41 protein-coding genes are annotated in these 43,403 nt (G+C 67.7%); 38 read left to right on the top strand and 3 right to left on the bottom strand.

What is annotated here, in order from left to right; translation table 11 throughout:
* From GORHZ_RS02150 to rho, 9 genes are all read left to right on the top strand, one after another.
* Nucleotides 1-1,606 (top strand): glycoside hydrolase family 3 C-terminal domain-containing protein (locus GORHZ_RS02150; RefSeq protein ID WP_006329923.1); only part of this gene is annotated, 1,606 nt, incomplete at its 5' end.
* Nucleotides 1,607-1,686: 80 nt separating this feature from the next.
* A complete protein-coding gene (locus GORHZ_RS02145; protein WP_006329922.1) occupies nt 1,687-2,379 on the top strand; it encodes a hypothetical protein in 693 nt (230 codons plus the stop codon).
* Nucleotides 2,380-2,499: 120 nt separating this feature from the next.
* The gene (locus tag GORHZ_RS02140; protein WP_006329921.1) at nt 2,500-2,889 is read left to right on the top strand and encodes a DUF2784 domain-containing protein; all 390 of its coding nucleotides are present in this window, start codon (nt 2,500-2,502) and stop codon (nt 2,887-2,889) included.
* A 108-nt stretch (nt 2,890-2,997) separates the two neighbouring features.
* On the top strand, nt 2,998-4,650 hold the full coding sequence (gene argS / locus GORHZ_RS02135; RefSeq protein WP_006329920.1) for an arginine--tRNA ligase: 1,653 nt from the start codon (nt 2,998-3,000) through the stop codon (nt 4,648-4,650).
* Nucleotides 4,647-6,068, top strand: coding sequence for a diaminopimelate decarboxylase (gene lysA, locus GORHZ_RS02130; RefSeq protein WP_006329919.1), 1,422 nt, complete (start codon nt 4,647-4,649; stop codon nt 6,066-6,068). The genes argS and lysA overlap by 4 nt, the downstream gene beginning before the upstream one ends.
* Nucleotides 6,065-7,384, top strand: a complete 1,320-nt coding sequence (locus GORHZ_RS02125; RefSeq protein ID WP_006329918.1) for a homoserine dehydrogenase — start codon at nt 6,065-6,067, stop codon at nt 7,382-7,384. The genes lysA and GORHZ_RS02125 overlap by 4 nt, the downstream gene beginning before the upstream one ends.
* Complete coding sequence (gene thrC, locus GORHZ_RS02120; protein WP_006329917.1) at nt 7,377-8,456, top strand: threonine synthase; 1,080 nt, start codon at nt 7,377-7,379, stop codon at nt 8,454-8,456. Before GORHZ_RS02125 ends, thrC begins: the two co-directional genes overlap by 8 nt.
* A gap of 22 nt (nt 8,457-8,478) precedes the next feature.
* Nucleotides 8,479-9,465 (top strand): homoserine kinase, encoded by a 987-nt coding sequence (gene thrB / locus GORHZ_RS02115; protein ID WP_245551321.1) that lies wholly within the window; start codon nt 8,479-8,481, stop codon nt 9,463-9,465.
* A 353-nt stretch (nt 9,466-9,818) separates the two neighbouring features.
* Nucleotides 9,819-11,747, top strand: coding sequence for a transcription termination factor Rho (gene rho, locus GORHZ_RS02110; RefSeq protein WP_006329913.1), 1,929 nt, complete (start codon nt 9,819-9,821; stop codon nt 11,745-11,747).
* A 121-nt stretch (nt 11,748-11,868) separates the two neighbouring features.
* Here the strand turns inward: rho and GORHZ_RS02105 are convergent, their stop codons facing one another.
* Both GORHZ_RS02105 and GORHZ_RS02100 read right to left on the bottom strand, forming a co-directional pair.
* A complete protein-coding gene (locus GORHZ_RS02105) occupies nt 11,869-13,431 on the bottom strand; it encodes an aspartate:alanine exchanger family transporter (protein ID WP_006329912.1) in 1,563 nt (520 codons plus the stop codon).
* Between the two features lie 72 nt (nt 13,432-13,503).
* Nucleotides 13,504-14,724: a sulfite reductase subunit alpha gene (locus GORHZ_RS02100; protein WP_006329911.1), complete on the bottom strand. Its 1,221-nt coding sequence runs from the start codon at nt 14,722-14,724 to the stop codon at nt 13,504-13,506.
* Nucleotides 14,725-15,087: 363 nt separating this feature from the next.
* On the opposite strand from GORHZ_RS02100, the gene rpmE reads away from it, so the two are divergent.
* The 29 genes from rpmE to GORHZ_RS01955 all read left to right on the top strand — a co-directional run bounded on the left by rpmE (nt 15,088) and on the right by GORHZ_RS01955 (nt 42,224).
* A complete protein-coding gene (gene rpmE / locus GORHZ_RS02095) occupies nt 15,088-15,300 on the top strand; it encodes a 50S ribosomal protein L31 (RefSeq protein ID WP_006329910.1) in 213 nt (70 codons plus the stop codon).
* A gap of 104 nt (nt 15,301-15,404) precedes the next feature.
* On the top strand, nt 15,405-16,478 hold the full coding sequence (gene prfA / locus GORHZ_RS02090) for a peptide chain release factor 1 (protein WP_006329909.1): 1,074 nt from the start codon (nt 15,405-15,407) through the stop codon (nt 16,476-16,478).
* A complete protein-coding gene (gene prmC / locus GORHZ_RS02085; protein ID WP_006329908.1) occupies nt 16,475-17,428 on the top strand; it encodes a peptide chain release factor N(5)-glutamine methyltransferase in 954 nt (317 codons plus the stop codon). Before prfA ends, prmC begins: the two co-directional genes overlap by 4 nt.
* Nucleotides 17,425-18,081, top strand: a complete 657-nt coding sequence (locus GORHZ_RS02080; protein WP_006329907.1) for an L-threonylcarbamoyladenylate synthase — start codon at nt 17,425-17,427, stop codon at nt 18,079-18,081. Before prmC ends, GORHZ_RS02080 begins: the two co-directional genes overlap by 4 nt.
* Before the next feature lie 2 nt (nt 18,082-18,083).
* Nucleotides 18,084-19,301, top strand: coding sequence for a serine hydroxymethyltransferase (gene glyA, locus GORHZ_RS02075; protein ID WP_006329905.1), 1,218 nt, complete (start codon nt 18,084-18,086; stop codon nt 19,299-19,301).
* 67 nt (nt 19,302-19,368) lie between these two features.
* Complete coding sequence (locus GORHZ_RS02070; RefSeq protein ID WP_129912464.1) at nt 19,369-20,610, top strand: glycosyltransferase family 4 protein; 1,242 nt, start codon at nt 19,369-19,371, stop codon at nt 20,608-20,610.
* Nucleotides 20,611-20,872: 262 nt separating this feature from the next.
* A complete protein-coding gene (locus GORHZ_RS02065; RefSeq protein WP_006329901.1) occupies nt 20,873-21,286 on the top strand; it encodes a hypothetical protein in 414 nt (137 codons plus the stop codon).
* Entirely contained in the window at nt 21,283-22,038 is a 756-nt protein-coding gene (gene atpB, locus GORHZ_RS02060; protein ID WP_006329899.1) for a F0F1 ATP synthase subunit A, read from the top strand. The genes GORHZ_RS02065 and atpB overlap by 4 nt, the downstream gene beginning before the upstream one ends.
* Before the next feature lie 81 nt (nt 22,039-22,119).
* Nucleotides 22,120-22,380, top strand: coding sequence for a F0F1 ATP synthase subunit C (locus tag GORHZ_RS02055; RefSeq protein WP_006329897.1), 261 nt, complete (start codon nt 22,120-22,122; stop codon nt 22,378-22,380).
* Nucleotides 22,381-22,430: 50 nt separating this feature from the next.
* On the top strand, nt 22,431-22,913 hold the full coding sequence (locus tag GORHZ_RS02050; RefSeq protein WP_006329896.1) for a F0F1 ATP synthase subunit B: 483 nt from the start codon (nt 22,431-22,433) through the stop codon (nt 22,911-22,913).
* 5 nt (nt 22,914-22,918) lie between these two features.
* On the top strand, nt 22,919-24,265 hold the full coding sequence (locus tag GORHZ_RS02045; protein WP_006329895.1) for a F0F1 ATP synthase subunit B/delta: 1,347 nt from the start codon (nt 22,919-22,921) through the stop codon (nt 24,263-24,265).
* Between the two features lie 78 nt (nt 24,266-24,343).
* Nucleotides 24,344-25,972 (top strand): F0F1 ATP synthase subunit alpha, encoded by a 1,629-nt coding sequence (gene atpA, locus GORHZ_RS02040; protein WP_006329894.1) that lies wholly within the window; start codon nt 24,344-24,346, stop codon nt 25,970-25,972.
* Nucleotides 25,973-26,015: 43 nt separating this feature from the next.
* The gene (locus GORHZ_RS02035; RefSeq protein WP_006329893.1) at nt 26,016-26,948 is read left to right on the top strand and encodes a F0F1 ATP synthase subunit gamma; all 933 of its coding nucleotides are present in this window, start codon (nt 26,016-26,018) and stop codon (nt 26,946-26,948) included.
* Nucleotides 26,949-26,983: 35 nt separating this feature from the next.
* A complete protein-coding gene (atpD, locus tag GORHZ_RS02030) occupies nt 26,984-28,432 on the top strand; it encodes a F0F1 ATP synthase subunit beta (RefSeq protein WP_006329892.1) in 1,449 nt (482 codons plus the stop codon).
* Nucleotides 28,433-28,441: 9 nt separating this feature from the next.
* Nucleotides 28,442-28,822 carry a F0F1 ATP synthase subunit epsilon gene (locus tag GORHZ_RS02025; protein WP_006329891.1) on the top strand — a complete coding sequence of 127 codons (381 nt, stop codon included), beginning with the start codon at nt 28,442-28,444 and terminating at the stop codon, nt 28,820-28,822.
* A 139-nt stretch (nt 28,823-28,961) separates the two neighbouring features.
* On the top strand, nt 28,962-29,414 hold the full coding sequence (locus tag GORHZ_RS02020; protein WP_006329890.1) for a DUF2550 domain-containing protein: 453 nt from the start codon (nt 28,962-28,964) through the stop codon (nt 29,412-29,414).
* 48 nt (nt 29,415-29,462) lie between these two features.
* Entirely contained in the window at nt 29,463-30,110 is a 648-nt protein-coding gene (locus GORHZ_RS02015) for a cob(I)yrinic acid a,c-diamide adenosyltransferase (protein ID WP_006329889.1), read from the top strand.
* 9 nt (nt 30,111-30,119) lie between these two features.
* Nucleotides 30,120-31,373, top strand: a complete 1,254-nt coding sequence (murA, locus tag GORHZ_RS02010) for a UDP-N-acetylglucosamine 1-carboxyvinyltransferase (RefSeq protein ID WP_006329888.1) — start codon at nt 30,120-30,122, stop codon at nt 31,371-31,373.
* Between the two features lie 5 nt (nt 31,374-31,378).
* Entirely contained in the window at nt 31,379-31,717 is a 339-nt protein-coding gene (locus tag GORHZ_RS02005; protein ID WP_006329887.1) for an ArsR/SmtB family transcription factor, read from the top strand.
* A 91-nt stretch (nt 31,718-31,808) separates the two neighbouring features.
* Nucleotides 31,809-32,540 (top strand): energy-coupling factor ABC transporter permease, encoded by a 732-nt coding sequence (locus GORHZ_RS02000; RefSeq protein WP_006329886.1) that lies wholly within the window; start codon nt 31,809-31,811, stop codon nt 32,538-32,540.
* Nucleotides 32,537-32,926, top strand: a complete 390-nt coding sequence (locus GORHZ_RS01995; RefSeq protein WP_006329885.1) for a PDGLE domain-containing protein — start codon at nt 32,537-32,539, stop codon at nt 32,924-32,926. Before GORHZ_RS02000 ends, GORHZ_RS01995 begins: the two co-directional genes overlap by 4 nt.
* Nucleotides 32,927-32,930: 4 nt before the next feature.
* Nucleotides 32,931-33,707, top strand: coding sequence for a cobalt ECF transporter T component CbiQ (cbiQ, locus tag GORHZ_RS01990; RefSeq protein ID WP_006329884.1), 777 nt, complete (start codon nt 32,931-32,933; stop codon nt 33,705-33,707).
* A gap of 44 nt (nt 33,708-33,751) precedes the next feature.
* Nucleotides 33,752-34,540, top strand: a complete 789-nt coding sequence (locus tag GORHZ_RS01985; RefSeq protein WP_040529776.1) for an energy-coupling factor ABC transporter ATP-binding protein — start codon at nt 33,752-33,754, stop codon at nt 34,538-34,540.
* Nucleotides 34,541-34,667: 127 nt separating this feature from the next.
* Entirely contained in the window at nt 34,668-35,960 is a 1,293-nt protein-coding gene (gene mdo, locus GORHZ_RS01980; protein ID WP_006329882.1) for an NDMA-dependent methanol dehydrogenase, read from the top strand.
* Between the two features lie 130 nt (nt 35,961-36,090).
* A complete protein-coding gene (locus tag GORHZ_RS01975; protein WP_006329881.1) occupies nt 36,091-37,347 on the top strand; it encodes an AAA family ATPase in 1,257 nt (418 codons plus the stop codon).
* Nucleotides 37,348-37,361: 14 nt separating this feature from the next.
* Nucleotides 37,362-38,888 carry a VWA domain-containing protein gene (locus tag GORHZ_RS01970; RefSeq protein ID WP_006329880.1) on the top strand — a complete coding sequence of 509 codons (1,527 nt, stop codon included), beginning with the start codon at nt 37,362-37,364 and terminating at the stop codon, nt 38,886-38,888.
* Between the two features lie 83 nt (nt 38,889-38,971).
* Nucleotides 38,972-40,132: an iron-containing alcohol dehydrogenase gene (locus GORHZ_RS01965; RefSeq protein ID WP_040529774.1), complete on the top strand. Its 1,161-nt coding sequence runs from the start codon at nt 38,972-38,974 to the stop codon at nt 40,130-40,132.
* Nucleotides 40,133-40,135: 3 nt separating this feature from the next.
* Nucleotides 40,136-41,569: a MadS family sensor histidine kinase gene (locus GORHZ_RS01960; RefSeq protein WP_006329878.1), complete on the top strand. Its 1,434-nt coding sequence runs from the start codon at nt 40,136-40,138 to the stop codon at nt 41,567-41,569.
* Between the two features lies 1 nt (nt 41,570).
* Complete coding sequence (locus tag GORHZ_RS01955) at nt 41,571-42,224, top strand: MadR family response regulator transcription factor (protein WP_006329877.1); 654 nt, start codon at nt 41,571-41,573, stop codon at nt 42,222-42,224.
* A gap of 149 nt (nt 42,225-42,373) precedes the next feature.
* Here GORHZ_RS01955 and mftM read toward each other — a convergent pair whose 3' ends face one another.
* Nucleotides 42,374-43,216, bottom strand: a complete 843-nt coding sequence (mftM, locus tag GORHZ_RS01950) for a mycofactocin oligosaccharide methyltransferase MftM (protein WP_040529766.1) — start codon at nt 43,214-43,216, stop codon at nt 42,374-42,376.
* Nucleotides 43,217-43,403: the final 187 nt, after the last annotated feature.

Below are 43,403 nucleotides of genomic sequence, written 5' to 3'. Positions count from 1 at the left end.
TGCGCGCGTCGCCGCGGCAATCGAGTCCGGCACCCTGGCCGAATCCGACCTCGACCGCGCCTGCAGCCGGGTGATCGAGCTGGCGCGGCGGGTGCACGCCGAACGCGATGCGCGCGGCGACGACACCCCGGTCGACGTCGCCGCCCACCACGAGCTTGCCTACCACGAGCTCGCTCGCCGCACGGCGGCGGCCGGCACCGTGCTGCTCACCAACGACGGGCTGCTGCCGTTGCCGGTCACCGGCAGGATCGCGCTGATCGGTGCCTTCGCCGACCATCCCCGCTACCAGGGATCGGGTAGCTCCCTCGTCAACCCCACACGCTGTGACACCACCCTCGACGCCCTGCGTGCGCGGGTCGGCGACGCCGCGGAGGTGGTTTACGCCCCCGGCTACGATCCGGTCACCGGCACGACCACCCCGGCCCTGATCGCGCAGGCGCGACAGGCCGCCGCGGACGCGGATGCGGTGATCGCGATGGTCGGGTTGCCCGGCGCGCACGAATCCGAAGGGTTCGATCGCACGACGCTGCGGCTACCCGCCGATCTCGACGGCCTCGTCGAGGTGGTCGTCGCGGCCAACCCGCGCAGCGCGGTCGTGCTCAACAACGGCGGGTCGGTCGAGATCGGCTGGGCCGACAAGCCGGCCGCCCTCGTCGAGGCATACCTGGGCGGCCAGGCGGGGGGATCGGCTCTCGTCGACGTCCTCGTCGGCGACGCCGAGCCCGGCGGACGCCTTGCCGAGAGCTTTCCCGTGACGATGGCCGAACTCCCAGCTCACGAGAACTTCCCCGGCACTCCCACCCAGGTGCAATACCGCGAAACGTTCAACGTCGGCTACCGCTTCTACGACACCCACGACGTCGCCCCGCGCTTCTGCTTCGGACACGGCCTGAGTTACACGACCTTCGAGCACACCGACCTGACCGTCACCGGCGAGAACACCGACCGCACCGTGTCGGTCACCGTGACCAACACCGGCGACCGACCCGGCTCCGACGTTGTGCAGGTCTATGTGCACGATGTCATCTCGATGCTGCCGCGCCCTGATCAAGAGCTCAAGGGCTTCGCAAAGGTTCATCTGGAGCCCGGTGAGTCCCGACGAGCCGAGATCGGTCTTGGACGCCGGGCATTTGCGGTGTTCGACGTCGGCAGTGCAGCGTGGCGGGTCGAGGCCGGGCAGTTCGAGATCAGGGTGGGCACGTCGTCGCGTGACGTCCGCCTGACGGCGACGATCGACATCGAATGCGACGACGCCCTCGCGCCGGTTCCGTCGGCCCGCGGACCGGTGGCGACCGACGCGGAATTCGAGGTGTTGCTGGGCCACCCGATACCCACGGCGCGACCGTTGATGCCGTTTCACGAGGACTCCGCCATCGACGACCTCCGCGAGGTCGTCGTCGGCCGGCTGCTGCGTGCCGTCCTGGTCAAGTCCACGCAGCGCTCTCTCGACCTCGGCGATGATCCGGGGACCCGCGCGATGCTGGACGCGGTGCTGGGTCACATGCCGCTGCGTGCCGTGGTGGCCAACTCGGGCGGAAAGCTGAGCTTCGACGCGCTGGACAAGCTGCTGCGGGTACTCAATCTGATGGGTGGGCGCTCCCGGTGACGAACCGTCCGGGGGACCGTGATCATCGGCCGGACTGCGCCGCTCGCGGTGGGATCGGCGATCGGCCTCAGGATTGAGGCGTGAACGCAGACACAGCTGCCCCGAGAGGCACATCCTGGCTCCTGACACCGACGCTGGAGAAACAATGCTGGGGATTCATGATCGGTTCGACACTGTTCGCGGTCGGGTCCGCCCCTGGCTTCGTCGACTGGGCGGGTGCGTCGGTGGCCAACCTGTGCTTTTTCGTGGGCGCATGGTTCTTCACCGCGGCCGCACTCGTGCAGCTCAGGCTCAGCGGGGAATCCGCCATCACGACGCCTTCGGGTGGTCGGCAATTCCGGCCTGAGTGGCTCTCGGCGGCGAGCCAGTTCATCGGAACCCTGCTGTTCAACGTGAGCACCGCGGCTGCCCTGCACGCCGACACGATCACCGAGGAACGCCGCCGTGTGTGGACTCCGGACGCGGCCGGCTCGGTGGCATTCCTGGTGAGCGGGATCCTTGCGGTGATCGTGTGCGCCCACGCGCTCCGGATCTGGGCACCGCGGAGTCGGGAGTGGTGGGCGACACAGCTCAACCTTCTCGGATGTGTCGCATTCGGCGCCTCCGCAGTCGGTGCCTACGTGACCACCTCCGGTGCGACGGTCAACACCACGGTGGCGGTCGACGGGACCTTCATCGGCGCGATCTGTTTCCTGGTGTCTGCGGCGTTGTCTTTGCCGCACCAACAGCGGCCGACAGTGGCGGCGGGTGCAACCCCGGCCCCTCAGGTGTGACACCCCGACCAACGACATCCCGACCAGCGACACCCCGGCCAGCGACACCCCGACCGGCGACGCCCCGACCCGGAAGGGCGCGTCGTGGCAGCGCCGACATCCGAGGTCGACAATGAATAGATGATCGACCGGCTGGTCGTGGTCGTGGCCGTCGCGGCGCACCTGGCGTTTCTGGGCTATCTCGTCGTGGGCGGGCTGATCGCCCTGCGGTATCCGCGCACGATCTGGCTGCACGTGGTCACCGTCATCTGGGCCGTGGTGATGCTCGCGGGGAAGGTTGAATGCCCGCTGACCTGGTTGGAGCGCTGGGCGCGCGCCGCCGGGGGCATGGCACCACTGCCCGACAGCGGTTTCATCGACAACTACCTCACGGGTGTGATCTACCCGGCCGATGCTCTCGTCGTCGTGCAGATTCTGGTCTTCGCGGTCGTGATCGGGTCGTGGATCGCGCTGGCCGTACGGTGGCAGCGCCACCGTACGGCCGGCGCCGCGCACCGTCGACAGGTCTGAAAAGGTGTCGCCGGGTCGGACCCGACCATGTCATGCTGTGGGCGCCCGGCTCATGCACCCCGGAGGCGATTGTTCTCGACCGGCCCTGGGCCAATAGGATGGTGTCCCGTGACTCCCGCCGACCTCGCCGCGCTGCTTCATGCCGTGACGCTGAACGTTGTCCGTGACCACGGACTCGACAGTTCCCTGGTCCCCGAGACCGTCGTCGTCGAGCGTCCGCGCCATGCCGATCACGGAGATTACGCGACGAACGTCGCCCTGCAGCTCGGGAAGAAGTTGGGCGTCGCTCCGCGCGACCTGGCCGGCTGGCTGGCCGATGCGTTCGCAGCGACCGGCGGCATCGCCAAGGCCGACGTCGCGGGGCCCGGGTTCGTCAACGTGTGGCTCGCCGCGGCTGCGCAGAACTCCGTCGTCGCCACCGTGCTCGGTGCGGCCGCAGAGTACGGCCGCGGCTCGGAGTTCGGCGGACACAAGATCAACCTGGAGTTCGTGTCGGCCAACCCGACCGGGCCCATCCACCTCGGCGGCACCCGCTGGGCGGCCGTCGGCGATGCCCTCGGCCGCGTCCTCGCCGCCCGCGGCGGTGACGTCACCCGCGAGTACTACTTCAACGACCACGGCACCCAGATCGACAGATTCGCCCGCTCGCTGGAGGCGTCGGCGCGGGGTGAGGCCACGCCGGAGGACGGTTACGCCGGCGATTACATCACCGACATCGCCGCGCATGTCGTCGAGCAGGCCCCCGACGTGCTCTCGCAGCCCGACGCGCAGCGTCTGGAGACTATCCGCTCGATCGGCGTCGCCCTGATGTTCGAGCACATCAAGGTCAGCCTGCACGAGTTCGGCACCGATTTCGACGTGTACACCCACGAGGACAGCATGTTCAGCTCGGGTCTCGTCGACGAATGCATCGCGAAGCTCAAGGCGAACGGCAACCTCTACGAGAAGGATGGCGCGTGGTGGCTGCGCTCCACCTCCTTCGGCGACGACAAGGACCGCGTCGTCATCAAGAGCGACGGTGACGCGGCATACATCGCCGGGGACATCGCGTATTACCAGGACAAGCGCAAGCGTGGTTTCGATCTGTGCATCTACATGCTCGGCGCCGACCACCACGGCTACATCAGCCGGCTCAAGGCGGCCGCGGCCGCGCTGGGCGACGATCCGGGCACCGTCGAGGTGCTCATCGGGCAGATGGTGAACCTGGTGCGCGAGGGTAAGCCGGTCCGGATGAGCAAGCGCGCCGGGACGGTGATCACCCTCGACGACCTCGTCGACGCGGTGGGCGTCGACGCCGCACGCTACGCACTGATCCGGTCGTCGGTGGATGTGAACATCGACATCGACCTCGACCTGCTGCGCAGGCAGTCCAACGACAACCCGGTCTATTACGTGCAGTACGCCCACGCTCGCCTGTCGGCGCTGGGGCGCAACGCCGCCGAACTGGGGCTCGAATATGCGACCGACCACCTCGACCTGCTCGACGATCCGGCCGAGGGTGAGCTGATCCGCACCATCGGCGATTTCGACGAGGTGGTGACCACCGCCGCCGAACTGCGTGAGCCACACCGCGTCTGCCGTTACCTCGAGTCGCTGGCGGGTGCCTATCACCGGTTCTATGCGCGCTGTCGGGTGCTCCCGCAGGGCGACGAGCCGGCATCCGACATCCACGCCGCCCGGCTTGCGCTCTGCGAGGCGACCCGGCAGGTGCTGGCCAACGGTCTCGATCTGGTCGGCGTGAGCGCACCGGAGCGGATGTGAACGCGCACCCGGCCGGACCCCGGCACGCCGAACTGCTCGCCGCCCCGCACCTCGCCGAGCGGCCGAACGATCCCGCGCTGCTCGCACAGATCCCCGCCGAGGTGTGGCCGCGCAACGCGCGCCGGGACGCCTCCGGCGAGGTGAGTATCGCGGGCGTACCGGTCTCCGAGCTGGCCGAGCGCTACGGCACCCCGTTCTTCGTCGTCGACGAGGCGGACTTCCGCTCACGGTGCGCGGACATGATGGCGGCGTTCGGCCCCTACGGCCGAGTGCACTACGCGGGCAAGGCATTCCTGTCCACCGAAATCGCGCGCTGGGTGGCCGGGGAAGGACTCTTCCTCGACGTCTGTACCGGCGGCGAGTTGGCGATCGCCCTGCACGCGGGCTTTCCACCGGAGCGGATCGCGTTTCACGGCAACAACAAGAGTGTCGACGAACTCGCCATGGCCCTCGACGCCGGCGTCGGCCACACCGTCCTCGACTCGATGGTCGAGATCGAGCGACTCGACGCCCTCGCTGGTGAGCGCGGCATCGTCGCCGACGTGCTCGTGCGGGTGACCGTAGGCGTGGAGGCCCACACCCACGAGTTCATCGCGACCGCGCACGAAGATCAGAAGTTCGGGTTCGCCCTCGCCGGGGGCGTGGCGATGGATGCCGTGCGCCGTGTGTTCGAGACCGACAACCTGCGTCTCGTCGGCCTGCACAGCCACATCGGCTCGCAGATCTTCGACATGGATGGATTCGAACTGGCCGCCCACCGCGTACTTGGTCTGCTCAAGGAGATTGTCGCCGAGTTCGGGGTGGATAAGACATCCCAGCTTCACATCGTGGATCTCGGTGGGGGACTGGGTATTTCGTACCTCCCCGACGACGACCCGCTGCCTGTCGACAAGGTCGCCGAGGCACTCGCCGCCATCGTCGCGCGCGAGTCCGCGGCGGTCGGGCTGCCGATGCCCGAGATCGCCGTCGAACCGGGCCGTGCGATCGCCGGCCCGGGTACCGTCACCGTCTACCGGGTCGGCACCGTCAAGGACGTCACGGTCGGTAAGAACCTGACCCGGCGATATGTCTCCGTCGACGGCGGGATGAGCGACAACATCCGTACCGTCCTGTATCAGGCCGAGTACGACATACGTCTGGTCTCGCGCGTGTCCGACGCACCCGCCGCGGTCTGCCGGGTCGTCGGAAAGCACTGCGAGAGCGGCGATATCGTGATCAAGGACTGCTGGCTGCCCTCGGACCTGGCACCTGGCGACCTGGTTGCGGTGGCTGCCACCGGCGCCTACTGCTATTCGATGTCGAGCCGCTACAACATGGTGTTGCGGCCCCCGGTCGTCGCCGTCAAGGACTCGACGTCGAGACTGCTACTACGTCGCGAGACGATCGACGACTTCCTGAGCCTGGAGGTGACCCAATGACAGCGAGCGGGGCGAACGGATCCCGGACAATCGGCGTGGCAGTCCTCGGCATGGGCAACGTCGGCGCCGAGGTCGTGCGCATCATCGGCGAGAACGCCGATGACCTGAAATCCCGCGTCGGCGCGCCCGTCGCGCTGCGCGGTGTGGCCGTGCGCGACCTGTCGCGGCCGCGCAAGGTGTCGCAGGACCTGCTCACCGACGACCCGGCCGCCCTCGTCGCGCGCGACGACGTCGACATCGTCGTCGAGCTCATGGGTGGCATCGATCCCGCGCGTGAGCTGATCCGTACCGCCCTGCAGAACGGGAAGTCGGTGGTCACCGCGAACAAGGCGTTGCTGGCCGAGTACACCGGCGAACTCGCCACCGCGGCCGCGGACGCCAAGGTCGACCTCTACTTCGAGGCCGCGGTGGCCGGCGCCATCCCGGTGGTCCGTCCACTGATGCAGTCGCTGGCCGGCGACACCGTCGACCGGGTCGCGGGGATCGTCAACGGCACGACCAACTTCATCCTGTCGGAGATGGCCCAGACCGGCGCCGACTACGCCGCCACGCTCGCCGAGGCGGGGCGCCTGGGCTATGCCGAGGCCGATCCGACCGCCGACGTCGAAGGCTATGACGCCGCCGCGAAGGCGGCGATCCTCGCGTCGATCGCCTTCCACACCCGGGTGACGGCCGCCGACGTCTACCGGCAGGGGATCTCCTCGGTGACCGCCGACGACCTCGTCGCGGCCAAGAAATTCGACTGCACGGTGAAGCTGCTGTCGATCTGCGAACGGGTGCGCGGCGCGGACGGTTCCGAGCGCGTGTCCGCCCGGGTCTACCCGGCACTCATCCCGCTGAGTCATCCGCTCGCCGCGGTCAACGGCGCGTTCAACGCGGTGGTGGTCGAGGCCGAGAACGCCGGCCGGCTGATGTTCTACGGGCAGGGCGCCGGTGGTGCCCCCACGGCGTCGGCGGTGTTGGGTGACATGGTGATGGCGGCGCGCAACAAGGTGCACGGCGGCCGCGGACCTCTCGAGTCGACGTACGCGTCGCTGCCGATCGCGTCGATCGACGACGTCCCGACGCGGTACTACATCTCGATGAAGGTCGCCGACAAGGCCGGTGTGCTGGCCCAGGTGGCCGGCGAGTTCTCCAAGCGGTCGGTGAGCATCGCCGCCGTTCGCCAGGAAGGTGCGGGCGAAGACGCGCGCCTGATCGTGGTGACCCACCGCGCCCCGGACCGGGCGCAATCGGAATGTGTTGCGGCACTTGAAGACCTGGAGTCGGTTATCAAGGTGTCCAGTGTTCTGCGATTGGAAGGAACCGATGACTGACGTCACCCCGGTGCACCGACGTTGGCCCGGCCTCATCGAGGCCTACCGGGATCGCCTCCCGGTCGCCGACGACTGGCAAGTGGTCACCCTGCTCGAAGGGGGCACCCCGCTGATCTCGGCCCCGCATCTGTCCGAGATCACCGGCTGCGAGGTCTACCTCAAGGTCGAGGGCCTCAATCCCACCGGCTCGTTCAAGGACCGGGGCATGACGATGGCGGTCAGCACCGCGGTCAACAACGGCAAGACCGCCGTGTTGTGCGCGTCGACCGGCAACACGTCCGCCTCGGCGGCGGCATACGCCACCCGTGCCGGGATAACCTGCGCGGTCCTTATCCCCGAGGGCAAGATCGCGATGGGCAAACTGGCACAGGCGGTCATGCACGGAGCCAAGATCATCCAGGTCCAAGGCAACTTCGACGACTGCCTCGAGCTCGCTCGCAAGGCGACCGCGGAGTTCACCGAGATCGAGTTGGTGAACTCGGTGAATCCCTCGCGCATCGAGGGGCAGAAGACCGCGGCCTTCGAGATCGTCGACGTGCTCGGCCGGGCTCCCGACGTCCACGCGCTCCCGGTCGGCAACGCGGGCAACATCACCGCCTACTGGAAGGGCTATACCGAGTATCACCGCGACGGCATCAGCAGGTCCCTGCCGCGGATGCTGGGTGTGCAGGCCGCCGGTGCCGCACCCCTGGTCACCGGGGCGCCGGTGAAGAACCCGGAGACGATCGCGACGGCCATCCGCATCGGTTCGCCGGCCAGCTGGAATCAGGCCGTCGCCGCGAAGGAAGAGTCGGGCGGACAGTTCCGCGCCGCCACCGACGAGAAGCTGCTCGAGGCCTACCACCTCGTCGCCGGCCGCGAGGGTGTGTTCGTGGAACCGGCGTCGGCGGCCAGCGTCGCCGGTCTGCTCGCCGCCCGCGCCGACAATTGGATCGAGGCCGGCTCCACCGTCGTATGCACGGTGACCGGCAACGGCCTCAAGGACCCCGACACGGCGCTGGCCGGTATGCCGGAGGTTGAGGCGATCCCGGTTGATCCGATCGCGGTCGCAGATGCTCTCGGCGTCCGCTGAGACGGCCGGTGTGAGCACGGTGATGACAGAGCAGACGTTCCGCGACATCGAACCTGGACTCGTTCTGCCCGTCGGGCTCTCGGCACGTGTACGGGTTCCGGCGTCGAGCGCGAATCTGGGTCCGGGGTTCGACTGTCTCGGCATCGCACTCGGCATCTACGACGAGCTGATCGTCGAGACCACGGCCGGCGGGGTCGAGGTCGAGGTCACCGGGGAGGGTGCCGAGGACGTGCCGCGCGACGAGACCCACCTGGTGGCCCGCGCGATCGTCCGCGGACTGGCGACCGCCGGCGCTGCCGCCCCCGGACTGAAACTGCGGTGCATCAACGCGATTCCGCATTCACGCGGTCTCGGGTCGTCGGCGGCGGCGGCCGTCTCGGGGCTGGCCGCGGCGTCCGGATTGCTCGTCGAGGCGGGTGTGCGTGGTCCGTTCGACGATGCCGAACTGGTTCAGCTGTCCTCGGAGTTCGAAGGTCACCCGGACAACGCCGCCGCCAGCGTGCTCGGCTCGGCGGTCGTCACGTGGACCGAGTCGGGTGCGGTCAACGGCGGCGACCGTGACACTGCGGATCGGTACTCGGCCCGCCGGTTGGTGGTGCATCCCGACATCACCGCCACGGTGTTCGTGCCGGACACGGAGTCGTCGACCTCGTTCACCCGCGGCCTGTTGCCCGACGAGGTGCCCCGCAGCGACGCCGTCTTCAACGTCAGTCGTGCCGCGCTCGCGGTCGTCGCACTGACCGCTGACCCGGCCGCCCTGTGCGCGGCCACCGAGGACCGTCTGCACCAGGATTACCGCGCGGAGGCGATGGTGCCGACTCTCGAACTCGTCCGCGCCCTTCGAGCGCGCGGCTACGCGGCGACGGTCTCGGGTGCGGGACCGACCGTGCTGGTACTGGGGGCGGGTCAGGTCTCCGCCGAGGCGCGGGAGCTGGCCGTCGGTCTCGGTTTCGTGCCGGCCACTGCAGCCATCGCCGGCGGGGTCGAGGTCACCCACGGTCGCGTCTGACGCGTGGGTCCGGGGTGCCCCGGAACAAATTACGACACGCCGGGGTTGACTTTGGTGTGTTTGCCCGTCCTGTACAAGCGGGTTAGCATATACTGGTCTAGCCGCACAGGCATGTCTTGTCGTGCTCCTCGCCGATCATCGATCATTCCTCCGGTTCGAACCGGGCGAGCGATCAGCTCACCGATGTCGAGCGCGCGTCAGTGGACACACCGCAGCGGACCACATTTCTCCTGACCGTCCCCAGAGGAGATTCCCCAGCGGACACTCCGACGAGGACGAAGCCCGCCTGAAGTGAGGCGGGGTGAAAAAGACCCCAACGCAGTTCTGGTCTGCGGGGGAACGAAAGGATATCCGTGACGGATACGGACCTGATCAGCGCACCAGCACCAACGTCGAGCAACGAGACCGCGGACGCCGACGCGTCGTCGGCGGTCAGTTCGCGGTCGGGTGGGGGCACCCGAGCCCGTTCCGGACTCTCCGGGATGGTGCTCACGGAACTGCGTGCACTCGCGGGTGAACTCGGTATCAAAGGCATCTCCGGTATGCGCAAGGGCGATCTCATTGCCGCCATCCAGGAACGCCAGGGCGGGGGCGCGTCGTCGGGCAAAGAGGCTGGAGATCAGCAGATGACCTTGGCCGACGCAGGTGAAGCGGCCGGCACCCGAACCGCCAACGGTGCGCGGGCCCAGCGTGGCGCCGGCAAGGCCGAGACCGCGCCGGACACCGGCGCCGGCCGCCCCGCCGCAGAGGGCGACGTGGCACCTACCCGGGGGCGGCGCCGCGCGCGTGCCGAGTCGGCAGAGGCTCCGACGGCACCGGCCGCCGCAGGCGACGGTTCGGCGGCCACTGCACCCGAGAAGGCGGCCCCGCAGGCCGAGCCCGCCGAGGGCGGTGACCAGCGCGGCCGCAACCGCAACCGAAACCAGACCCGCGAGGGACAGACTCGCGAGGGCGGCACCCGCGAGGGTGGCCAGGCCGATCAGGGTCAGGGCGGTCAGAACCAGGGCGGTCAGAACAACCGCGATGACGACGGTGAAGGCGGCAGGGGACGACGTGGGCGCCGGTTCCGGGAACGCCGCCGCGGACGTGACCGTGAGTCGTCGGGTACGGGTGAGCCGCAGGTGTCCGACGATGACGTGCTGCAGCCGGTCGCCGGAATCCTCGACGTCCTCGACAACTACGCCTTCGTGCGCACCTCCGGCTATCTCGCCGGCCCGAACGACGTCTACGTGTCGATGAACATGGTCCGCAAGAACGGGCTCCGCCGCGGCGATGCGATCACCGGTGCGGTCAAAGTGCCGCGCGAGGGGGAGCAGCCCAATCAGCGGCAGAAGTTCAACCCGCTGGTGCGGCTCGACTCGGTCAACGGCACCGACATCGACACCGCGCGCAAGCGTCCGGAGTTCGGCAAGCTGACTCCGCTCTACCCCAATCAGCGGCTGCGTCTGGAGACGACGCCGGAACGCCTCGATACCCGCGTGATCGATCTGATCATGCCGATCGGCAAGGGTCAGCGTGCCCTGATCGTCTCGCCGCCGAAGGCCGGTAAGACGACCATCCTGCAGGACATCGCCAACGCCATCACCATCAACAACCCGGAATGCCACCTCATGGTCGTGCTCGTCGACGAGCGCCCCGAGGAGGTGACCGATATGCAGCGTTCGGTCAAGGGGGAGGTCATCGCGTCGACCTTCGATCGTCCGCCGTCAGACCACACCTCGGTGGCCGAACTCGCCATCGAGCGGGCCAAGCGCCTTGTGGAGAACGGCAAGGACGTCGTCGTGCTCCTCGACTCGATCACCCGACTGGGTCGCGCGTACAACAACGCGTCGCCCGCATCAGGCCGGATCCTTTCCGGTGGTGTCGATTCCACGGCCCTCTACCCACCGAAGCGGTTCCTCGGCGCGGCCCGCAACATCGAGCACGGCGGTTCGCTGACGATCATCGCGACCGCGATGGTGGAGACCGGTTCGACCGGTGACACGGTCATCTTCGAGGAGTTCAAGGGCACCGGCAACGCCGAGCTCAAGCTCGACCGCAAGATCGCCGAGCGGCGCGTGTTCCCGGCGGTGGACGTCAATCCGTCGGGCACCCGCAAGGACGAGCTGTTGCTCTCCCCGGAGGAGTTCTCGATCGTCCACAAGCTGCGGCGGGTCCTGTCCGGCCTCGATTCTCAGCAGGCGATCGACCTGTTGATCAGCCAGCTCAAGAAGACCAAGACGAACATCGAGTTCCTGATGCAGGTTCAGAAGACCGCGCCGGGCGCCATGAACGACGACTGACCTCCATTCGGCCGGGTAGAGCCCTGGCCCGAGTCCAACGGAAACGGGCCCCGCGACAAGCACTGTCGCGGGGCCCGTTTTCAGGTTTGTGCCCCCTTATTTTGTGTCCAGAGGATCCTGTTCACAGGATCACCAGGACCTGGGCTGCGAGGATCTTCGCGACCATCGCGGCCGGGTAGACCAGTGCGTACCCCAGTGCAATGCGTGGATCCTGCCCACTACGGGCATTGGCGAACGCGAGATGTGCCGGATTCGTCTGGGTACCGGCGAGGACCCCGGCGAGCCGTATCCGGCCCACCCGCAACACCCATCGCGACAGCGCGTACATACCGAGCGCGAGGACCGCGGCCGTCACCATCGCGGTCACGATCATGTCGACGATCGTGCCCCCGGTGAGTGCGTCGAGGATCACCGATCCGGCCCGGTTACCGGCGTAGGCGAGAAACAGCAGCAGACCGATCTCGGAGACCACCTGGGCGGCGGTCAGCGGCATGGTGGTCACCACCCGCCCCACCCGACCGACACGGCCCAGGATCAAACCGGCGATGAGAGTGCCGGCGGCCGCTCCGATCGACAGCGTTCCCAGACCGGGTACCGGGATCTGCACGATCCCGAGCGCGAGTCCGGCCGCCGCGCCGAATCCCAGTGCGGCGCCGTTGAGGTCGGTCAACCCGCGCGACGAGTCGCCCAGAGCCCTGGCGATCGACGCGAGTTGCCCTGGCGGGGCCACCACGCGCACGCGATCGCCGAGCGTGACCACGGTGTCCGATGTCGCCACCATGTCGACGTCACCGCGGCGTACCCGGGTGACGTGTCCGTCGAACCGGTCGAGTTCGAGGTCGCGCACGCGCAGTCCGGCCAGCCGCGGGTGCGAGATCGTGATGCGGCGGAAATCCAGCGTGCTGCGATCGGCGGTCAGGTCGCGGTCTGCGTGGGTGCCGATCTCGGCGACCAGTTCCTCGACATCGTCGGCGGGACCGACCACGGTGACCAGATCGCCGGTGTGCAGGGTGTCGTCGTCGTGCACGTGGTCGGGCGGGGCCGCGGGTTGGCGGGCGACACGCGAGAACGTCACTCGGTCGCCGTGGCGCGAGCGGAGCTCGCTGGCGGTGACGTCGGGACACTCGACACGCACGGTCACGTCGATGACGTCGGCCGGAGTGTCCGGGTCGGCATTGCCGTGGCGAAAGGCGACCGCGATCACCGCCAGCATGATCAGGACTCCGAAGACGTAGGCGGTGGCGTAGCCCACGGTGGCTTCCGCCGACCCACCGGCGGCGGCGAGCGCCGGGGTGTTGGTGACCGCACCGGCGAAGGTGCCGGCGATCGCGTCGGCCGACAACCCGAATCCACCACCGACGAGCTGGGTGACCAGCGCGGCCAGGCAGATCAGTGCCGTCACGCCCAGGACGAGTTGCCACGCATAACGCAGGGCCGCGAAGAAACCCGGGCCGGCCATCAGACCCGTCGTGAAGGCGAAGAGCACGAGACCGAGGTCACCGACGATCTGCGGGATCTCGATTTCCACGTCGAGTGCGCTCGCCCACGCGGTCACGATCATCGTCGCGAACAGGACCGCGGCCGGACCCAGGCGGATTCCGCGGATACCGACCCGGCCGGCGGCGACGCCGACACCGATCATCAGCGTGAGGAAGAGCAGGGGCTGCTCGGCCAGGAGGGACATGCCTCGAATTATCCGACCGCCGCGCAGGTCTCGCAGGTCAGCCCGCCGCCCGCGGGCTATGCCCTCTGCGAATCAGTAGACGTCGCGGACGTAGCGCTTGTCGCGCTTGAGCCCGTCGACGTACTCCCGCGCCGCGTCGATGGTCATCGCGCCGTGCTCGGCGATGATCTCGACGAGGGCGGCGTCCACGTCGGGCGCCATCCGATTCGCGTCGCCGCACACGTAGACGTGGGCGCCGTCGCGTAGCCAGGCGAACAGGTCTGCGCCGCGTTCGCGCATCCGATCCTGCACGTAGACCTTGTGATCTTGGTCACGGGAGAACGCCAGGTCCACGCGATGCAGGACGCCCTCGATGCCGAAGCGTTCGATCTCGTCGGCGTAGAGGAAGTCGTGGTCGGAGTGTCGGTCCCCGAAGAACAGCCAGTTCTCGCCGCCGGCATTCGTGGCCGCGCGTTCGTGCAGGAAGGCGCGGAAGGGGGCGACGCCGGTGCCTGGACCGATCATGACGACGTTCGTGTCGTCGGCGGGCAGGCGGAAGGAGTTCTTCGGGGTGACGAACACGTCGACCAGGCTGCCTTCCGGACACCGATCGGCGAGGTAGGTGGAGCAGACGCCGCCGCGATCCCGATCGCCGGAGCGATATCGAACGGTCGCCATGGTGATGTGCGCGGTGCCCGGGTGGGCCAGCGGGCTCGACGAGATCGAGTACTCGCGATGCTGCAGCGGGTTCAGCTCACCGAGCAGTTCCTCGGGGGTGATGGCCAGCGACGGATCGATGTCGAGGAGATCGAGGACGTCACGACCACGCAGCCAGGACTCGATCGCCTCGCGGTCGTCTTCGGCGACGAGACGGACGAGATCAGGGTCGCCGGTGCGCGCGGCGATGTACTCGACGAGGTAGCGCGACGGGGTGGAGATCTCATACTGCCGCGTGAGAGCCTCGCGGAGGGTGCGCTGCGAGCGCCGATCGGTGATCGGTGTCTCGGGATCGACCCGGAGGCGCGCGATGATCCGGTCGACGAGGTCGGCGTCGTTCACCGGCGCGATGGCGATGCCGTCACCGGGCTGGTACTCGATTCCACTGTCGCCCAGCGAGACCACCAGGTGGCGGACCTCCTTGTCCGAGGCAGGGCCGGACAGCACGACGTTGCTGACGATCGTCGCGGGGTAGGGATTCTTGCGGGTCCACTTCGACCGCGCCCGCCGTGCGGTCCGTGACGGTGACGTCGCGTGGGAGCGCGCCGGCAGGATATCGGGGGCCGGTTCGTGCAGGGTCTCAGGGGTCTGTGACACGTGCTGCGTTTTCCTTCTCGGTCTCGCGCTGCCGGCCGGCGCCGCGGGGCGGACGGGGTCGGTCGGCAGCGATGGGGTCGGACATGTGGCGGCGCCGCGACGACGATGACGGGGAGCCGAGGAGGCAAGGCCGAGGCTTGCCGAGCCGTGCCAGTGTAGGGCACCGCGCACCCGGGAATGAAACCGACGTGTGCGCCGTTGAGTCGCTTGGATCGCTCCCTCGTGGGGTTCGACCGAAGGCGCCGGTATCGGCGATTTCGGTGCTGAACGGCCCTCGTGGCATACTGAGCGGTCGAGTCCGGTTCCGGTTCACACCGTCGATCCCCGACGGTGACCCGGCGACCATAGAAAGGGACACCAGATATGAAGCAGGGCATTCACCCCGAGTACGCGGCGACCACCGTCGTCTGCGGCTGCGGCAACACCTTCGAGACCCGTAGCACAGCGGAGAACGGACGTATCAACGTCGAGGTCTGCTCGCAGTGCCATCCGTTCTACACCGGCAAGCAGAAGATCCTCGACACCGGCGGCCGGGTCGCGCGGTTCGAGAAGCGCTACGGCAAGCGCACCAAGTAGCTCGATCGACGACGCCCACCGGCGCGCCACGTTGCGCCCGGTCGGCGTCGTTTTTCGTCTCCGCAGTCCTGCGGGGCCGGGTCGTCTCGAGAGGTCAGCATCACATGAGTACCCAGAGTCCGTCGGCAATCGACGACATCCTCGCCGAGCATGCCGGCCTCGAGTCGCAGCTCTCAGACCCATCCCTGCACAACGATCCCACCGCCGCGCGTCGTGTCGGAAAGCGGTTCGCCGAGTTGGCGCCCATCATGGCGACATATCGTCGCCTCGTGACCGCCCGCGACGACCTCGCCGCGGCGCAGGAACTCGCCGCCGACGATCCGGCATTCGCCGAGGAGATCCCGGCATTGCAGGCCACGGTCGCCGAACTCGACGCCACCCTGACCGATCTGCTCGCCCCGCGTGACCCGCACGACGGCGACGACGTCGTTCTGGAGATCAAGTCCGGGGCCGGTGGCGAGGAGTCGGCGCTGTTCGCCTCCGACCTCGCCCGCATGTACTTGAAGTACTGTGAGCGCCGCGGCTACAAGGCCCAGATCCTCGGCGTGACCGAATCCGACCTCGGCGGCTACAAAGAGGCGACGCTGTCGATCAAGTCCAAGGAGCAGGTCCGCGACGGGGTCTGGTCCCGGCTGAAGTTCGAGGGCGGGGTGCACCGGGTGCAGCGGGTGCCGGTCACCGAGTCCCAGGGCCGCATCCACACCTCGGCGGCGGGTGTGTTGATCTACCCGGAACCCGAGGAGATCGAGCAGGTCGAGATCGACGAGTCGGATCTGCGGATCGACGTCTACCGGTCCTCCGGCAAGGGAGGGCAGGGCGTGAACACGACCGATTCGGCTGTGCGCATCACCCACCTGCCCACGGGCATCGTCGTCACCTGCCAGAACGAGCGCTCGCAGCTGCAGAACAAGGCCCGGGCGATGCAGGTGCTCGCCGCGCGGCTGCAGTCCGCCGCGGAGGAAGAGGCCGAGGCGGTTGCCGCCGAGGGACGGGCGGCACAGATCCGCACCGTCGACCGCTCCGAACGGATCCGCACGTACAACTTCCCGGAGAACCGCATCACCGATCACCGCATCGGCTACAAGGCGAACAACCTCGACTCGGTCCTCGCCGGCGACATGGACGCGCTGCTCGATGCCCTGGTGGCCGCCGACCGTCAGGCGCGACTCGAGTCATGACCCCCCGACCGGCGACGACGGGCCCGGTGTCGCAGCCGGAGGCCTCCGATTCGTACCCCCGTGTGATCGACGAGTTGCGCTGGGCGCAAACGGTATTGAGTGTCGCCGGGGTCGAATCTCCCCGCGCCGACGCCGAATGGCTGCTCGCGTCGGTTCTCGGTGTGGAGCGAGGGCGGTTGGCGGTGATCGACACCGTCGACACCGATGTGCGCGACCGCTTTCGAGGGGCGATCGAACGTCGGTCTCGGCGAATCCCGTTGCAGCACATCATCGGGACCGCCCACTTCGGGCCTGCCGAACTCACGGTGGGACCGGGCGTGTTCATCCCGCGGCCGGAGACCGAGTTCCTCCTCGAATGGGCGGCGGCGCAGTCCTCGTCGTTGCACCGGCCCGCCGTCGTCGACTTGTGCAGCGGGAGTGGGGCTCTCGCGATCGCGGTGGCCCTGATGGTGCCGACGGCACGGGTGCACGCCGTCGAGAAATCGCCCGCCGCCCTGGAATGGTTGCGGCGCAACGTCTCCCGAGCGGGAGCCGAGGTGGCCTCGCGGATCACCGTGCATGCCGGTGACGTGACCGACCTCGAACAGATGCGCGCGCTGCTGCCCGTCGGTGCTGTCGACGTCGTCGTGGCCAACCCGCCGTACGTGCCGTCGGCCGCCGACGTCGCACCCGAGGTCTACCACGATCCGTCCGACGCCGTGTTCGGTGGCGCCGACGGGATGACCGTGATCGGACCCATGCTCGCCGTGATCGCCGAACTCCTCCGCCCGGGTGGCGTGATGGGCCTCGAACACGACGACTCGACCGCGGCCCAGGTGATGGCCGCGGTGGACTCGACCGACCGATTCGGTGACGTGCGGGCCCACACGGATCTGACCGGTCGCCCCCGGTTCGTCACCGCGCGGCGCGTGGCGGGCGCCGACGACGCGCATGGCAGGATGGCCGGGTGAGCACGGTATTCGACTGTGGTGATCCCGATACCCGCACGGCGGGCATCCGCGCGGCCGTGGGGGCGGCCAAGGCCGGTCGGCTGGTGGTGATGCCGACGGACACCCTCTACGGCATCGGATGCGATGCGTTCGACGGCGACGCGGTCGCGGCACTGCTGGCCGCCAAGGGTCGCGGACGGGACATGCCCGTCCCGGTCCTCGTCGGCTCCTGGCACACGATCGACGGGCTCGTGTTGTCGGTGTCCACGGCCGCGCGTGATCTCGTCGAGGCGTTCTGGCCGGGCGGTCTGAGCCTGGTGGTACCGCAGGCGCCGTCGCTGGCCTGGGATCTCGGCGACACCGACGGCACCGTCATGCTGCGGATGCCGCTGCACCCGGTGGCGATCGAGTTGCTGCGCGAGGTCGGACCGATGGCCGTGTCGAGCGCGAACGTCTCCGGCCGAGCACCGGCGACCACCGTCGATGAAGCCTGCGAGCAGCTCGGCGAGTCGGTCTCGGTCTATCTCGACGGGGGACCGGCGGCGGCCGCGCAGGCCTCCACGATCGTCGACCTCAGCGGTCCGACGCCGCGCATCCTGCGAGAAGGGGCCGTGCCGGTCGCCGACATCGCGGAGGTCCTCGACCTCGACGTCGACGCGCTGACCGGCCCCTGACGATGACCGAGGCACTCAACGATCCCGAGATCGCCGAACTCGTCGAGCGGGAGGCGCGGCGGCGGGCGTCGACGATTCAACTGCTCGCGGGCGAGACCCCGCCGAGTCCGGCGGTGCGCGCGGCGGAGGCCGCCGGGCCGGCGGCGAAGTATGCGGAGGGCTATCCGGGAGCGCGCTACCACGGTGGCTGCGAGGTGGTCGACGAGATCGAGCAGCTCGCGATCGACCGCGCCTGCGCACTGTTCGGATCCGAGTACTGCAACATGCAGCCGCTCTCGGGCAGCGCCGCCAATCTGGCGGTGTATGCGGCCTTCGCGCAGCCGGGCGATCCGGTGCTCGCGCTGCGACTCGATCACGGCGGCCACCAGACGCAGGGCTCGCGGGCAAATTTCTCCGGGCGTTGGTTTTCGCCGGTCCACTACGGGGTACGTCGCTCCGACGAGCGCATCGACTATGACGAGTTGCGCGATCTCGCGCTGGTGCATCGCCCGCGCATCATCGCCGCCGGCGGGGCCGGCTACTCCCGATTCATCGACTACGCCGCCCTGCGGGCCATCGCCGACGAGGCCGAGGCGGTGTTGTGGGTGGATGCCGCCCATGTCGCGGGTCTCGTGGCCGGGGGAGTGGCACCGTCGCCGGTGCCCTTCGCGGATGCGGTCACCGTGGCGACCCACAAGGTGCTGCGGGGACCGCGCGGCGGGATGATCCTCGCCCGGCCCGCGCACCGTGCGGTCCTGCAGAAGGCGGTGCACCCGTTCGTGCAGGGTGGCCCGGCGATGGCGTCGATCGCGGCCAAGGCCGTCTGCATGCGTGAGTCGGGCACCGTCGAGTTCGCGGCGTATGCGGCGATGGCCGTGGCGCTCGCCGAACAGTTGTGTGCCGAACTCGTCGAGCGTGGACTGCGGATCGTCAGCGGGGGCACCGACACCCATCTCGCGGTCATCGACGTGACCGGTTTCGGTCTGACCGGAATCGAGGCGCAACGCCGGCTCGGCGCGGCCGGGATCGTGGTCGACAAGGCGGTACTGCCCTTCGACCCCGAGCCGGTGACCTCTGGTTCGGCGTTCCGCGTCGGGACGTCTGCGGCGGTCGTCGACGGACTCGACGCGCGGGATGCGCACCGACTCTCCGAGTGGATCGTGCGTGCGCTGCACGATCCTGTCGGTGGCCCGCAACACGCCGGGATCCGCGCCGAAATCGCGGAGACGCTCGACGGGTAGCGTTGTGCTGGTGTTCGATCCCGCCACCGGCATCCCCGGCCTCGCCGCCGGAGACCCCGGATCCCCGTTGGTCGCCCTGTCGGTGGCCGGCAGCGGTGGGGCGGGCGTGCCATTGCGTGAGCTGGCCCTCGTCGGGCTGACCGCCGCGGCCGTCACCTATCTGCTGACCTCGCTGGTCCGGGTCTTCGCCATCCGTGTCGGCGCGGTGGCGGTGCCTCGGTCCCGCGACGTGCATGTCATCCCGACGCCGCGCCTCGGCGGGCTCGGGATGTTCGCGGGAGTGGTGTCGGCGATCGCACTGGCGGCCAATCTGCCGGCCCTGACCCGTGGTTTCGCCTACACCAGCGACATGAGCGCGGTGATCGTGGCCGGGACGGTGATCGTGGTGGTCGGCATTGTCGACGACCGGTGGGGGCTCGACGCCCTGACGAAGTTCGTCGGACAACTCACCGCGGCCGGGGTGCTGGTGATCATGGGGGTCAGCTGGTATCTGCTGTATGTCCCGTTCGCCGACATCGGCACCGTCGTGCTCGACCCGCTGCAGGCCGGGCTGCTGACGGTCGCGGTCACGGTGGCGACCATCAACGCGGTCAACTTCGTCGACGGACTCGACGGGCTCGCTGCGGGCCTGGGTCTGATCGCCGCGTCCGCGATCTGCATGTTCTCGCTGGGACTGCTGCACGATCAGGGCGGCGACGTCAGCTATTACCCGCCCGCGTTGATCTCCACCGCGCTCGCCGGCGCATGCCTCGGCTTCCTGCCGCACAATTTCTCGCCGGCGCGCATCTTCATGGGCGACTCCGGTGCCATGCTCATCGGGCTGATGTTGGCGGCGGCCTCGACGAGTGCGTCAGGCCGCATCGCGATCAACGCCTACGGTCCGGCGGATGTGTTCACCCTGCTCTCGCCGCTGATCCTGGTGGCGGCCGTGGTGTTCGTCCCGATGCTCGACATGTTGATGGCCGTGATCCGAAGGACCCGGGCCGGTGTGGGCTTCCACACGCCGGACAAGATGCATCTACACCATCGGCTGCTGGAACTCGGTCATTCGCAGCGTCGGGTCGCGCTGATCATCTACCTGTGGGTCGGTGTGCTCGCCTTCTCCGCGGCGGCCAGTACCCTCTTCGGTGTCTCGGTGGTTGCGCCGATGTTCGGTGCGGGCCTGATCGTGGCGCTGCTGGTCACGATGGCGCCACGGCTGGCCCGGCAGATCGCGGAGTGGCAGACGCGGGGCCGCGCCGACCGGCCGGATCGGACCGATTCCACGACCCCGGGTCGGGGGCAGTCCGTGCCGCCGCTGCCCAAGTAACGCATTGGTAAAAAGCCGTGTACTATCTTGCGTAGTAGGTCGACGCAGGCGTGACCACGGTTTCTCCGGATAAGCGGCGGGCCAGTCGCGCACCGCATCGACGCTCTTCCGACCACACGGCGCGCAACCCCCCGGTTGGCGCGTCGGAGAGTGTTGGTAGTGTCACAGAAAACCGCGAGCTTACGCCCGGTGACTCTCGTCGCCGATCGCACGCTCGGTGTTCGCTGCGCAGCGGCGACGGGTATCAGTTGAGGAGAGGCGCATGACGACATCTGCCCCGGACTCGACTTCCTATTATCCTGCGGCCCCGACGGGCCTTCGACGACCCGGCATCATCGCCGCGATCGTGTGCGCCGGTGTCTTCGGACTCTGTATCGCCATCGGCCACGTGTGGTTCGCGGTCTTCTTCCTCGTCGGGACCGTGGCGATCTTCGTCAACGCGATCCTGGTGCGGCGTGCCGTCGAGGTCGTGGCCGCGCAGGAGCACCCGCGCAAGCAAGCGCTGGCCGTCAATTCCGCATTCCGGCTCGGGGCCATCACCGTCCTCGCGCTCCTGGCGGCGTTCCTGGTCCGGCCCGACGGGCTGGGCGCGATGTTCGGACTCGCCATCGGCCAGGTGATCCTGGTTCTCAACACGGTGATTCCGGTGATGAAAGGACTTCGTAAGCAGCTATGACCGCAACGTCTTATCTGGCCGAGGCGCAGATCGAGGTCGGCCACCACCAAGAGGTGGAATGGCTCGGCATGACCTGGAACCTGGACACGATCATCGCCAGTGGTCTCGCCGCCCTCATCGTGATCGCCCTCGCGTTCTTCGTGCGGTGGAAGATCACTTCCGGCAAACCCAACTCGGTACAGCTGTACTTCGAGGTGCTGACCGTCCAGATGCGCGGTCAGATCGAGGGTGCGATCGGCATGAAGATCGCGGGATTCGTTCTGCCACTGGCCGTCACGCTGTTCACCTACATCCTCATCGCGAACTGGTTCTCGGTCCTGCCGGTGCAGTACGCCAATGAGGAAGGCATTTCCAGTGAGGCCTTGAAGGTTGCGGCCTCCGACGTCAACTTCGTCTACGCGCTCGCACTGTTCGTCTTCGTCTGGTACCAGGTGGCCGGCATGCAACGTCGAGGCCCACTGCGTCACCTCAAGCAGACCGTCAAGGGACATGTCGCCTTCCTGGCGCCGATCAACATCATCGAGGAGATCGCCAAGCCGGTCTCGCTGTCCCTCCGACTTTTCGGCAACATGTTCGCCGGCGGCATCATGGTCGCGCTGATAGCCCTGTTCCCGGCGTGGATTCTCTGGGCGCCGAACGCCATCTGGAAGTCGTTCGACCTCTTCGTCGGTCTGATCCAGGCGTTCATCTTCGCCCTTCTGACCATCCTCTACTTCAGCCAGTCGATGGAGCTGGAGGACGAGCACCACTAGTTCGACCTGACCGGCGCCGCCGGTCGGACCCTAAGACCTGGCAACGCGGTTGCCAGTACCCACCCGAAAGGAAAGTTCTCAATGGATCCCAATCTGATTGGTCTGGGCGCGTTGATCGGCGGCGGCCTCATCATGGGCGGCGGCGCGATCGGTGCCGGTATCGGTGACGGTATCGCCGGTTCTCAGCTGATCGCTGGTATCGCTCGTCAGCCGGAGGCTCAGGGTCGCCTCTTCACCCCGTTCTTCATCACCGTCGGTCTGGTCGAGGCTGCGTACTTCATCAACTTGGCGTTCATGGCGCTGTTCGTGTTCGCCACCCCGATCTCCGGCCAGACCTCCTGATCTCGGCCGCTGAACGGATTCGCAAGGATCACTAAGGGAACCAACGAACAATGAATCTCGCCGCAGAGAACTTCCTCATCCCCAACGCCACGTTCTTCGCGTGTCTGTTGATCTTCGTGATCGTGCTCGTCGTCATCCGCACAATGGTCGTTCCGCCGATCTTGAAGGTGCTCGACGAGCGTGATGCGCGGGTTTCGCAGACTGTGCAGGACAATCGGGCGGCTGAGGCGAGCTATGAAAGCGCCGACACCGAGTACCGGGCCGCGATGAAGGAAGCCCGTGGGGATGCGACCGGTATTCGGGACGACGCACGAGCCCAGGCCAACGAGAAGTTGTCCGAGGCGAAGCGTCAGGCCACCGCGGAGTCGGACAGTGCACTCGCGGAGACCGCCAAGGCGCTCAAGGTCGAGGCGGACGACGCGCTCGAGACTGCGCGCCACGACGTCGACCGACTGGCGGAGACGCTGGCCGGGCGCGTGCTGGGATACGAGGTCAAGGCTCCAAAGACCGAGCAGACGGAGACGGTGAACTAAAGACAATGGACCTTTTCATCGGACAGCTCATCGGCTTTGCCGTCATCGCCTTCTTGTTCTGGCGGTTCGTGCTGCCGCCGCTCAAGCGGGCGGTGGTCAACCAACAGGACGTCATCGGTCGCCAGATCACCGATTCCGCGGCTGCCAAGTCACGCGTCGTCGACGCCCAGGCGGCGCACGACCGCGCTCTCGCCCAGGCCAGGAGTGAGGCGGAGGAACTGCACAACGGAGCGCTCCAGGACGCCAAGGGCATCACCGAGGACATCGCTGCACAGGCAGACGCGGAGGTTCAGCGAATCCACGCACATGGCGCGGCCCAAGGGGAACTGGCCCGGTCCAACATGGTCCGTCAGCTCCGCTCGGAGCTGGGGCTCTCCGCGGTCGACGGTGCGGGCGACCTCGTTCGGTCGCATCTGACCGACCCGGATGCGCGGTCGCGGAGTATCGACCGCGTCATCGACGAACTCGAGGCGATGTCGGTCGATTCCTCACAGTCGGTGCCCGGCAACGTCGAACTCCTCGGACTGCATTCGATGCGTGCCGGCAGCCGCGAGTCGGCGCGCCAGACGGCGAAGGTATTCGACGAGGCTGCTGCCGGTCTCGACGGCCCGACGCTGACCAACGCCGCCGACGAGCTCGTGAATGTCCTGGAGTTCCTGCACCGCCAGCCGGTGCTCCGTAAGAAGATGTCCGAGGTATCCGAAGGGCCTGCCGCCAAGGAGAATCTGGTGCGGAGGCTGTTCGAGGGCAAGGTCTCGCCGTTGGTGCTGACCGTGCTGATCTCGGCCAGCAATGGTCGCTGGTCGTCGACCGCCGATTACATCACCGGCCTTCGTCGGCAGGCAGCGATGATCGTCCTGACCGCCGCAGAGCGCGACGGTTCGATCGAGAGGGTCGAGGACGAGCTCTTCCGCGTCGGTCGGGTGCTCGATGCGAACCCCGAGCTGGCGTCGCTGCTCTCGGATCACACCCGCGATGCGGACAGGCGCGTTGAGATGCTGCGGTCCCTCGTCGGTGATCAGGTACACCCGCACACCTGGTACCTGCTGTCCCACCAGATTCGGCTGCTGCACGGCCAGCCGTCCGAGGTCGCCGTAGACCGTCTCGCACAGCTCGCCGCTGCGCGTCGCGGCGAGGTGGTGGCCCACGTGGTCTCCCCAACAGGGCTGACGGATGCGCAGAAGGCGCGGCTCTCGACCGTCCTGGGAACGATCTACGGCCGGACGATCTCGGTGCAGACCGAGATCGACCCGCAGATCCTCGGTGGTCTGCGCATCGGGGTCGGCGACGAGCTCATCGAGGCCGACGTCGCGACCCGATTGGCGAAGGCGGCCGAGAGCCTTCCCCGCTGACCGCGAGCAACCGACCAGCCACCATCCATCCCGCGAACAAACCAAACCAGCCGGACTGATCAAGAAAGACGAGTACCCATGGCGGAGTTGACGATCTCACCAGAAGAGATTAAGGGAGCGATCGAGCAGTATGTCTCGTCGTTCGAAGCCGAGGCCTCCCGTGACGAGGTGGGCATCATCACCGACACATCGGACGGCATCGCTCACGTCAGCGGCCTGCCCGGTGCGATGGCCAACGAGTTGCTGCAGTTCGAGAACGGTGTCCTCGGCGTGGCCCTGAACCTCGACGAGGACGAGATCGGTGCCGTCATCCTCGGTGACTTCGAGTCGCTGGAAGAGGGTCAGCAGGTCAGCCGTACCGGCGAGGTCCTCTCGGTTCCGGTGGGCGACAAGTTCCTCGGCCGTGTCGTCGACCCGCTGGGTGCCCCCATCGACGGGCTCGGTGACATCCAGGCCGAAGAGCAGCGTGTGCTCGAGCTCCAGGCCGCCACCGTGCTCGAGCGTCAGCCGGTCGAAGAGTCGCTGGCCACCGGTATCAAGGCCATCGACGCGATGACCGCGATCGGCCGCGGCCAGCGCCAGCTGGTCATCGGCGACCGCAAGACCGGCAAGACCGCTGTCTGCATCGACGCCATCCTGAACCAGAAGGCCAACTGGGACTCGGGCGACCCCGCCAAGCAGGTCCGCTGCATCTATGTCGCGATCGGCCAGAAGGGTTCGACCATCGCCGGCGTCAAGACCGCCCTCGAAGAGGCCGGCGCGATGGAGTACACCACCATCGTCGCCGCCCCGGCGTCGGACTCGGCGGGCTTCAAGTGGCTCGCGCCCTACACCGGTTCGGCCATCGGCCAGCACTGGATGTACCAGGGCAAGCACGTGCTGATCGTGTTCGACGACCTGACCAAGCAGGCCGAGGCCTACCGCGCCATCTCGCTGCTGCTGCGTCGTCCGCCGGGCCGCGAGGCCTACCCGGGTGACGTCTTCTACTTGCACTCTCGTCTGCTGGAGCGTTGCGCGAAGCTCTCCGATGCGATGGGCGGTGGGTCGATGACGGGTCTGCCGATCATCGAGACCAAGGCCAACGACGTCTCGGCGTTCATCCCGACCAACGTCATCTCGATCACCGACGGCCAGGTGTTCCTCGAGTCCGACCTCTTCAACAAGGGTGTCCGTCCGGCGATCAACGTCGGTACCTCGGTGTCCCGCGTCGGTGGTGCCGCACAGACCAAGGGTCTGAAGAAGGTGTCCGGCTCGCTGCGTCTGGAACTCGCCCAGTTCCGTGAGCTCGAGGCCTTCTCGGCCTTCGCCTCCGACCTCGACGACGCCTCCAAGGCCCAGCTCGAGCGTGGCGCCCGCTGGGTGGAGATGCTCAAGCAGGACCAGTACTCACCGTTCTCGGTGGAGGATGAGATCGTGTCGATCTACCTCTGCGGTGAGGGTCTGTACGACTCGGTGCCCGTCGACGACGTCCGCAACTTCGAGACGCAGCTGCTCAGCCACCTGCACCACCAGGCGAAGGGTGTCTACGACTCGATCGCCGGCGGCGCGGTGCTCACCGACGATCACGCGGAGGCGCTGATCGCCGAGACCAACAAGTTCAAGAACAGCTACCTCACCCACGATGGCAAGCGCGTCGTCAACGAGGCCGAGGCCAAGGCGATGGACTCGGAGAACGTCGAGCACGAGCAGATCACGGTCCGCAAGTGATCGTCTCGCCGGGCAGTTCTCTTCAGGAAAGGGGTGATGGCTGATGGCCAGCATTCGTGAACTGCGCTCGCGCATCCGGTCGGTGCAGTCGACGAAGAAGATCACCAAGGCGCAGGAGCTGATCGCGACCTCGCGGATCACTCGCGCGCAGGCGCGCGTCGCCGCGGCCAAGCCGTATGCGCACGAGATGACCGAGGTCCTCTCCGAACTCGCGAGCAACTCCGGATCGCTGGATCATCCACTGCTGGTGGAACGCGAGACGCCGCGTCGGGCCGGCATCCTGGTGGTCACCAGCGACCGCGGGATGTGCGGCGGCTACAACTCGAACGTGCTGCGTGCCACCCGCGAGCTCATGGCGCTGCTCCGCGAGGAGGGCAAACAGCCGGTGCTGTTCGTCATGGGGCAGAAGGGTGTCGGGTACTTCAGCTTCCGCAGCACGCAGATCGCGGATTCATGGACCGGGTTCTCCCAGGCCCCGGACTACTCCGACGCCAGCATGGCGACCAACTTCCTGGTCGATCTGTTCCTGGCCGGGTCGGGTGAGCAGGTCGAGTTGCCGGAGGGCGACGGAGCTCTCGAGGGTCTCGACGAGATTCACCTGGTGTACACGAAGTTCGTCACCATGCTGACGCAGGAGCCCGAGGTCCGCCGGATCGCGCCGCTCGTCGTCACGCAGCACGACGACCCGATGGAGGCCGAGATCCACAAGCCTTCGCGGAACTACTCGTTCGAGCCGGGTGCCGAAGCGCTCCTCGATGCGTTGTTGCCGAAGTACCTGGCGACCCGCGTGTACGCAGCGCTTCTCGATTCCGCGGCCTCGGAGTCCGCGGCGCGTCGGACCGCTATGAAGGCGGCAACCGACAACGCCGAGGAACTGTCCAAGACGCTGTCGCGTGAGGCCAACCAGCTCCGCCAGGCGCAGATCACCCAGGAGATCAGCGAGATCGTCGGCGGTTCGAGCGCCCTGGCCAACTGACCTATCGACCCGAAAGAGGAAGTGACCCAAGCACAATGACTGCAGCAGCAACACAGAGTGCGCCCGGCGAGACCGGGTCGACGCACGGCCGTGTCGTCCGGATCATCGGGCCCGTGGTGGACGTCGAGTTCCCGCGCGGCTCCATCCCAGACCTGTTCAACGCCCTGCACGCGGAGATAAGCCTCGCGGCCGTGGCCAAGACCCTGACCCTGGAGGTCGCGCAGCACCTCGGTGACAACCTGGTGCGCACCATCTCCATGCAGCCGACCGACGGCCTGGTCCGTGGCGAGACCGTCGTCGACACCGGCCGCCCGATCTCGGTGCCCGTCGGTGACGTCGTCAAGGGGCACGTGTTCAACGCCCTCGGCGACTGCCTCGACGCTCCCGGGACCGGCCGTGACGGCGAGCAGTGGAGTATCCACCGCAAGCCGCCGCCCTTCGACGAGCTCGAGGGCAAGACCGAGATCCTCGAGACCGGCATCAAGGTCATCGACCTGCTGACCCCGTACGTCAAGGGTGGCAAGATCGGCCTGTTCGGTGGCGCCGGTGTGGGCAAGACGGTGCTCATCCAGGAGATGATCACCCGTATCGCCCGCGAGTTCTCCGGTACGTCGGTGTTCGCCGGCGTCGGTGAGCGCACCCGTGAGGGCACCGACCTGCACCTCGAGATGGAGGAGATGGGCGTCCTGCAGGACACCGCCCTCGTCTTCGGTCAGATGGACGAGCCGCCGGGCACGCGTATGCGCGTGGCCCTGTCGGCGCTGACCATGGCGGAGTACTTCCGCGATGTGCAGCACCAGGACGTGCTGCTGTTCATCGACAACATCTTCCGGTTCACCCAGGCCGGCTCGGAGGTCTCCACCCTACTCGGCCGTATGCCGTCCGCGGTGGGCTACCAGCCGACCCTGGCCGACGAGATGGGTGAGCTGCAGGAGCGGATCACGTCGACCAAGGGACGTTCGATCACCTCGCTGCAGGCGATCTACGTGCCCGCCGACGACTACACCGACCCGGCCCCCGCGACGACCTTCGCCCACCTCGATGCGACCACCGAGCTCTCGCGTCCGATCTCGCAGCTCGGCATCTACCCGGCGGTGGACCCGCTGACCTCGACCTCACGTATCCTCGAGGCCTCGATCGTCGGCGACGAGCACTTCCGGGTTGCCAACGAGGTCAAGCGAATCCTGCAGAAGTACAAGGAACTGCAGGACATCATCGCCATCCTCGGTATGGACGAGCTCTCCGAAGAGGACAAGGTGACGGTGCAGCGCGCTCGTCGCATCCAGAAGTTCCTCGGCCAGAACTTCCTCGTCGCCGAGAAGTTCACCGGTCAGCCGGGATCGGTGGTGCCGCTCGCCGACACCATCGAGGCGTTCGACCGGGTCTGCAAGGGTGAGTTCGATCACCTGCCCGAGCAGGCGTTCAACAGCTGCGGTGGCCTCGACGACGTGGAGGCCGCGGCCGCCAAGATCGCCGGAAAGTAGCGGATCGCCATGGCAGAGAAGACCTTTCACGTCGAGGTCGTCGCGGCCGACGAGGAGCTGTACTCGGGTATGGCGACCTTTGTCATCGCGCAGACCACGGTCGGCGAGCTCGGTGTCCTCGCGAACCACGAGCCCCTGCTGGGTCAGCTCGTCCCCGGCGGCTTCGTGGTGATCGTGGCCGAAGACGGCACGCGGCGTTCTGCCGCGGTGCAGGGCGGGTTCCTGTCGGTGACCGGTGAGTCGGTGACCGTGCTCGCCGAGGCGGCACAGTGGGCGGAGGGTATCGACCCGACCGCCGAGAAGGCGGCCATGGAGGTCGCCGACCCCGGTAGCGACGAGTACAACCGCGCGCATTCGCGGCTGGTGGCTGCCGAACACGCGGGCAAGTAGCCAGAGAGCTCCCGGTAGCGGCCGGTCATCGCAGGAGCGATGACCGGCCGCTACCGTATGTCTGGCATGCTGGTGTCGGAACTGTCGCGCACCATTGTCATCAGCCCGCCGCGTGGCCGTTCGCGGGAGGTGTGCGCCGGTGTCGTTGCTCGTGGTCGTGCTGGGGGCGCTGCTCGCCGTGGCGGTGGTGGTCTGTGCCCTGCTGGCCTACCGATTGGGCCAGTTGCGCAGCGCGGGCACCCCGGTGCTTTTGCGCAGGCTTCCGGCCGGCGCCGACGAAGGCTGGCGCCACGGCACCATCCACTACGGCGACAACGCTCTTCGGTACTTCCGGTTGAGTTCGCTGCGGCCGGGACCCACACTCACGTTCTCCCGGCAGTCCATCGAGATCATCGGACGTCGGCGACCCGAGGGGTCCGAAGCCGACATCCTGCACGGCATGATCATCGTCGAGCTCGAACCCGATGCCGACGGCGGCGGGCACTCGTACGAGTTGGCCATGGCGCCCGGTGCGGACACCGCTTTTCAGTCGTGGTTGGAGTCGCGTCAGTCACGACGGTCGCAGCGATCGCAGCGGCGCCGGACCGCATGACCGGGAGCGGTGCCCGGGCCGCCGGAGGTGCGCAGTAGATTCGTCCCCATGGCGGTACACCTGACACGGATCTACACACGGACCGGTGACGATGGGACCACGGGTCTCAGCGATTTCTCCCGGGTGGCGAAGACCGACCTGCGGGTCGCGGCGTACGCGGACTGCGACGAGGCGAATGCGGTCATCGGGATGGCGTTGGCGCTCGGCGGCGACGTCCCCGCCGAGATCGTCGAGGTGCTGACAACCGTGCAGAACGATCTGTTCGACGCCGGCGCCGACCTGGCCACCCCGGTCGTGGAGAATCCGGAGTTCGCGCCGCTGCGGATCGAACAGGACTACATCGACGCCCTCGAGGCATGGTGTGACCATTTCGGTGAGGGGCTGCCCGCACTCGATTCGTTCATCCTGCCCGGCGGTAGCCGGCTCAGCGCGTTGCTGCACCACGCGCGGACTGTCACCCGACGGGCGGAACGGTCGGCGTGGGCCGCGGCGCAGGCGCATCCGGACGACACCAACGTACTGCCGGCCCGCTACCTGAACCGCTTGTCGGACCTGTTGTTCATCCTGTCCCGAGTGGCCAACCGACCGCCGCTGGGGACCGGTGATGTGAAGTGGATCCCGGGCGGGGATCGAACCCGCCTTCAGGCGCCGCCCGCGAGGCGTGAGTCACGGCGCTCGGGGACGGGCGACCGCTAAGGTGTCAGCGTGAGTGATCGTTTCATGGTCTCCGGGGGAGCCCGCCTGTCCGGCGAGGTCTCGGTGGGTGGTGCCAAGAACAGCGTGCTGAAGCTGATGGCTGCGGCGCTGTTGGCCGAGGGCGCCACCACGCTGACGAACTCCCCGGAGATCGCGGACGTGCCGCTGATGGCGGACGTGCTGCGTGGGCTGGGTGCGGTGGTGGCGATCGACGGGGACACCGTGGTCATCGAGTCGCCGGCCGAACCGAAGTTCCACGCCGATTTCGACGCGGTGAAACAGTTCCGCGCCTCGGTATGTGTACTCGGCCCGCTGATGGCGCGCTGCCATCGCGCGGTGGTCGCGCTGCCGGGCGGCGACGCGATCGGTTCCCGGCCGCTCGACATGCACCAGGCCGGTCTCCGGGCGCTGGGTGCCCACAGCTCGATCGAACACGGCTGCGTCGTGGCCGAGGCGGACGCGTTGACCGGTGCGCCGGTGGCCCTCGAGTTCCCGTCGGTCGGTGCCACCGAGAACATCCTGATGGCCGCGGTACTCGCCGAGGGGGTCACGACGATCGACAACGCGGCCCGCGAACCCGAGATCGTGGACCTGTGCGTGATGCTCCAGCAGATGGGCGCGCAGATCGACGGGGCCGGTACGTCGACCTTGACGGTGACCGGAGTGGACCGCTTGCATCCCGCCACCCACCGGGTGGTCGGTGACCGGATCGTCGGGGCCACCTGGGGGATCGCCGCCGCGATGACCCGCGGCGACGTCACGGTGCGGGGCGTCGAACCGGCCCACCTGCAACTCGTGCTCAACAAACTCGGCGACGCGGGCGCGCAGGTGGACCGTTTCGACAACGGATTCCGGGTCCGCCAGGACCGGCGGCCGTCGGCGGTCAACGTCTCGACACTGCCGTTTCCGGGGTTCCCGACCGACCTGCAGCCGATGGCGATCGGCATGGCGGCGATCGCCGACGGAATGTCGGTGATCACCGAGAACGTCTTCGAGGCCCGGTTCCGCTTCGTCGAGGAGATGGTGCGACTCGGTGCCGACGCCCGCACCGACGGGCATCATGCGGTCGTGCGTGGCATCGAACGCCTGTCGAGTGCACCGGTGTGGTGCTCCGATATCCGTGCGGGGGCCGGATTGGTGCTCGCGGGCCTGGTGGCCGACGGTGTCACCGAGGTGCACGATGTCGAACACATCGACCGTGGGTACCCGCATTTCGTCGAGAACCTCCGTAGCCTCGGCGGTGAGATCGAACGGGTCGGCTGACGCAGATGGCCGAGCACACACAACCCGGCGCGCACCCTGGGGCGGCAACCGGTGGGCACGATCGGCCCGATGTCGATGTCGCCGAGTGGGCAACCCGCTTCGACCTGCTCTCCGACCCTCATCGCCTCGAGATCCTGCTGGTGCTGCACCGACATCCGGGAATCATCGTCGGCGATCTCGCCGCGGCCGTGGGCCGTACCGAAACCGCTGTCTCCCAGGCTCTTCGGGTCTTAAGGCACCAGGGCTGGGTCACTTCGACCCGGGTCGGGCGGTCGGTGAGCTATCGCCTCGACGACGACACCGTGCACGATCTGCTGCACTGGATGGGTGCGGGTCACTCGTAGGTGCAGCCGACGACCTGTCCCAATGGACAGTCTGTTCACTTAAACATCTGAATATGTGGACAGATGATGGTGGCGGTCCTACCGTTCGAACATGCCCCTCACCGTTCCCGACGCCGCGACGACGGCGGTCGCCATGCACATGAGCGACGGCATCATCGACGCACCGGTGTCTCTGCTCTTCGGCCTGGTCGCCTTTGCCGGACTTGCGGTCTGCGTGTGGCGCGCCCGCACCGACCTCGACGAGAAAACCGTGCCGATGGCCGGTCTTGTCGCGGCGTTCATCTTCGCCGTTCAGATGATCAACTTTCCGATCCTGCCCGGCGTCAGCGGGCATCTGCTCGGCGGCGCATTGGCGGCCATCCTGGTCGGGCCGTTCACCGGTGCGCTCTGCATCGCGATCGTGCTGATCGTGCAGTCCCTGATGTTCGCCGACGGCGGTGTGACCGCGCTGGGTGCCAACATCACCAACATGGCACTGGTGTCGACCTTCGTCGGCTACCTCGTGGCACTGGCCGGCCACCGGCTGCTCGGTCGGGGGACGTCGGTGCGTCGGCTGGGCGTCGTGGCATTCGTTGCGGCACTGTGCGGGACGGTCGCCGCGGCCACCGGCTTCGTCGTCGAGTACGGTCTGGGCGGCGCGGCGCAGGCGTCGCTGACCACCGTGGCCGGCTACATGTGGGGGACCCACACGCTCATCGGAGTCGGCGAGGGACTCATCACGGCCGTCACGGTGATGGCGGTGGTCCGGGCGCGGCCCGACCTCGTCTATCTGTTGCGGTCCCGTACCTCGTACGCCACCGACCCGATCGGAGCTGTGGCATGACGACGACCAACACCCGGCCCCGGTTGCGCCGACGCACCTTCCTCGCGTTGTTTGCGCTCGCGGCCCTGCTCATCGCCGGAATCGTGTCCTACGCGGCGAGTTCGTCCCCCGACGGTCTGGACTCGGCCACGCTACGCGGCTGCCAGACCGCCACGGTCGACGGCGTCGAGGAGCTCACCGGCAACTGCATCGCCCAGCATGCGACAGACCACGCGATGGCGTCGTCGCCGCTGGCCGGCTACTCGGTGCGCGGCATCGGCCTGACCAACGGGATCGCCGGCGTGATCGGGGTGCTCGTCACCCTCGCCGTCGCCGGCGGATTGTTCTGGCTCATCGCCTCCCGTCGCTCGCGAAGTGCGGGTTCCGGCACCGACGGCGGCCGCTGACGTCATGGGCGCCGGGCATGCGCATCCGCTCTACCGGGCCGGGGAGTCGGCGGTCCATCGGGCTCCGGCAGAAGTCAAACTGGTGTGCCTGGTCGTCTTCGTCTTCGCCGTGGTTGCCACACCGCGCGAGATGTTCTGGCCGTACGCGGTCTTCGCCGCGATCCTGGTCGCGGTGTGGGCCCTGGGACACATTCCGATCGGCTGGATCGCGCCGCGCATGCTGATCGAGGTGCCGTTCGTCGTCCTCGCCGTCCTGCTGCCGTTCGCCGAGGGTGGCGACCGCGTGGAGGTGGCCGGGTTGTCGCTGTCGGTCGCGGGCCTGTACGCGGCCTGGGGGATCATCATCAAGGGCACGCTCGGTGTCGCGGCCTCGTTGACCTTTGCCGCGACGACCCCGGCACGGGCACTGCCGCTCGCACTGACACGCCTGGGGGTGCCCTCGACGGTGACCCCGGTGATCGTCATGATGCTGCGGTACACCGATCTGCTCTCGGCCGAGATCCGGCGCATGCACATCGCCCGACTCGCGCGCGGGGATTCCCCACGCATGGCACATCAGGCGGGTGCCGTGGCCAAGGGGGTGGGAGCGGTCTTTCTGCGCTCCTACGAGCGCGGTGAGCGGGTGCATCTCGCGATGATGTCGCGCGGCTTCACCGGGTCGATACCGGAGATGCTCGGTGTCGCGACAGCGCCCCGGGCCACCACCCGACTGTGGATCATCGTGGTGATGCCTGCGGTGATGGCGGTCGTGGTCGCGGTGATCGCCTGGGGGACAAGGTAATCGATGATTGACACCAGGCAGGTGGGACGGGAGTGACGGCCGGGATGGACACCGACGGTTTCGCGATCGAGGCAAGCGCCCTGAGATACGCCTACCCGGATGGGCACGTCGCCCTCGACGGCGTCGACCTGACGGTCCGCCCGGGGGAGCGCGTGGCACTGCTCGGACCGAACGGCGCCGGCAAGACGACCCTGATGTTGCACCTCAACGGTGTACTGCTGCCCACGTCCGGACAGGTCCGCATCAACGGCACACCGGTGGGCCGCAAGACACTGCGCGACGTCCGACGGCAGGTGGGTCTGGTGTTCCAGGACCCCGACGACCAGTTGTTCATGCCGACGCTGGCCGAGGACGTGGCCTTCGGCCCGGCGAACTTCGGCGTCGCGGGAGAAGAACTCTCGCGGCGGGTCGATGATGCCCTCGCGGTCGTCGGCATGACCGATCACGCCCGTCGCAGCCCCCATCATCTGTCCGGCGGGCAACGAAGGCGCGGCGCTTTGGCCACCGTATTGGCTTGTCGCCCAGACATTCTGGTTCTCGACGAACCGTCGGCGAATCTCGATCCGGTCGCGCGACGCGAACTCGCCGACACCCTGCTGGGGCTCGACACGACCATGCTCGTGGTCACCCACGACCTTCCCTACGCCGCGCAGCTGTGCGACCGCGCGGTCATCATCGACGACGGACGCGTGGTCGCCGACGGCCCGATCCTCGCCATCCTGTCCGACGCGCTGACCCTGGCGCGGCACCGTCTCGAACTGCCCTGGGGATTCGACGTCGCGGCGATGGCCGACCTGTCCGAACGGACAGGTCGTCGGCTCCCGACCGGCTAGCGCTGGACTCATAACGGACGGTATGACCGTCGAGACCTGTTGGCCGACAGTGTGACGCGCGTAACGTCGCCGGTGTTCGGTTCCCGACGTTGAGATGCGCCAGAAGGGCGCAGGAGGTCAGGTCATCATGCAGGTTGACGAACTACTGAAACCGTTCCCGATCAAGGAGTTCCACCCGTTCCCGCGGGCGATGATGGGCCCCGGTGCCCATGAGATGATCGGACCCGAGGCGCTCAAGCTCGGGTTCAAGAAGACGCTGGTGATGACCACCGGTCTGCGCGGCAGCGACACCGTTCACAAGATCGTCGAGTCGTGCAAATACCACGGCCTCGAGGTCGTCGTCTACGACAAGGTCGAGTCCAACCCCAAGGACTACAACGTCATGGACGCCGTGGCGATGTACAACTCCGAGCAGTGCGACTCGTTCATCTCGATCGGCGGCGGTTCGGCCCACGACGCCTGCAAGGGTGCCCGTGTCTCGGTGGCCCACGACGGCCGCAATGTCAACGAGTTCGAGGGCTTCAACAAGAGCGAGAACCCGAAGAACCCGCCGCACATCGCGGTGTCAACCACCGCCGGCACCGGGTCGGAGACCTCGTGGGCCTATGTCATCACCGACACCACCACCGATCCCGACAAGCCGCACAAGTACGTCGCGTTCGACGACGCCGCGGTGACCACGCTGGCCATCGACGACCCGGTGCTCTACTACGACTGCCCGGTCGCCTACACCGCCCAGTGCGGCTTCGACGTGCTCGCCCACGCCTCCGAGCCCTACGTGTCGCGGCTGAACTTCCCGCCGTCGATGGGTAACGCGCTGCACGCCGTCCGCATGACCGCGCGCCACCTGCGTGAGGCCACCTGGAATCCCACCGAACTGGCCGGTCGCGAGGGCATGATGTACGCCCAGTACATCGCCGCGCAGGCGTTCAACTCCGGTGGTCTCGGCATCATCCACTCGATCAGCCACGCGGTGTCGGCCTTCTTCGACACCCACCACGGCCTGAACAACGCCATCGCGCTGCCCCGCGTGTGGGCGTTCAACATGCCGGTGATGTACGAGCGCTTCGCCGACATGGCCGAGGCCATGGGCGTCGACACCCACGGCATGACCAAGGTGCAGGCCGCCGACGCGGCGCTCGAGGCGGCCATCCGGCTGCTCCGCGACGTGGGCATCGTCGAGCGTTTCGCCGACGTCAAGCAGGACACCTACCCGAAGAACCGGCTGGGTGAGGGCCCGACCAAGTTCTACGAGAACCGTAAGGAGATCACCACCGACGCGGCCACCATCGACGCCCTCACCAACCACGTCCTCGGTGATGCGTGCACCCCCGGCAACCCCAAGGAGTGCACCTTTGAGACCGTTCGCCCGGTCGTCGAACACTGCGTCAACGGCGATCTGGACGAACTGCTCCCGTAGCGGCAGCCACCTCTACGAGAGCGCAGCGGATGGCGGACCCACTGCCCCCGACTCGGGTCCGCCATCCGCTGCACATTCCCCAACGTCAGGTCAACAGATGAATTCCCATCGCAGAGAATCGGAGACGTCGATGTCCCTTCACCTTGCCGTCGATCCCGACAACGCCGACGGCGACGACGGTCCGGTGCAGTTCGCCGATGTCGCCGATGTCGTCGAGAAGTTCGCGGACGCAGGCTATCTGGCCGATCAGCGACTCGCGACGACGGTCTTTCTGCAGAGCCGGCTTGGCAAGCCGATCCTGTTGGAGGGCCCCGCCGGTGTCGGCAAGACGCAGCTGGCCAAGACCCTCGCCGAGGTCACCGGCCGTGAACTGTTGCGGTTGCAGTGCTACGAGGGCCAGGACGAGACCACGGCGCTCTACGAGTGGGATTACGGCAAGCAATTGCTGTACACACAGGTACTGCGCGAGAAGATCAGCCAGGTCGTCGCCGACGCCACGACGCTGTCGGAGGCGGTCGACCGGATCGGTGCCGAGGAAAGCGTCTTCTTCTCCGAGCGGTTCCTGGCGCCGCGCCCGCTGCTGGAGGCCGTGCGGTCCGAGACACCGGTCGTCCTGCTCGTCGACGAGGTCGACCGCGCCGACGAGGCGCTCGAGGCCGTGTTGCTCGAACTGCTTGCCGAATATCAGGTCTCGGTCCCCGAGATCGGCACCTTCGTGGCCACGCATCAGCCGATGATCGTGTTGACCTCGAACAACACTCGGGATCTCTCGGCGGCGCTCAAGCGGCGCTGTCTGCACCTGTCGCTGGATTATCCGGATGCGGCACGCGAACTCGAGATCATCAAGTCGAAGAACACCGGTCTGTCGGAGACCCTGGCGGCCAAGCTCGTCGAGATCGTCCGCGGGCTGAGGGAACTCGACCTGCGCAAGGCGCCAAGCATCTCCGAGGCGATCGACTGGGCGCGGACCCTTGCCGTACTCGGAGCCGAGGACCTCACCGCGGAGGTGCTCTCGCAGACCGCGAACGTCGTCGTCAAGTACGACCGGGACCTCAGCCGCGCACTCGACGCGCTCCCCAAACTCGTCGACCCCAATGCCGAAGTGCCCGAACATCTTCACTCACACGATTACGGTCACTCGCACAGCCACTCCCACGGTCCTCACTCGCACGGCGAGCACAGCCACGACGGCGATCATGACCACGACCACGGCAAGGACCACCGCGGCACCGCGAAGCGGGCTGCGATGGACGAACCGGGCCGGCACGGCGACGAGTACTATGGGTCGCCCGGGGCCAAGAGCGATGCCGGCACCCGCCAGGTGAGCGCCTCGCAGGGCAGTCGGTCGTTCAAGGCGCGCGGTGGCAAGGGCAAGCGTCCGTTCTAGCTGGGAGAGAAACCATGGAAGGAGCGGTGCACCGGTTCGTCCGGTTGCTACGGCTGCACGGTATCCGCATCGGTGTCTCGGAGGCCATGGACGCGATGTCGGCGGTGGCGACCGCGGAGATTCTCGACGATCGCGAGCTGCTGCGGTCGGCGCTCGAGGTGTGCCTGGTGAAGGACCGCCGCGACGAGGCGACCTTCCACGAGGTCTTCGACAAGTTCTTCGCGCTGCGTCCCGTCATCGAATCCGATGGGGGACATGGGCATTCGCATACCCACGACGACCTCTCCGACACCGGTGACCTGCAGGAGTACACGCTGTCCGAGGAGGTCGGCAACACCCCGCAACAGGGACACAGCCACGGGCCGCCGTCGGACATCCGTCGGTATTTCGACCCCGAGGACCTTGCCGAGCAGTACAACCTCCATCAGGAGGCCAACCGGCTCGACATGGCGTCGCTGACCGACGAGATCGTGTTGTCGGCCGACGAGGTGCCCAATTCCGAGGCGGCCGCCCGCGTACAGCTCACGGTGTCGCGCCTGCACAATCCTGGTCGCCCGGGCGAGCTGGTGTCGGGAAACTCGGCCGAACTCGATGTCGAACTGTCGGTCGCGCAGGAGATGGCGTTGCTGGACTGGCTCGATGCGGGTGATACCGAGTCCGGGCCGCAACCCGACGCGGAGGCGATCGCCGCGCTGCGATCGGCGCTGGCCGGTCTGCTCGACGGCCTTCCCGAGAAGCTCCGCGATCATCTCGAACAGCTGATGGCCACCGATCACGCGATCGAGGAGCGGGAGGTCAAGGCGTCGGTTCGTGACGCGATCCACGAACACGAGCGGGCCAGCCTCGAGGATTCCGTCCGACGTCTCATCCGCAGCCTGCACGGGGCTCCGCGCGCCCGGCGTAAGCTCGCGGCCCGCGGCACCGTCGACGCCGCGCGCACCATGCGGGCGAATCTCCGCTACGACGGGGTGCCGTTTCGTCCGATCACGGTCGCCAAGGTGACCGACCGGCCGAGTCTGCTCGTGCTCACCGACGTGTCGTTGTCGGTCCGTACCGCCGCACGGTTCACCCTGCAACTGGTGCACGGACTGCAGAGCATGGTCGCCCACGTCCGCTCGTTCGCCTTCGTGTCGGATCTCGTCGAGATCACCGACCTGTTCGCCGAACATCCTGCGGAGGAAGCGCTTTCGCTGGTGGTATCGGGGTTGCCGGCGGGCGGCGTACTCGACACCGACGCGGATTCGGACTACGGGAAGGCGTTGGCCACGTTCCTCGAGGAATACGGCGGTGCCGTCAATCGCCGCACGACGGTCATCGTGCTCGGCGACGGCCGCAACAACGGTCGTGACCCCAATCTGGCGGCCTTCGAGGAGATCACGCGGCGCGCGCGGGAGACGATCTGGATCACGCCCGAACCGAGTTACTCGTGGGGTCTGGGCTCGTGCGACCTACCCGCCTACGCGGCGCTCTGCGATCGTGTGCACGTCGTCCACGACCTGGCCGAACTCGAACAGGTCTCCGTTGACACGGCGGGCGCGTGACCGGGGTCACTCCGCGTAGGATCGCGTCCAGGGGCGGGTCAGACGACAGGTGAGGCGACGTGCGAACCGAATCGGGTGACACGATGATCCGGCAGGGTGTGCGCATCGCCAAGTTCCACACCCCGGAGATCATCATCGGCCACGGCTGCCTGGCCGAGGTGCCGCGGGCGGCGGTGGGCCTCGGCGTGCAGAGACTGATGATCGTCTCGGACCGTCGGCTGCAGGGCACGCCGTGGTATCCCGAACTCGCCGACCGGCTGCGCGCCGCCGACCTGCATGTCTCCTCGTTCACCGGGGTCTCGCCGAACCCGCGTGCCGGGGAGATCTCGGCCGCGCTCGAACACTACGAGGCGGCGCGCTGCGAGGGCATCGTCGCGCTCGGGGGTGGGTCGGTGATCGACGCCGCCAAGGGTGTCGCGATCCTCGCCGCCAATGGCGGCCACATCCTGCAGTACGAGGGGATCGACCGGGCGCGGCGTCCGTTGCCTCCGCTGGTCGCCGCGCCGACCACCGCCGGCAGCGGGTCGGATGTCTCGCAGTTCTGTATCGTCAACGATCTCGACCGCGGTACCAAGGTGACGATCATCGGCCGTGGCCTGGTACCCGATGTCTCCGTGATCGACCCACGACTACTCGCGACCCAGCCCCACGAGGTCGTCGCGCAGTCGGGGCTGGATGCGATCACACATTGCATCGAGGCCTTCGCCTCTGTCGCGCACAGCCGGCTGACCGACATCTCGGCGCTCTCGGCCATCGCGACCGCCTGGCGCAGCATCGAACGGCTCGTCGACGATCCGGGCGATCCGGACGCCGGACTCGACATGGCCTACGCCGCACTCGAAGCCGGGATGGCCTTCACCAACGCGATCCTGGGTGCCACGCATGCCATGAGCCATCCCGTGGGTGGACTGGTCGACGCCCCGCACGGCGCGATCAACGCGGTTCTGCTGCCACATGTCATCCGGTACAACGCGGAGGCCGATCCCCAGCCCTACGTCGAACTCGCCCGCGCGATCGGGATCGGGGAGGCGGGTTCGTCGTATGCGACCGCCGACCGGCTCGCCGACGAAATCGCGAAACTGGCTGCACGCGTGGGATTGCCGCCGTCTCTCGGGCGGCTCGGGGTACGACGCGAGCACCTCGAGATCCTCACCGGCAACGCGCTTGCCGACGCCTGTATGAGAACCAACCCGCGTCAGCCCACCGCCGCCGAGGTGAAGCGGATCTACGGCGAGGCACTCTGAGCCATGGACACCGGGGTGAACGACGACATCGCGCGGACCGTCGATACATCCGGCGCCGACGACGATCGAAGTGGGGGGCAACTCGATTCCCTGCTGGGCTTGCACTCGGTCAAGGGGTCGCACTACGCCCAGTACCGCGGCGTCGAGCAACGCCTGTCGCGCGTCGTCGGCGCACTGGACCGGATCTCGCGCGCGCTCGTGCAGACCGCGGAAGGACCGGAGAATCTCGTACTGTCTGTGGTACGGGCCGCCCAGGAACACCTCGATGCGGAGTGGGTGGTCTTCGCTCTGTGCGACGGGGAACTCGAACGCACCGGTCCTCGTCATCTGATGATGACCGGCGACGGAACCATCTACGCGTTCGAGGGTGTGCAGGCGGCCCGCACACCCAGCCATCTACCCGACACGGTCCTCAACCGGCTCAACGACCTGCTGCGCAACCAGATGGGCGAACTGATGCGTCCCGTGGTCGACGACCACCACCTGCACGTGCCGCTGCATCTCGACGGACGGGTCGTCGGCGGCCTGTCCGCATGGACCCCCGAGTGCTCCGTGGTCGATTCGGCGGACCTCGTCGTGATGCGGATCCTGGCGCGACAGGCCGTCGTCGCGCTGCTGAACGCTGCGCTGCTCGAGGAGTCCCGTCATCAACTGGCACGGGCCGAGGATGCCTTCGCCAAGGCCACCGAACATGCCGCCGATCTCGCTGCCCGCAATCTGGAACTCGAACGGACACAACGGGAACTGTCGGCGGCGATGCGTCAGCGACTCGTGGTCGAGGAACGTGAGCGTATCGCCCGGGAACTGCACGACTCGGTGACCCAATCGGTGTTGTCGGCCGGCATGCAGATCGAGGTGTGCCGCATGGAATCCGATCCGCGCACGGCGGAACGGCTCGAGGTGGCCGGACGGCTGACCCGCGATGCGGTCGATCAGTTGCGGTCGGTGATCTATGCGCTCAACCAGTCGCCCACGGTCAGCGAACTCGGTCTCGGCGAGGTTCTCGAAGGTCTGTGCTCGATGCACATGCCCGCCGACCTGGCCACCGATGTCCGCATCGTGGGTCGGGCCCGGGACCTGCCGGACGACGTGCAGCACGCCGTCCTGCGGATCGCCGGTGAGGCGCTGTTCAACACCGCGGTGCATGCCGCCGCGTCGTCGGCGCGGATCACCCTGACCTACACCGACTCCGGCGTCGCGCTGACCGTGGATGACGACGGGTGCGGCGATCCCGGACACATGCGTCGGGTCATGCGCGCGGCGCGGCTCGGCGACCTCGCCGGGCGACACCGCGGGCTCGCGAACATGGCGGCCCGGGCCGAGGAACTCGGAGGTGTACTCCGCGTGCGCCGGTCACGGCAAGGAGGCGTGCGCATCGCCGTGGAGATCCCGGTGCGCACGGATGGTCGGCCGACTGGCCGGGAACGGGAGGCGTGACATGACTTCTCCGCAGGTGACCGCGGTGCGCACGATGCTCGTCGACGACCACGCCCTGCTACGCGAGGGCATCCGGTCGCTGCTGGATCGGGAATCGTCGATCACAGTGGTCGGTGAGGCGGATTCGTACGACGCGGCGCTCGCCGAGGTGACCCGCTGCCGACCTGATGTCGTCGTGGTGGACCTCAAACTCACCGCCGGCACCGAATACGAGGGACTGCGGCTGATAGGCGAGATCGCGGCACGTCATCCGAGGGTCGCGACCTTGGTGCTGACCACCTTCCTCGACGACGACCTGGTGGTGCGTGCGGTCAAGGCGGGCGCCCGAGGCTATGTCGTGAAGGACGTCGACACGACCGAATTGGTCCGTGCGATCCAGTCGGTGTCGGGTGGCGGCAGCGCATTCGACCCGCGAAGTGCGGCCATCGTGCTGCGGACGGTGTCCGGGGAGGGAGACGGTCCCGAGGCACTCACCGAACGGGAGCGGGAAGTGCTCCGGCTCCTGGCCGACGGTATGTCCAACAAGAGCATCGGGCAGACGCTGTACATCTCCGAGTCCACGGTGAAGTTCCACATCCGCAACATCATCCGCAAGCTCGGTGTCTCGAAGAGGACGGACGCCGTCTACATCGCGAGCAAGAGAGGGTTGATCTGAGGGGTCGGGCGCGTCGGGCGGCGCGAGGGCTCCTGAAACCTCACATCACGGAGCGGTCATCGACGTCGGCGTATCCGCGCCCCGCTGGGGCGTGGACTTCAGGGCCGACCCGGGCCGCGTTCCGGTAGATCCTCGGATCAGTCCACGCATTACGGGTTCAGGACCAGCCATCCGCCGTGATCGGTGAAGGTCCGTGCCCCCGCGTGCGCCACCCGATCCGCCCAACGCCGTAGGTCGGCCTCGGTGAGCCGGAGCAGATGGCCGTAGTGCTCGCTGGGCTCGTCCTCGAACGGGACGGCCACGACGACGCGTTCGCGCGCGACCCGCAGCGCCTCGAGGATGGCCTGGATCGCGGCCTCCTCATCGAGGTGTTCGAGCAGGTGGATGAGCGTCACGGTGTCCACGGAGTCGGTGGCGAACGGGAGGCGCGTCGCGTCGCCGACAACCGCATCGACCGGTGTCCCGCGCCGGGTCGCCTGCCTGGTCAGATGGTCGATCGCCCCGGCCGTGATGTCGCACGCGCTGACTGCGTGACCGTCCTCGGCGAGTTGGAGCGCGAGGAAACCGAAGCAGCACCCGACCTCCAGGACGCTGTGTCCCCGAACCAGGCTCCGCGCTTGCCGGTGGACGGGGCCGAACGGCGACGTCCCGCTGGTCAGTTCGACGACGGAGTTGTCGTAGAAGGCCGCCCACCCCGCGTCGGCAGTGCCGGCGGTCGATTCGATGACCTGCACCGCAGCTGACTCGAATGCCTCCTGCCCGCACAGCACGCCACCCAGGACCAGGGGAGTCAGACCGTCGATCATCGTCGAGTCGCTGATCGTCGTCGTATCGAGCGAGTGCAGGATCTCGACAGTGCCGTCTCGACAGGCACGCCAAGCGAACCGCCCACACTCCTCGAAGTCCGCCGGCACTGACAACGTGCGCCGAACAACGGGGACCGTCCGGCGGGCCGGCGCGGGTGCAGCCGATGCGGATACCGAAGCGCTCACCCAACCGAGGGTAGGAAGGTAGCCGTCTGATCGGAACTGACCGAGGGGGCCGACCCACTGTCCAAAAGGATGGGACCAGCATGGCGCAGATCACAGTTGTGTACGGACGTACCAATCAGGTCGATGGACGACCGCCGGCGGCGGCGCCACGCCCCTGACCAGCACGTTGTCCGCCTGGCGCCGAGGC

The sequence above is a fragment of the Gordonia rhizosphera NBRC 16068 genome (genome assembly GCF_000298195.1).
GTDB classification, from domain to species: Bacteria; Actinomycetota; Actinomycetes; order Mycobacteriales; family Mycobacteriaceae; genus Gordonia; species Gordonia rhizosphera.
This window is presented reverse-complemented; position numbering and strand designations above follow the sequence as displayed.

What these genes read in the sequence shown, in the direction of transcription:
- GORHZ_RS02140 (WP_006329921.1), top strand. Translation starts at nt 2,500, where the DNA reads ATGATCGACCGGCTGGTCGTGGTCGTGGCCGTCGCGGCGCACCTGGCG.
- GORHZ_RS02125 (WP_006329918.1), top strand. Translation starts at nt 6,065, where the DNA reads ATGACAGCGAGCGGGGCGAACGGATCCCGGACAATCGGCGTGGCAGTC.
- thrC (WP_006329917.1), top strand. Translation starts at nt 7,377, where the DNA reads ATGACTGACGTCACCCCGGTGCACCGACGTTGGCCCGGCCTCATCGAG.
- thrB (WP_245551321.1), top strand. Translation starts at nt 8,479, where the DNA reads ATGACAGAGCAGACGTTCCGCGACATCGAACCTGGACTCGTTCTGCCC.
- GORHZ_RS02105 (WP_006329912.1), bottom strand. Translation starts at nt 13,431, where the DNA reads ATGTCCCTCCTGGCCGAGCAGCCCCTGCTCTTCCTCACGCTGATGATC.
- rpmE (WP_006329910.1), top strand. Translation starts at nt 15,088, where the DNA reads ATGAAGCAGGGCATTCACCCCGAGTACGCGGCGACCACCGTCGTCTGC.
- prfA (WP_006329909.1), top strand. Translation starts at nt 15,405, where the DNA reads ATGAGTACCCAGAGTCCGTCGGCAATCGACGACATCCTCGCCGAGCAT.
- prmC (WP_006329908.1), top strand. Translation starts at nt 16,475, where the DNA reads ATGACCCCCCGACCGGCGACGACGGGCCCGGTGTCGCAGCCGGAGGCC.
- glyA (WP_006329905.1), top strand. Translation starts at nt 18,084, where the DNA reads ATGACCGAGGCACTCAACGATCCCGAGATCGCCGAACTCGTCGAGCGG.
- GORHZ_RS02065 (WP_006329901.1), top strand. Translation starts at nt 20,873, where the DNA reads ATGACGACATCTGCCCCGGACTCGACTTCCTATTATCCTGCGGCCCCG.
- atpB (WP_006329899.1), top strand. Translation starts at nt 21,283, where the DNA reads ATGACCGCAACGTCTTATCTGGCCGAGGCGCAGATCGAGGTCGGCCAC.
- GORHZ_RS02055 (WP_006329897.1), top strand. Translation starts at nt 22,120, where the DNA reads ATGGATCCCAATCTGATTGGTCTGGGCGCGTTGATCGGCGGCGGCCTC.
- GORHZ_RS02050 (WP_006329896.1), top strand. Translation starts at nt 22,431, where the DNA reads ATGAATCTCGCCGCAGAGAACTTCCTCATCCCCAACGCCACGTTCTTC.
- GORHZ_RS02045 (WP_006329895.1), top strand. Translation starts at nt 22,919, where the DNA reads ATGGACCTTTTCATCGGACAGCTCATCGGCTTTGCCGTCATCGCCTTC.
- atpA (WP_006329894.1), top strand. Translation starts at nt 24,344, where the DNA reads ATGGCGGAGTTGACGATCTCACCAGAAGAGATTAAGGGAGCGATCGAG.
- GORHZ_RS02035 (WP_006329893.1), top strand. Translation starts at nt 26,016, where the DNA reads ATGGCCAGCATTCGTGAACTGCGCTCGCGCATCCGGTCGGTGCAGTCG.
- atpD (WP_006329892.1), top strand. Translation starts at nt 26,984, where the DNA reads ATGACTGCAGCAGCAACACAGAGTGCGCCCGGCGAGACCGGGTCGACG.
- GORHZ_RS02025 (WP_006329891.1), top strand. Translation starts at nt 28,442, where the DNA reads ATGGCAGAGAAGACCTTTCACGTCGAGGTCGTCGCGGCCGACGAGGAG.
- GORHZ_RS02015 (WP_006329889.1), top strand. Translation starts at nt 29,463, where the DNA reads ATGGCGGTACACCTGACACGGATCTACACACGGACCGGTGACGATGGG.
- GORHZ_RS02005 (WP_006329887.1), top strand. Translation starts at nt 31,379, where the DNA reads ATGGCCGAGCACACACAACCCGGCGCGCACCCTGGGGCGGCAACCGGT.
- GORHZ_RS02000 (WP_006329886.1), top strand. Translation starts at nt 31,809, where the DNA reads ATGCCCCTCACCGTTCCCGACGCCGCGACGACGGCGGTCGCCATGCAC.
- GORHZ_RS01995 (WP_006329885.1), top strand. Translation starts at nt 32,537, where the DNA reads ATGACGACGACCAACACCCGGCCCCGGTTGCGCCGACGCACCTTCCTC.
- cbiQ (WP_006329884.1), top strand. Translation starts at nt 32,931, where the DNA reads ATGGGCGCCGGGCATGCGCATCCGCTCTACCGGGCCGGGGAGTCGGCG.
- GORHZ_RS01985 (WP_040529776.1), top strand. Translation starts at nt 33,752, where the DNA reads ATGGACACCGACGGTTTCGCGATCGAGGCAAGCGCCCTGAGATACGCC.
- mdo (WP_006329882.1), top strand. Translation starts at nt 34,668, where the DNA reads ATGCAGGTTGACGAACTACTGAAACCGTTCCCGATCAAGGAGTTCCAC.
- GORHZ_RS01975 (WP_006329881.1), top strand. Translation starts at nt 36,091, where the DNA reads ATGTCCCTTCACCTTGCCGTCGATCCCGACAACGCCGACGGCGACGAC.
- GORHZ_RS01970 (WP_006329880.1), top strand. Translation starts at nt 37,362, where the DNA reads ATGGAAGGAGCGGTGCACCGGTTCGTCCGGTTGCTACGGCTGCACGGT.
- GORHZ_RS01965 (WP_040529774.1), top strand. Translation starts at nt 38,972, where the DNA reads ATGATCCGGCAGGGTGTGCGCATCGCCAAGTTCCACACCCCGGAGATC.
- GORHZ_RS01960 (WP_006329878.1), top strand. Translation starts at nt 40,136, where the DNA reads ATGGACACCGGGGTGAACGACGACATCGCGCGGACCGTCGATACATCC.
- GORHZ_RS01955 (WP_006329877.1), top strand. Translation starts at nt 41,571, where the DNA reads ATGACTTCTCCGCAGGTGACCGCGGTGCGCACGATGCTCGTCGACGAC.